Genomic DNA, 57,671 nt, shown 5'->3' with positions numbered 1-57,671 from the left:
CGTCGTCGAGCTGGTCGCACGCCTTTCTGAACGACAAGGATTGGCACCTGCGTCCAGATACCACAGCAGACGAACTTCTTTACGACGCCTTTGTGCGCAGTGACTGGACCTACTGGAACAGCATCTCGAGCAGGAAAGTCGTTGACGCCGGTCAGCATGAGATCCTCAACTGGTTCTGCTTGGCAGGCGCGATGAATGAACTGGGTATGGAACTGAGCTGGTCCACCCTGGCGGTCACGGACATCTTCAATTCCAACAAGTGCTTCGCGATATTCGAGCCGGGGTCGGTTGACATCGGCTAGCATGGGCATCGAGCTGGACCGCCCTGGTCAACGCCAGCCAAGGACGTCGACCAGAGGTACGCTGTGGCTAGCCTTGAAAGAATTCCCCATCGCCCCGCTGTGTACCTGGGGGTGAAAGAGCAACGATGGCAACCACTCACCCGTCGCCGCAGCAGCAGCCCGAACGCTTGGATCACACTGATGACCTGGACCGGGTTCGGGATGCCGTGTCGAATGTGTTGACCACCCATCGGCTCGGCCTGCTCGAGCGGTCGGGCTTGGATGCGAACCTGAGCGCAACCAACGCCGGCAAGATCACGCTGATGAATCTCGGCTACGGCGCTACCGTGCAAATCGACGTAAGCCCTCCTGAACGACCGTTTCACATCGTTCAGATTCCGCTGACCGGCACCGCGGCTATCGCTTCGGGTCGGCACGAGATGGTGTCGATGCCCGGCATCGCCTCGGTCCCGGATCCTCGGGAGATCTGCTCGATGAGGTGGGAGCCCGACTGCACGCAGCTGATCGTCCGGGTGGACGATGAACACCTACAGCGTCAGTTGCAGTCGCTCATCGGACGTCCGGTGGTCGACCCCATCCGATTCGGGCTCGCCATGGACCTGCGGACCGGGCGGGGCAGAAGCTGGCTAGCCTCACTGGACCTGCTGGTCACGGAGGCAAGGCGAGAGACCGGATTGCTGGAGCATCCGCTGTTCGCCTCCCAGGTCGAATCTGTCGTTCTCAGCGGCCTGTTACTCGCGCAGAACCACAGCTACAGCGCGGCGCTGCATGCCGAGCAGAATCCCGCGGCGCCACGCTATGTCAAGGAAGTGCTCGAGCGAATCCAAGCACATCCGGATCTCCCGTTGACGGTCGAGAGGCTGGCGGCCGATTCTGGGGTCAGCGTGCGGGCACTGCAACAAGGCTTTCATAGAATCGTCGGCTGCTCACCCATGGCATATCTGCGTGAAGTACGGCTGAATCGAGCCCGCGAAGCACTCACCGCGGCTGATCCAACCTCCGGGATCAGCGTGACCGATGTCGCGCTGAGCTGGGGTTTCATGCATTTGGGACGCTTCTCGGTGGAGTATCGGCGCCGTTTCGGCGAGTCGCCGTCACAGACATTGCGCCGGTAGCGCACCCTCGCGCTGGGAAGTGCCGAGGTGGCGAGACCTCGCTCCCGCGCGAGGTCTCTATCGTCACCGCATGGCGACCAGGCCGGACAGGTAGCCCTGGGCCAGTTCCGGGTCGGTGAACCAGGTGAAGAGGTCGCGAGCATTGTCAGCGGCGGCGGCGGCGAATCGGTGTCCGATCTCGGGATATGTCTCCGCCGCCTTGAAAAGCTCGAGTACGTGCGGCGGCGGAGGCAGGAGCATAGAGTTGGTGAACGCTGTGACGAATTGCGCGTATTCCCAGAAGCTTTCGAATGTGGACTGCATGAACTCCTGGTCGAACGGGCGGTCACCCTGCTTGACGATACTGTCCAGATATATAGCGGCACACTTGCTCGCGTTGTTCGACCCCTGGCCGGTGAGCGGATCATTGAGAACCACGACGTCGGCCATGCCCAGTACCTTGCGCCCAGAATCGAGTGTGGCGACCGGACGCCGGACGGTGGGCGGAAAACGACCAGCGAGAACGCCGAGTTCATCTGTCAACGAGACGTTTCGGCAACGTTCGGCCTCCCAGGGCAGGAACTCCGAGACGAGACGCCGCGACGTCTCGAAGTGCTGTTCAGGAGTGCGAGCTTCAGCCCAGCAGTCCCAGGGGCCGTTGGGGATACCTTCGAACACCATGATGTCGCAGGGACCGGTGAGCGTGAGCGCAGGGAAAGTGAAATACTCACCGACGCCGGGAATGATGTTGTAGCCGACGGCAGAGTGGTCCGGCCTGGGTGCCATGTCGTTGACGTAGGTCAGAGCGAGCGAGCGCTGGGGGCTGTCGAAGTAGGAGCGCTGGGCGTCACGCGCGAACAGCTTGGCGATGGCGCCCTTGCCCGCGGCGACGATCACCAGATCCGACTGCTGGGTGTAGAGCTCGAGGTCTTCGACCGAGGCTTCGTGGATGACGAGTTCGCCCCCGCGGCGGACGAACTCCGCCATGAATGTCGGCATCTTCACCCGTTGGTCGACCGACTGAGCGGGTGCACCGAGCCGAGCCGCCCACTCGATCGCCTTGGTATTGGCTACGGGCGTGCCATGCGGATTCAGAATTGTCATCGCGATGCCATCGATAGGCGGGACGGCATCGGCCCAGAAGTCGAGACCGAGCGCGCGCTCATGCCCCAATGCCGTGTCGAACATGCACTGGCTGGAGGTCACGCGCCCGGCGGAGATCTCCGCGCCCGTGCGATCGCTGATCAAGCGGACCCGGAAACCGGCCGCGAGCAGGCCGATAGCCAGCTGGAGGCCGGATTGTCCTGCGCCGACTATCGTGATCTCTCTATTCGGGCTCATACCATCTCCGTGTAGTCGTCGGATACCGTCCGTCCGGCGCTCGAGGCGCGCGGTGAACGCCGCTTGCCAGGCATCGTCGATTCCAGCCAGGCAGCGTGTGCCCACAGTAACGACCCATCATTCGCGGAAATATCCAGAGAACGCATCGACTATCCGCATGCCTGCCCACTGGACAGTCCGCGCGTTGACCGGATAGTGCGGCAACTGCACAGCTTGTACGTTGGCGACCAATAGGCGGGAAAGGCCGAAATTCCCGGAATAGATCAGCAGACCGCGACCCCTTTGGCATCGACGAGGCATGGAGCAATCGTGACAGCAAAGAGACTTGCGGCGGCAGACGTCGCCGAATTAGTGTTGCCGGACCGTGTGCACGGGCGCTTGTACACCGACTCGGAGATCTTCGAAGCCGAGATGGAGACGATCTTCGAGCAGGGATGGGTTTTCATCGGGCACGAACGAGAAGTACCGAATCCCGGCGATTTCCGGACGAGCTACATCGGGCGGCAACCGGTGATCATGTCTCGGGATACCGATGACGAAGTCCATGTTGTCATGAACCGATGCACTCACCGCGCCTCTTTGGTGTGCATGGAAGAGTCCGGTAACAGCCGGACGTTCCGTTGCCCCTACCACCAGTGGACGTTCCGGAACTCGGGCAAGCTGGTCGGCGTTCCGTACCCGAACGGCTATGGTCCGGACTTCGACAAATCGGAATTCGATCTGGCACGGCCTCCACGTATCGGTTCCTATCGAGGATTCCTATTCGCCAGTATGGCCCCCGACGGGCCCAGTCTCGATGACCACATCGGACCACTGGTAAAGGAACAGATCGACTTGTTCCTGGATCTGTCACCCCTGGGCGAAATCGAGTGCACCGGAGGCGTCAACCGCTTCTACTACAAGGGAAACTGGAAGTTCCAGCTCGACAACACCGCGGACTTCTACCACGTGAATCTGCTGCACCGCTCCTTGGTGGATGTCCTCGCGGAGCAGCAGGGCATCGACATCAGTCAGGTGAGCAGCGAGAACTCGGAGGCTCTCAACGTCAGTCTCGGCGGCGGCCACACACTGATGGACATTCGTCCGTACAACCGGAAGCACGGAGGCCACGTCCGCGATACGGTGCTTCGCGGCGGTGGACCGCAGGGTGACTACATCAATGCGTTGAAAACAGCGTACGGAGAAGAGCGAACGGAAGAGCTGCTCGTAGCGGGCGGAACCCATATGGCGGTCTGGCCCAACCTCGGCGTGCTGTCGGGAATGATCCGCAGAATCCGCCCCATCAGCGTCGATCTGACCGAGGTCATTCTCACGCCCGCATTGTTGAAGGGCGTGCCGGAACAAGTGAACACCGCCCGGCTCCGAGGGCATGAGAGCTTTTTCCCGCCGGCCGGTATGGGCGGAAGCGACGACCAGGAAGTCTTCGAACGCGTTCAGCTCGGCCTCCAGGCGACGGCGAATCCCTGGATGTACATCGGACGTGGAATGCACCGGGAAACCGTCCACGAGAATGGTTCGATCACTTCCCAGGTGACCGATGAAGCAAATGTCCGGGGAATTTTCCGCCATTGGACCGAAGTGATGACCGACGGAACCGGGGAGTGATACGAGCATGACCACAACACTCGAACAGGTCAGTAGCTTCCTTTTCCGCGAGGCGCGGATACTGGATCAGAGGCGTTACTCCGATTGGCTGGAGCTGTGGGCAGCGGAGGCGGAATACTGGATCCCGATCAACAATGAGAACAGTGATCCGAAAATGCACCTCGCGCTGGCCTACCTCGATCGCAAGGCGCTGGAAGGCCGCGTGATGAGGCTGAACAGCGGACAGGCCCACGCACAGGATCCGGCATCCCAGATGAATCGAATAGTGGGAAATATCGAATTCGAGACCAGGCCGGAGGAAGGTAAAGTGGACGTCTACGCGAACTTCAACCTCACCGAACTCCGCCGGCATGAGCAGCACACATTCGCCGGGCGGTACGAGTACACGATCAGCGTGGAAGGAGCGGACTGGCTCATAGAGCGCAAGAAGGTCACGCTGGTCAACCTCGATGAGCCCATCGCGAACCTGAGTTTCTTCCTTTGACATCTCCAGAACAACGACAGGAAGAGGGATGACCATGGGCGAATATGTTGATATCGCCGATTTTCGTGATGGAACGCTGCGGGGATATATCACCACTCCAGCCAATGGCTCCGGCCCCGGCGTTGTCCTGCTGCACGAAATATTCGGAGTGACGCGATTCATGCGCGAGCAGGCCGATCTTCTGGCCGAAGAAGGCTATGTGGTTGTCGTTCCGGAACTTTTCTGGCGGGTCGAGTCCGGTATCGAACTCGAAGACAGTGAAGACGATCGGCCGCGCGCGTTCGAACTATATCAATCTTTTGACTTCGACCGGTCGGTTGCTGATATAGCGCGAGTTGTCCAATTCATACGATCAAGGCCAGAACACGCCGGAAAAGTGGGTGTGGTCGGGTATTGCATGGGCGGACTTCTTGCGGTGCTGACCGCTGCTCGCACCCGTGTCGACTGCGGTGTCGGTTATTATCCGACGCAGCTGGAAGACCACCTGCCGGAGTTGAAGGGCATCTCGGTGCCGTTTGCACTGCAGGTCGCGGGAGCCGACCAGTACAGCTCGGAGGAGGTGCGGCAGGCGGTCACGACCGCGGTCGCCGGCCATCCCGATGTGACGATCGATGTCTACCCGGGTGCGAGTCATCCCTTCGCCAATCCCTATCGGGAGGGATTCGACCGGGGAGTTTCCGCGCTGGCCTACACCCGCATGATCGAAGTTCTGCGATCCGCAATGGGGCCGCATTATGACCTCAGCGCGCTGTGGGACGAGCATCTCCGGTTGGAGTTCGCCGCCAAGGATGCCGGAGCGACGATGGCCACAATGGTGTCCGAGCCATACGTCAACCATGTTCCCACCCTGACCGGTGGAACCGGATATGATCTGCTGGCCAGGTTCTACGAATATCACTTCATCCACCACAATCCCGAACAGCGGATCATTCCGATTTCGCGGACTATAGGCGTGAATCGAGTCGTCGACGAGTTCGTCGCGTGCCTGACTCACGACCGGGAGATCCCCTGGTTGCTGCCCGGGGTGCAGCCCACCGGTAAGTATGTGGAAATTCCCGTGGTTTCGATCGTCGGATTCCGAGGGGGAAAGCTGCACCATGAGCACATCTACTGGGATCAGGCTTCACTGTTGGTGCAGATCGGACTTCTGGAGCCCGAGGGATTGCCGGTCGCAGGTGTCGAGGTGGCGCGGAAGGCGATTGACGAAACACTGCCGTCCAATGAATTGATGCCGGATTGGCAATCGAGCCAGGGGCTTCCGATCCCTCCGCGCTCGCAGTCATAAGCGCCAGTCGTTTGCCTACCGCGGCCGCTGGCTGACAAAGGATGCCACCCCTGATGGCGCGTTGGTGGCACACGGTCGCCAACGCCACCCGAGCGGTCGGTGACCGCTCCCTTCCTTCGGGAACTTTGACCGAACTCAATACAGGAGCGAATAGTCCAATGAGCCCTGCGGCCCACAGCCCGGCCACCGTGAGTGCCACCGCCAGTCCTTCGACTGAGCCGATCGAGTCGACAATCGAACACGACGGCTACCGAACCTACTACCTGACGTCCGGCTCCGGCCCAGCGATCGTGTTGCTGCACGGTTCCGGGCCAGGTGTCTCTGCCCGCGCCAACTGGCAACTGACCATGAAGTCGGTTCTCGCCCAGCGGTTCACCTTGATCGCACCGGACATCGTCGGCTTCGGCGTGACGGAACAGGAGCCGGAGGTCGTTCTGACCCATGACAATCGGGTGGCACACATTGTCTCCTTCCTCCGTGCACTCGGCCTCGGCCCTGTCGGCTTGGTCGGAAACTCAATGGGCGGCTCTATCGGCCTCGGGGTCGCCGCAAGGTATCCCGAACTCGTCGCGCGAATGGTTCTGATGGGTACGGCGGGTGTTTCGTTCCCGGTCACCCCCCAGGTCGATCAGCTGTACGGTTACACCCCCAGCGAGGAGAACATGCGAGGGATCTTCGAGCTGATGGCCTTCGATAAATCGCGTGTCACGCCGGAGCTGGTGCGATCGCGTTACGAGGCGACAACATCGCCCGAGGTCGCCGAGCGTTGGGCGAAGCTGTTTCCCGCACCGCGGCAGCGACATGTCGATGACGCTGCTCTGCCCTTCGCTACCTTGGCGAACATTTCGACGCCGACGCTGCTCATCCACGGAGTGCAGGACAGAGTCGTTCCGGTGCGAGCCACCTCGCTGAACTTGGTGGAAGTCATGCCGAACGCCGACCTCGTCGTGCTGGGGCGGTGCGGACACTGGGCTCAGGTCGAGCGCTCCGAGAAGTTCGTGAGCGAAGTCGAGCGGTTCTTCTCGCAAGGGGACAGGCCATGATGGACGTAGGTCTCACGCTCGAGCTCTATATCACTCGAGCCGAGCAGATCTTCTCGAATACGGAGATCGTGGAAATCACTCCGACTGGCGGATACGTCACCCGCTTCGGGGAGGTGATCGAACGAGCGCGTCGGCTGGCGGCGGCACTCACCGAACTGGGGGTCGCCCCCGGCAGCCGTGTGGCGAGCCTGTGCTGGAACACGGTCTCTCACCTGGAGTGCTATCTCGGAGTGCCGACCGGCGGCTTCGTGTTGCACACACTGAACTTCCGCCTGCCGGTGGAGGATTTGCGGTACGTCATTGATCACGCCGACGACCACGTGGTGATCGTCGACCCGGATCATCTCCCTTTGCTCGATCAAGCTTTGGCAGGGCTCTCCGGTGTGCGGCACATTGTCATCACCCGTCCGTTCTCCGGCGACCTCGGTGTGAATATCTCGGAGCGAACAATCCACTTCTACAGCGATCTGGTCGCGTCACCTGCCCCCGGCTACCAGTGGCCTGCTCTACCGGAGGACGAGCCGGCCGGGCTGTGCTACACCTCGGCGACGACCGGGCGGCCGAAGGGAGTGCTCTACACTCACCGTTCTCAGGTGTTGCATGCGCTGACGATGTGCACAGCCGATGCGCTGGCAATCTCGGAGCGAGACGTCGTCTTGCCCATGACCCCGTTCTTCCACGCCAATGCTTGGGGATTGCCCTATGCGGCGACCATGGCCGGAGCGACGCTGATTCTTCCGGGAATACGACCGACGCCAGCCGATGTCGCGGACATGATCGCAGCTCACGGAGTAACGGTGGCCGCTGGCGTCCCCACCGTGTGGACCGGTGTCTTGGAAGCGCAGAACGAACGGCAGCGCGACTTCACCGGGTTGAACCGAATCATGAGCGGCGGCTCCGCGGTTCCGAGAGCGCTCTCCGATGAGTTCGAGACCCGTTACGGCACCGTGTTCATCCAGGCGTATGGAATGACCGAGGCGTCGCCGTGCACGCACATCTGTCGACTTCCCCGCTCGATGAGCGACAGTCCGAGGAACGAGCAGATGGCTATTCGGTCGACACAGGGCCGATTGCTGCCCGGCTTGCAGATGCGGCTGGTCGACGAGGTGGGTGAGCCGGTCACACCCGGCACCGGCCCGGGCGAAATCCAGTTGCGTGGTCCGTGGATCGCCGACGAGTACTACCAGGACGAGCGGACACGCACGGCGTTCCGGGACGGCTGGTACACGACCGGCGACCTGGCAACCGTCGACGGCCAAGGGTTCGTCGCGTTGGTCGATCGCAAGAACGACCTGGTCAAGTCCGGTGGAGAATGGATCAGTTCGGTCGATCTGGAGAACGCCCTCATGGGGCACGAAGCTGTGCTCGAGGCAGCGGTCGTCGCTGTTCCCCATGAACGCTGGGTCGAGCGGCCCCTCGCGTTCGTAACGCTGCGCTCCGGTGCGCACGTAAATGATGAGGAACTGCGGAGACATCTGCTGCGGTGGTTTCCCCCATTCTGGGTGCCCGACGAGTTCCGAATCATCGACGAGGTCCCGAAGACCGGTGCCGGGAAGTTCGCCAAGCGCGTACTTCGCGATCGGCTGGCATCCGAGCGAGCGGACGCCCGTTGAGACACGATCAATTCGAGCCACAACAACGGCAGACATTCTCTGGCGCCCGCCTACGGTACCCGCATTGATCGGCGCTTCGCCGAGCGGGGAAATTGCACAGACCAGCGCACATGAATTCATCTCGAGCACTGAGCGGACAAGCTGTTCGCCGCGTGGATAGCGCTCGCTCATAGACCTCGGTAAAATTTCAATTCAGTCTATTTCAATGATTTATACGGAGGAGTCCAGGTGGCGGATCTGAATAATCACACCGTTGTGGTGACCGGGGGCTCCACGCTCATCGGTCACGGCGTCGTCCGTGCGTTGCGCGATTGCGGCGCTTCGGTCGTAATCATGGATATCGACGCCGCCGGGGCGCATCCGCTGGTCGAAGAAATGCCTGGGCGGGTCTCCTTCGAGCAGACCGACGTCACGAGTGACGGACAGATCGCGTCCGCGGTGGTTCGTGTCGTCGAAAAGTTCGGCGGGATAGATGGACTAGTCAACCTCGCCTGTAGCTACGTAGACGACGGCTCCGCGTCGACTCGTGAGCAGTGGCATGCCGCCTTGGATGTGAACCTGATCGGCGCCGCTGTTGTGACGCAACATGTCCGGCCCCATCTGGCCGCCTCTCGCCGCGGCGCTATCGTCAATGTGACTTCCATCTCGTCCAAGGTCGCGCAGACCGGACGCTGGGTATACCCGGCCGGCAAGGCTGCCCTCGTTCAGCTGACACGATCCATGGCGATGGATTTCGCTGACGAGGGAATCCGAGTCAACTCGGTAAGTCCTGGCTGGACCTGGTCGTCGGTCATGGCGCAGGCGACCGGAGGCGACCGCGACAAGGTCGATTCCGTCGCCGCGCCATTCCATTTGACTCGTCGGGCCGGTGATCCCGCAGAAGTCGGCGCAGTGGCCGCTTTCCTCCTCTCTTCGGATGCTTCTGGAGTGACAGGCGCTGACTGGGCTGTCGACGGCGGCTATTCCGCAATGGGCCCAGAGCAGGCTGTGCCCGCGATCGCCGGGCTCGTCGAATAGTTCATTCGCGCGTTCTTCTCACGGAGCAGGACATTGCACCACAACGCCGGGCATAACCTTCGACCATTGGAGCCATCGATGGACCACAATCCCGGCATCTCTTTTGCCGGTACACTGTCCTCCGGCGCAGACGATGCCGAGGTCATCGCAGCGCACAGCGCCGAATGCCATGCGGGCTTCTGATGGTACGGGTCGCAGTCATAGGTGCCGGGCAATCCGGCGGGCAGCTCGCGCTCGGCCTACTCCGGGCCGGGCATCAGGTGACCTTGGTCAGTGACCGATCGCCGGACGATATCCGTTCGGGACCAGTACTTTCAAGCCAATGCATGTTCGATTCCGCACGGGCTACCGAGCGGGAACTGGGGATCGACCATTGGGCCGACGAGTGCCCTGACATCGGGTCGGTCGCCGTCACCTTCGCCGGTGAGCAACGCTACGAGTGGTCTGCGCCTCTCTCGGCGCCCGCGCAAGCAGTCGATCAGCGGTTGAAGTTCGCGCAGTGGGCCCTTCAGGTAGAGGCTGAGGGCGGCACCCTTGTGGTCCATCCCGCCCAGGTCGCGGATCTCGAGGAATACGCCCGCACGCACGACATCGTCGTTGTCGCCACGGGGCGCGGTGATATCGGCCGACTCTTCCCGCCGGACCACGAGCGGTCGTTGTTCGACCGCCCGCAACGAGTACTGGCGCTCACTTATGTCACCGGTATGCGCCCTCGGCAGGACGGTGCCGCACTGAGCTTCACCTTGATTCCCGAGATCGGCGAGTGCCTCACGTTTCCTGCCCTCACCACCAGTGGTCGTTGCGACATTCTCGTCTTCGAGGGAGTTCCCGGCGGGCCGATGGACTGCTGGGATGACATAACGGACCCGGATCAACACCTGGAACGCTCGTTGGAGCTGTTGGAGAAATTCGCCCCGGCGGAGTTCGCTCGATGCGCCGACGTGGCGCTCACGGACCGAGGCGGCGTGCTGCGCGGCAGGTTCACTCCTCGCGTGCGAGTACCGGTGGCGATTCTGCCATCCGGAAAGCCGGTGCTGGGCATAGGGGATGCCGTGGTTCTCAACGACCCGCTCACCGGGCAGGGCGCCAATATGGCCGCGCAGGCAGCCGCATACTACCTCGACAGCATCAATCGCAACGTCGCCGGCAATTTCGATGAAGCCTGGATGCGGGGCACTTTCGAAAAGTTCTGGCGTGGCTGGGCACAGTGGGTAGTACATTGGACCAACTCGATGCTGACCACGCTCAGCACGCACCAGGCCGAGTTGCTCGCCGAGGCGGCAGAGAATTCGGAATTGGCCTCCGCGATAGCCAACGGCTTCGATGATCCACGCCAGTACTTCCAGTGGTGGTTCGATACGGAGGCCGCCACTCGATTTCGCGCCGAGAAACGCCTCGCCAAATCGGGTCGTTTCGATTATCGCGACCTACGGCGGGCCCTCGGCCAGTACGCAACCGGCGTCACCGTGGTAACGGCGCGTGGAGTGGATGGGCGACGGGTGGGTATGACGGCCAATTCGTTCACCTCGGTGTCGATGGATCCGCCATTAGTGCTGTGGTGCCCGAGTAAAAATGCGCCCAGTTACTCAGCCTTTACCGAAGCCACTCATTTCGCCGTGAATATCCTCGGTGCGGGACAGGAGCACATGTGCCGCCAATTCGCGACTCCGACGGCGGACAAGTTCGCCGCGGTCGACCTCGTCGAGGGGGTAGGTGGAACGCCTGTGCTACCCGATGCGATAGCCCGGTTCGAATGCCGGACGGTGCGTTGTGTCGAAGCTGGTGACCACGTTGTCATCATCGGTGAGATCGAAAAATACGAAGCGCCCGGCGGGCAACCCCTTATCTTCCACGACGGAAGCCTTCGCGCCGGCTGACTGGAATCCCGGGCCGATTCGGCGTTATCGAAAGGAAGTGATACCGCCATGAGTACGACGGTAATCGATATGGAGTTGGTGGACGCGGCTGCCGATTGGATCGGTCAAGGCATCGCCGGAAGGCGGACGGTTCCCCCCGTCCGAGAACTGCTCGGCTCCTGCGATGCGCGGATCGCCTATGCCGTACAGAACGAAGTGGCACGACGCCGGGAATGGGGTGGTGGGGTATTCGTCGGCAGGAAGGTCGGCCGCACATCGTCCGGCGGGCAACGCGTCTGGGGCACAGACGATCTCGAATTGGGTACTCTGTTCGCCGACATGGATGTCTCTGGAGCCGCCGAGATATCATCAGGCAGACTGCTTCAACCCCGAGCTGTCGCCGTCGTGGCCTTCATCCTGAAGCGAGACCTGGCCCATGAAGATATCGAAGACCACCGGGTCGCCGAAGCTGTCGATTTCGCGTCGGCAGCACTCGAGATAGCGGACAGTCGCATCGCAGGCTGGGATGTCACGATCATCGACAGCATTGCGGACAATGCCTCCAGTGGTCTGTTCGTCCTCGCCGACAGGCAGCTGAGGCTCGACGAGTTCGTCCCGCGCCATATCGAGATGCACATGTATCGCGACGCCATCAGTGCCGCAGAGGGCGACGGCACGTATGGCCTCGGTGATCCACTCGACGGCTTGGTATGGGCGGCCCGCACCGCCAAGGCGTTAGGAAATCCGCTGCGCGGTGGGGAGATCATCTTTTCGGGTCCGCTGGGCCCCATGGTGGAAACCCCTCCGGGGAGCAGGATTCGCGCCGAGTTCGGTCCTCTAGGATCCATCTCGGTCGCCTTCTCACCTCAGATGTAATCCGCCCCCCGAGGTGGCGGGTTGATCATCGGCCGGTGACCGGTGATGCTGCTGGACGTCCAGGTCGCGGGCCATCATCGACACCTGCGATTTCGACAGGCTGGTAACACCGGGGGACTCGACGAGTTTCTCCGTCCGCCGGGTCGATACGCCGAGCAGGTAGCAGGTCGCACCACGCTGGTGAGGGCTCGTTCGGCGCGTTTGCGGCGTTCGAGCAGCGAGTCCGGAAAGGAGCTGCCCGACTGCAATTTCGGGATGGTGACATCGATCGTGCCGACTCGGGTGTCGAAATCGCGGTGCCGGTATCCGTTACGGGAGTTGACCCGCTGCCGACTGCGTTCACCGTAGTAAGCAGCGCACATCGCGTCTGCTTCGGCGCTCATCAGTGAGTGAACGATCGTCAACAGCATCTCAGATTGACACCTATCCGTGCAGCAGTCCCAAGGTGGCTTCGGCCGCGGCGAGGGCGATCGCCACGTTGTCGAGCGCACGTTCGGTTTGTGCGGTGAGGTCTCCCGGGCCGACAACATTACCGTGGGGGTCGTGGGCCGCCTGTCCGGCTACATGGATGAGTTTGGAACCTGTCGCCACGGAGACGTGGGCATAGCCGTTCGGGGTGAGCAGCCCCGGTGGGTTGATCGTGGTCACTGGCATCGAAGCCTCCCTTGGGTGTCACGCCGCGGTCTGTGGGTCGGAGATCCAGCTGGCTCCGCGGTGGGCGAAGGCGGTGGCCACAGCAGCTACGAGATCTGCGGCGGCGTTCTCCTTGCTGCCAGAGTTGAACGGCGGGTCGGGCGCGTACTCGATGCCGAGTTGTACGGCCTGGGCCATCTGGCTTCCGTTGAGATCGGCGACCACGTGCAGGGCCATGTCGATACCCGCCGATACTCCGCCCGCCGTGATGATCTTTCCGCTCTTCACCACACGTTCTGGGGTGGGGATCGCACCGAATCTCGGAAGCAGATCGCGGGCCGCCCAGTGTGTCGTCGCTGGTCTTCCGTCCAACAACCCGGCGGCGGCGAGCAGCAACGAGCCCGTGCAGACCGAGGTCACGAACCGTGCGTGCGCATGCGTGCTTCGAATCCAGGCCAGGGTCGGTTCGTGCCCGAGCAACGTGTAGAAGGAGGCCAGGCTGCCAGGGACAACCACGATGTCAGGCGAAGCAACCTCCTCCAGCGACCGCTGGGCAACGATCGCACACGGCGCCGAATCGCTGTCCACCGCGCCGGGGCGTTCAGCGACGAAGACCGGCTCGATATCGGGGACCGCTGCGAGTACCTGGAACGGGCCGATCACATCGAGAGGGGTGAAGCCCTCATACAGCAGGAACGCAGCTTGCATCATTACTCCTTCGTGTTTGGGTGCCAGCTCACGCGGTCGCACCGTGCGTTAGACGGAATCTGGCTCGGTAGTCGGCGGGACCGACACCCAGGCGTCGGTGAAAGGCCCTCCGCATCGTCTCGGGCGTTCCGAAGCCACAGCGTGCAGCGACGGCATCAATGGAAGCGTCCGTGTCGAGCAAAGCCTGACGGGCGATCTCGACACGGGCCATCTCGACATAGGCAGCCGGTGTCACACCAACCTCCTGGCGAAAAGCACGCGCGAAGTGCCGGGGACTCATGCAGGCGCGCTCGGCCAGGATCTCGACGCGCAGATCCGCGGCCACGTTGTCCGTGATCCACGCCTGCAGTTCGCGCAGTGGTCTGCGTTCGGCCCGTTGAGCGGCCAGTTGGGCACTGAACTGCGACTGACCACCAGGCCGCTGCACGAACAACACCAACCAGCGGGCGATCTCCAACGCCACCGCACGGCCCAGATCATCCTCGACCAGTGCCAGCGCCAGATCCATCCCGGCCGTCACGCCCGCAGACGTCCACACCCTGCCGTCCCGGACGAAGATCGGATCACCTTCTACTGCGACCTGTGGGTACCGGCAGGCAAGTTCCTCGCACGCCGACCAGTGGGTGGTGGCCCGGCGCCCGTCCAGCACGCCCGCCCGCGCCAACAGCAAGGCACCATTGCAGACCGACCCCACACGACGTGACCGCCGCGCCGCCGATCGCAGCCAGGATATGAGCTCCTCATCGTGCTCTGCCGCTCTCGCACCAGGCAGTCCCCCAGCGACCAGCAACGTGTCGATCGGGCCTCTGCAGTGCGCGAAGTCGACGGTCGGCTGGATCAACAGACCGTTGGACGACGTTACCGGCTGCGCCCCGCCCGCGACGATCTCTACCGCGTAAGCCCCGCCTACCATCTGGCTCGCGCCATGAAAGACCTCCATCGGGCCCACCAGATCAAGCGCCTGTACACCCGGAAAGACCAGGAAGACGACGCGACGACACGTACGCTGCTCGACCATGCGGCTGATTCTTCACCAGGCGTCGTGATGGCAGCAATGACATATACCAGGCGAATCCTGCCATTGCCACACCCGGCCCAGAAAGCCGCGGAGACGTGACTCAGCGACGGCGACCAGCCCCCGTCGTTGGTTCGAAGAATGCGACCTCGATCGACCAGCGGGCGGAATACCGGGCGATGAGTTCGGCTGCCGCAGTGGTGGTGTCGGTGGTCAGTAGCGCCAGTCCGGGGCGGCCGGGGTTCGCGCACAACCAGCACTCAGACGGGCTGGGAGCGGAACGCTCCGTACCACAGGCAGCGGCGTTCGTGCACCGTCACGGTATGCGGTCAGCCTCGTCGTTTTCATTCTGCAGCACCGAAAAGCCACCCGAGCATCGTCATAGCCGCTGTCTGCAGTTCGGTAGGTTGTGACGCTTTCGCCCGAGTCGCCTGTAAGCGTCGTTCGGTCCAGCGGCGTATTTCTCGGGGCGAACCTTTGACTATGGGAAGGGCAACCAGGCCGGCCGCGATTTCCAAACCGAGCTCGGGCTCACGAGCGGTAAGACTTGTCTCGATCGCGGTCACGATGTTGTCCCAGGCGGTCCGGGCCCCCCGGTTCTCTTCACCAGGGCTGAACCATTTGATCTGCGCTTTGACGACTTTGTCTCGATAGTATCGACGGTAGCGGCGTTCGAGCCGTGCCGGCTCGTCCACGTCACTGGTGGAACTTGGGCTTGCCGAGCTTCAGGCGGCTGCCGCCGTCCTTCCACGCCTTGCTGATGCGCACCGCGCCGGTCTCGGGCTCGATATCGCCGACCAGCAGGGCGAAGATCTCGCTCGGCCGGGCCATGGAGACCAGGCCGAACTCCGCAAGCGCGCGCCACCGCTGTCCGAGCAGTTGCTCGAACAGTTCCCACTCGTCGTTGTCGAAGATATCGAGTTCGGGCGCGTCGTGGCGGGGCAGCCGCATGCCCGTGCACGGGTTGTAGGCGGTCAGTGGCTCCGGTCGTTCCAGCGTGGCCGCCCGCAGCCCGCCCGACAGGAAGCCGTGCTTGTTGTGGATGGTCTTCGGCGCGTTGCCCTTGTCCTGTTCCAGGTACACGATCCACGCGGCGTCGAGGTCCTGGGTGACGGCGTCGACGGTGATGTCGCCGAAGAACGGCGCGATGTCGTTGCGGATGTAGGCGTGGTACTTGCGCCGGACAGGCTCCGACACGCCGCGCAGCCGCTCGGTGTAGCGGGTCAGCCAGTCGGTCAGGCGGACGCCGCTGCCATCACGGCGCTGGACTTCCAGCACTTTCAAAGCCTCGTGGACGCCGATGCGATCGACGAGTCCGGCCCAGCGTTCCGCGGGCGCGAAGTCGTCGAAGGTTTCCGAGGAGCGGCGACGAACGCCGTCCTCGTCGTCGTACTCGAACTGGACCTGCCAGGCGATGGAACCGTCGGAGCGGCGCCGGGGGCGTGGGGTGAACATGTGAAGGTGTCTCCTGGGTCGGAAACGCCTCGAGATGCGGGTCAAAGACCTGCTGTGACACCACAGTCACATAACACGGGTGCCTGGAGCGGCAAATGTGGCCCTGACCTGCAGGTTCTTGGGTGGGCCTAGGAGGACTTGAACCTCCGACCTCTTCGTTATCAGCGAAGCGCTCTAACCGCCTGAGCTATAGGCCCGTAGTGGTGCTGTTCGCGTGAACAACAACGTGTAGAGACTACACAACAGTTCTCCGATGAACCAAAACGGCTGGTAGAAGACCTGCGCCAATGAAACGGCCGGCACCCGTCCTATGGTGGCGGGTACCGGCCGTCCGGAACGCTGGCTTGCTAGTCGGGGTCGGCCAGGGTGACCTGGATACCGCCGACGAGATCGCAGCACTGGTTGTAGATGAAGGTACCGACGGTGCCGAGCGCGGTGAACAACACGACGTTGATCAGGCCGATCACGCCCGCGTAACCGAACACGGTGCCCGCGTCGATCAGTCCCACCGAGCCGCTGTCCTGCGACACCATGTCGGTGAAGGTGTTGTTCAGCCGCTCCCACACGCCCATGCCCTCGAGCACGATGTAGAGCAGGCCGACCGCGAGCATCCACACGAAGAACATCGCCACGCTGATGACGAGCGAGATCTTCAGCGTCGACCAGGGATCAATGCGCCGGATCTGCACAGTGGCCCGCAGCGGCTCCCCGGAGGCGACCGCGGCGACCGCGACCGGAACCGCGGGCGAAACCGGCCCGGCCTGCGGAACTCCTGCTTCGTTCGGCGGCAGCGGATGCCGGATCTCGGACAGGTCGGGCATGTCCTTGATCAGTTCCGGGCGCGCGATGCTGCGGGTGGGCCCATCGATGCCGACCGACTTCACCATGGCCGCTTCTTTGCGCGCCGCCTTGGCCGCCAGGTCGGCGGTGGTGCGTGCGTTGGACGTGCCGCCGCCGAGACCCCCACCGCCGGAGTTCGGGCGTCCGGTGACCGGCGCCTGACCGGGACGGTACAGGTTGGACTGCGGCTCCCGCTGCGGCAGCTGCGCCCACCCGTCCTGGTACTGCGACTGTTGTCCGCCGTTGCCTGCGGCGCCGACCGGCTGCTTGTCCTCGCTCTCGGGCGCGGACTGCGGGGCCTGGTTGTTCATCCGCGTCGTCTTCTGGTCGAAACGGTCCTGGCCGTCGCCGCCCGGCGCCTGGTCCGGAGCGCCTTGCTGCGGCGCGAAATCACCCTGCTGGTCGCGGATCTCGCGCGGCTGAGCGTTCGGCTGGTTGCCGCCGGGCTGGTTGCCCGGGTGCCCGCCGGACTGCGGCCCGTTCGGCTGGCCCGGGTGACCACCCGGCTGCGCGCCACCGGGGTGCCCGCCGGCTTGGCCACCACCGGGGTGCCCGCCGGCTTGACCACCACCGGGGTGCCCGCCGGCCTGGCCACCACCGGGGTGACCGACCGGCTGCCCGCCGCTCTGCTGGCCGCCGCCGGGCTGACCGTTCTCGGCCGAGGCGACCGGCCGTGGGATCGGCCGCGGCGGGATCGGTGACGGTGCGATCCGCTCGGTCACACCGTTCGTCTGGTGCCGCTCGTCATTCGGCTGATTCGGAGTGGTCAATGGGAATCCTTGGGTCCGTTCGTTGCCGCCGCTGATGGGTTACTTCTCGGAGGAGTCGGTGTCGCCGCCACCGGAGACCTGATCGGGATCGGGCTCGTCGGCATTGCGCGCGATCGCAAGCAAGGTATCGCCCTCCGCGAGGTTCATCAATCGCACGCCCTTGGTCTGTCGTCCGGCCTTGCGAACCTGCTTCGCCGCCGTCCGGATCACGCCGCCACCGGAGGTGATCGCGTACAACTCATCGTCGTCGTCGACGATGAGCGCCCCGACCAGGGTGCCACGTTTCGCGTCGAACTGGATGGTCAATACGCCTTTACCGCCGCGGCCCTGCGCGGTGTACTCCTCGATCGCGGTCCGCTTGGCGTAGCCGCCGGAGGTGGCGACCAGCAGATATGTGCCGTCCCGAACCACATTGAGCGACAACAGTTCGTCACTCTCGTTGAACCGCATGCCCTGAACACCGGAGGTGGCGCGCCCCATCGGCCGCAGCGCCTCGTCGGTGGCCGAGAAACGGATCGACTGGCCGAGCGCGGATACCAGGAGCAGGTCGTCGTCGGCCGAGCAGAGCACCACGCCGACCAATTCGTCCTCGTCGCGCAGGTTCACCGCGACGATGCCGCCGCTGCGGTTGGAGTCGAAGTCGGTCAGCTTCGACTTCTTCACCAGGCCGTTCCTCGTCGCGAGCACCAGGTATGGGGCGTCGTCGTAGGACTTGATCTGGATGATCTGAGCGATCTTCTCGTCCGGCTGGAAGGCCAGCAGGTTCGCCACGTGCTGGCCGCGCGCGGTGCGGTTGGCCTCGGGGAGTTCGTAGGCCTTGGCCCGGTACACCCGGCCCTTGTTCGTGAAGAACAGCAGCCAGTCGTGCGTCGAGGTGACGAAGAAGTGCTTGACGATGTCGTCCTGCTTGAGCCCTGCGCCCTGCACGCCCTTACCGCCGCGCTTCTGGCTGCGGTAGAGGTCGGTCTTGGTGCGCTTGGCGTAGCCGGTCTCGGTGATCGTGACGACCACGTCCTCGCGAGCGATCAGGTCCTCGTCGGCCACGTCTCCGTCGGCGGCGATGATCCTGGTGCGCCGATCGTCGCCGTACTTGTCGACGATCTCGGCCAGTTCGTCGCGGACGATCGCGCGCTGGCGCTCCGGCTTGTCCAGGATGTCCTTGAGGTCGGCGATCTCGGCCTCGATCTTGGCCAGCTCGTCGATGATCTTCTGCCGTTCCAAGGCAGAGAGGCGACGCAGCTGCATGTCGAGAATCGCCGTCGCCTGGATCTCATCGATCTGCAGCAGCTCCATCAAGCCGAGCCGGGCGGTATCGGTGTTGGCCGAACGACGGATCAGGGCGATGACCTCGTCCAGCGCGTCGAGCGCCTTGACCAGGCCGCGCAGGATATGGGCCCGTTCCTCCGCCTTGCGCAGCAAGTAGCGGGTTCGCCGGACGATCACGTTCAACTGATGCTCGACGTAGAGCCGGATCATCTGGTCGAGCCGCAGCGTCCGCGGCACGCCGTCGACGATCGAGAGCATGTTCGCGCCGAAGCTCGTCTGCAGCTGGGTGTGCTTGTAGAGATTGTTCAGCACCACCTTGGCGACGGCATCGCGCTTCACCGTCACCACGATCCGCATGCCCACACGGTCGGAGGACTCGTCGTGGATATCGGAGATGCCCGCGATCTTGCCGTCCTTCACCTGCTCGGCGATCGAGTTGATGAAGTTATCGGTGTTGACCTGGTACGGGAGCTCGGTGATGACGATCGTCGTCCGGCCCCGGTTGTCCTCTTCGATCTCGACGACGCCGCGCATCCGGATGGAGCCGCGGCCGGTCGTGTAGGCGTCGTGGATGCCCTGGCTGCCGACGATCAGCCCATGGGTGGGGAAGTCCGGACCCTTGACGCGCTCCATGCACGCCGCCAGCGTGGCTTCCTCGTCCGCGTCGTAATTGTCCAGCGCCCAGTAGATCGCCTCGGCAAGCTCGTTGAGGTTGTGCGGCGGGATGTTGGTCGCCATGCCGACCGCGATGCCGTTGCTGCCGTTCATCAGCAGGTTCGGCACCCGGCTCGGGAGCACCACGGGTTCCTGGGAACGGCCGTCGTAGTTGGGCGTGAAATCGACCGTCTCATGGTCGATCTCACGCAGCAGTTCCATCGCGAGCGGGGTCAGCCTGCACTCGGTGTACCGCATCGCGGCGGCGCCGTCGTTACCGCGGGAACCGAAGTTGCCCTGACCGTCGACGAGCGGGTACCGCAGCGACCACGGCTGGGCCATACGGACCAGGGTGTCGTAGATCGACGCGTCACCGTGCGGGTGATAGTTACCCATGGTCTCGGCGACCGGACGGGCGGACTTCACGTAACCGCGGTCCGGGCGGTAGCCGTTGTCGTACATCGCGTAGAGCACGCGCCGATGCACCGGCTTGAGGCCGTCGCGCACATCGGGCAGCGCACGGCCGACGATCACGCTCATCGCGTAATCGATATAGCTGCTCTGCATCTCGTTCTGAATATCGACCGGTTCGATACGGTCGCCCGCACCGCCATTCGGGGGCAGCGTGGTCTCGGTCATGCGGTCTCCTTACCGGGCCTGGCGTGAACAGGGCTGTGTGAACTCACGCCGGCTATACGTCGAGGAAGCGAACGTCTTTGGCATTGCGGGTGATGAAGCTGCGACGCGCCTCGACGTCCTCCCCCATCAGGACCGAGAACAGTTCGTCGGCAGCAGCCGCGTCGTCGAGCGTCACTTGACGAAGCACCCGCACCGCGGGATCCATGGTGGTCTCCCACAACTCCTTGGCGTTCATCTCACCGAGGCCCTTGTAGCGCTGCACGCCGTCGTCTTTGTTGATCTTCTTTCCCGCGGCGAGCCCCGCTTCGAGCAGACCGTCACGCTCGCGATCGGAGTAGGCGAACTCCGGATCGCTGCGCTGCCACTTGAGCTTGTAGAGCGGCGGCTGCGCGAGATACACGTGCCCGTGCTCCACCAGCGGGCGCATGAAACGGAACAGCAGCGTGAGCAGCAAGGTGGAGATGTGCTGGCCGTCCACATCGGCGTCGGCCATCAGCACGATCTTGTGGTAACGCAGCTTGCCGATGTCGAATTCGTCGTGGATCCCCGTGCCGAAGGCGGTGATGATCGACTGGACCTCGTTGTTCTTGAGAACCTTGTCGATACGCGCCTTCTCGACGTTGATGATCTTGCCGCGCAGCGGCAGGATCGCCTGGTACATCGAGTCGCGGCCGGACTTCGCCGAGCCGCCGGCGGAGTCACCCTCGACGATGTAGATCTCGGACTTGCTCGGATCCTTGGACCGGCAGTCGGCCAGCTTGCCGGGCAGGCCACCCAGGTCGGTGGCGGACTTGCGCCGCACCAGTTCGCGCGCCTTGCGCGCGGCGACGCGGGCCTGCGCCGAGGAGACCGCCTTGTTGACGATGGTCTTCGCGTCGGCCGGGTTGGCCTCGAACCAGTGTGTGAGGTGCTCGTTGCAGGTGCGCTGCACGAACGACTTCACCTCGGTGTTGCCGAGCTTGGTCTTGGTCTGGCCCTCGAACTGCGGCTCGCCGACCTTGACACTCACGATGGCGGCCAGGCCCTCCCGGATGTCGTCACCGGTGAGGTTGCCGTCCTTCTCCTTGATGAGCCTCTTGTCCTTGGCGTACTTGTTGACCACTGTGGTCAACGCCGCGCGGAAGCCCTCTTCGTGCGTGCCGCCCTCGTGCGTGTTGATGGTGTTCGCGAAGGTGTGTACCGACTCCGAGTAGCCCGAGTTCCACTGCATCGCGACCTCGAGCTCGTGGCCGGTGCCCTTGCCGGTGAACCCGACGACCGAGTTGTGGATCGGCTGCTTGGTCCGGTTGATGTGGCGGACGAAGTCCTCCAGACCGCCCGGGTAGTGATAGGTGCGGGTCTTCACCTTGTGCTCGGCGGGCGCTGTGCCCTCCTCGGCGTGCTTGGGCGCCTCGGCGGTTTCGCTGACGACCTCGTCGGTCACGTCGGAGTCGCTGACACGCTCGTCGGTGAGCTTGATGGTCAGTCCCTTGTTCAGGAACGCCATCTCCTGCAGCCTGCGGGCCACCGTCTCGAAGTTGTAGGTGGTGGTCTCGAAGATCTCCGGATCCGCCCAGAAGCGGATGGTGGTGCCGGTCTTCTTGGTCGGCTCACCCTGGATCAGCTTGCCGGGGATGGCGTCCTTGTAGGTCTGGCTCCAGTGGTAGCCGTCGTGGTCGATCTCCGCTTCCAAGCGGCTCGACAGCGCGTTGACCACGGAGATACCGACGCCGTGCAGACCACCGGACACCGCGTAGGAATCCGAGTCGAACTTGCCGCCCGCGTGCAGCTGGGTCATGACGACCTCGATGGTGGGTATGCCTTGGGCGTGCATCGCCACAGGAATGCCGCGGCCGTCGTCGACCACTTCGACGCCGCCGTCGGCCAGCAGCGTGACCTCGACCTTCGTCGCGTAGCCGGCCATCGCCTCGTCGACGGAGTTGTCGACGACCTCCCAGATCAGGTGGTGCAGACCACGCTCACCGGTGGAGCCGATGTACATGCCCGGACGCTTGCGAACCGCCTCGAGCCCCTCGAGAACCTTGATGGAGGAGGCACCGTAGTCCTGCTTCCCGGTCGTTCTGGTCGAACCCGATGCGGTGGAGTCTTTGGCAGCCACTGGTCGGTAGCTCTCCTTACTTGCTGATCCCGGCATAGAGCGATCGGACAGCACGCGTCTACCCTGGTCATTCTCTCGAGAATCAGGGTCCACGCGCGGACTGTGCGGAACGCGCCGAAGGTATCGCCGCTAGTTACGTCACCATCCTACTGGTACACCCAACTTACAACCCACTTCCGACACCCCTCACAGCGCCGTGGATGCGAGAAATTGGAATTCGGCGACTCGGTTCCGCCTCCCGGCGGTTTTGATCCATCAGAAGTGGGCTGAGAGATGCGTTGGCGGGTCACCGCCCCGGATCAGCGCGGGAGGTCGACCCGGGCGATGAACGCGGCGGTGTGGCGCGCCAGTTCCGCGGGGTGGGAGATCGGCGACCAGTGCCGCGCCGGGATCTCGACCCGGGTCAAACGCGGCACCCACCGGTCGGCCTCGGCGTTCGCCACGGGCCGCACGGCGCGGTCGCCAGTGGCGACGATCAGCTGGACGGGTACCTCGATAGGACGAGGCCGCGGATGACGCAGGTGGGTCCGGATGTTCGCACGGTAGAGCTTCAGACTGTTGAGCATATCGGTGCGCAGCGTAGGCGCCGTTTCCACCAGTGCGGGGTCCAGGCCGTCGAAGAACGCGAGGAAACGCGGCCAGCGGCCGGCGAGCACCCGCAGCACCGGATCCGGCAACTTGGGGATCTGGAAGGCGACGGTATAGGCGGAGGCCACGGCTTGGACCAGGGCGCCGCGCAGCCGCGCCGGGGTGAGCGGACCACGCAGATAGGCGCCGAGGAAATCCAGATTGGGGCCGGACACCGAGGTGAAGGACGCGATCACCGATGCGGCGTCCGCGGCGGCGGCCGCTTCCCACCCGATCACCGAACCCCAGTCGTGCCCGAGAACATGCACCCGTTCGCCGGGCACGACCACGTCGATGACCGCGCGGACATCGGCCGCGAGTTCTTCGATCCGATAGTCCTCGACCGCTCTCGGAGCCGAGCTGCTGCCCACACCCCGGTTGTCGAAGGCGATCACGCGATGGCGGCCGCCGAGCCGGGCCGCAACCCGGCTCCACAGCAGATGAGTATCAGGCCAGCCATGGATCAGCAGAACCGGTACACCGTCGGGGTTGCCGCATTCATAGACCGCGAGTTCGACATCGCCCCGGCGAACCATCCGGGTCGCGCTCGCCGGAAATGGACCGACCGCCGTGGTGATCGTCATCGAAATTCTTTCTGCCCGGACGATTTCGCTCCGGCGTCGCGAGCTTCTCGGCGCGACGTCGAACCGGGGCGTTCCACGTGAAACGCCGCTTTACGGATAAACGTAACACCAAGTATCAGATACTGCCCGCGGTGGTCATCCGTAAGTGTCGCGCGGTCCGCGACCTCTGATATGGCGTTCACCCTTGCGCCAGCTCGGCGCGGCAGGCCCCGAGATCTTCAGCGAGGTCACCACGCCCTGGCCGACCGCGGCATTGATCTTCGCCAGGATCTGGCTCTGCAGCATCCGCAGCTGCGTCGCCCACGCGGTCGACTCGGCGGAAATGCTCAGTACGCCGTCCTTCAGAGTGATCGGTGTGGCGTGCGCCGCGATGTCCTCGCCCACCACTCCCGCCCAGCGGCCGAAGACCATGCCCTCGGCCACCTTGTTCGACCAACCGCGATTCTTGGCGATCGAGCCGGTCAGCCTGGACAGCGGCTGTGGATCGCGCTCGTCGGGACCGGCGCCGGACCATCCGGTGCGCCTGCGGGCGCCGGGCCGCAGCCTGCGCTGAGGCGAGGAACGACCCTGACCGACAGCCTTGCCGCTCGCCCGAGCCGCGGCGCGCGCTTCCTCGAGGGCGCGCCGGGCCAGGTCGATGCCGCGCAATTCGGGCTGCGCTCCTGCGGATTCAGCGGGTCCGGGCTCCGCGGGCTGATCGTTCATCGCCCCGCTCCCTCCGCAGTCGGTAGTTTGTCCCCAGTTTCGATCAAGTTGTCCCCAGCCTTTGCCCGAGGTTGCCGGTACCGGTAATCGTGCGCTCCGCCAGCCCGGGCAGCCGGGGGACCGATATGTTCCCCGCCCATATCGCCGGATATCCGGATCATCCCGGTAGCTTGCTCAGCTGTTGCTGAAGCAAGTCCCGCAGGAGTGTTCACCCTTGACCCGGCGAGTTTTCCACAGGTGTTGGGGAATCGGTCTCAACTGGGGAGAACTCGATCGGCAGCACCGACGACTCGTCACTGTAGTGGACCGGAGCGACGGATGTGGATGCTGGGATCACCTGTCCACTCCCCCTGTGGATGATTACGGCGCCCGCGACTCCGTCGGACCGGTGACCGGAGCACGTTCGCTCTCGATCGTCGGACGCGTGGCCTCGTCGTTCTCCCGTTCGCCGCCGAGATCCTCGCTCCCCAACGGGTGCTCCGCGACGATCCGGGAGACGCGGCCGTCGGGACCGCCTGCGGTTTCCACCCGCAGCGGCACGGCGGCGAGTTCGGCGGGCACGTCCTCCGGCACGGCCGCCGTGATCAGCACTTGCTCCGCGCCGGCCGCGACGGCCGCCAGCGCGGCGCGGCGCCGTCGGTCGAGTTCGGCGAACACGTCATCGAGCAGCAGCACCGGTTCGGCACCGGTGGCGCGCAGCAGTTCGAACGCGCCCAACCGCAAAGCCAAGGCGAACGACCAGGACTCGCCGTGACTGGCGAACCCCTTGGCGGGAGAATTCCCCAGCGTCAGGTCCAGTTCGTCGCGATGCGGACCGACCAGGCACACCCCGCGCTCGAGTTCCTTCGGCCGCGCGGCGGCGAGCTCACGCAGCAAGATTCCCTCCAGCTCCTCCGGATCCTCCGGACGCGGCACCCTGGCCGGGTCCAGGAACTCCGGGGGCAGTGCGGCGCTGCGATATGCGATCGCAGCGGGGCGCGACTCCGGGGCGATCGAAGCATAGGACCGAGCCAGGTACGGCGCGAGTTCGTGCACCAACCGCAGCCGCTGGGCGAGCAGGATGGACGCATGTGCGGCGAGGTGCCCGTCCCATACGTCGAGGGTGCTCAGATCGGCCTTGGACCGAGATTGCCGCCCCGCCGTTTTCAGCAGTGCCGAGCGCTGGCGCAGAACCCGGTCGTAGTCGCCGCGGACCGCGGCCAATCTGGGGAGGCGAGTTGTGCACAACTCGTCCATGAATCGACGGCGCTCGCCCGGGTCGCCGCGTACCAGCGCGAGATCCTCCGGCGCGAACAACACCGTTTGCAGAATCCCCAGGATCTCCCGCGTCCGGCGGACCGGTGAGCGGTTGATCTGCGCGCGATTGGCGCTGCCCTGGTTCAGCTCCACATCGATGCGGAGTTCGCGGCCGGTGTTGACCACCGTTGCGCCGACGCGGGCCCGCTCGGCCCCGGTGCGGATCAACGGAGCCTCCGAGGCGACACGATGCGACCCGAGCGTGGCAAGGTAGCCGATCGCTTCCAACAGGTTTGTCTTGCCGTTGCCGTTCGATCCCAAGAAAACGGTTCGACCTGGGGATAATTCGAGCTCCGCATACTCCCACGAGCGGAAGTCACGCAGCGAAAGAGTTCGGACGAACATCCGCTTATCGCGCCCCTGCCTGGGACGAAGCGGACATTTCCGCCGGTCGGTACATCGTCGCCGCATGAGACGGGTTTCCTACGCTGCGCGGCAGCCCTGTGGAACACCTGTGGATAAAGTGCGGCCCGAACTGCGCGTAAACCGATTTCTCCGACGTCGCTGGGGAGTTTCCAGCGGCATCACCGTTCATCCGCGCTGGACCACGCGGCGCGGAGCCATACGGAACCAGGTCATGCACAGGCGATCAGCCCGGCAGCCGGACCGGCATCAGCAGATAGATGTACGGGCTCGACAACGCCGCGAACGTTCCGGAGTCGAGCACCTCGGGTTCTTCGTCGGAGGCGGGCAGCAGCACCGCAGGCCTGCTCGGGGTGGTGAAGCCGAAGGTGACCCGGTCGGCGTGCAGGGCGGAGAGGCCGTCGATGAGGTAGCCGGGGTTGAACGCGATGGTCAGCGATTCACCGCGGAAATCGGCCTCCAGCCACTCCTCGGCCCGGCCCGCGTCGTCACCGCCCGCGGACAGCAGCAGGCCGTCGGCGGAGAACTCCAGCCGCACCTGCGCGCCGCGTTCGGCGACCAGCGCGACGCGCTTGATCGCTTCGGTCAGCGCCGCGACGGCAAGGGTGGCGATGGAGGTGTGCTCCTTGGGGAGCAACTGGCGGAACTTGGGGAATTCCGCGTCGAGCAGGCGGGTGGTGGTCCGGCGGCCCGCGTTCACGATGCCGAGCAGGCCGTCCGACCCCGCACCGGTGCCCAGGGACAGCTGAACGGGCGCGTCGGATGGCCCGAGCGTCTTGGCGGCCTCCGACAGCGTCCTGGCCGGGATGAGCACCGAAGTCTCGATGTCGGCGCGCGCGGGCTGCCATTCGATGTGCCGGACGGCCAAGCGGAATCGGTCGGTCGCCGCGAGAACGACCTTGGATCCCTCGATCTCCACGCGGATACCGGTCAACATCGGCAGAGTGTCGTCGCGGCCGGCGGCGACGGCGACTTGCCCGACGGCCTCGGCGAAGACATCCACACTCAATTCACCGGTCTGCTGGGGCACCTCGGGCAGTTGGGGATAGTCCTCGACGGGCATGGTCGGCAGCGAGAACTTCGCGCTGCCACAGGTGATCAGCACGCGGGTGCCGTCCACGGAGACGTCGACGGGCTTGTTGGACAGCGCCTTGGTGATGTCGGCCAGCAGACGACCGGAGACGAGTACCTGGCCAGGGCCTGCGACCTCGGCCGCGACCCGCACCTGCGCGGAGACCTCGTAGTCGAAGCCGGAGACGGTCAGACCGTCCTCGTCTGCGACCAGCAGCACACCGCCGAGCACCGGAACCGGGGGCCGGGACGGAAGGCTGCGCGCCACCCAGGCGACGGACTCGGCGAAATCCTCGCGGGCGACCCGAAACTTCATGCTTGCAAGCTCCATCGCCCGATCTGTCCTCTCCCGGTTCCGTGATCTGTTGTCGGCTCGTCAGTGTCGGTGCTCGAAAGGGTCCTGCCGAATCGGCCGCCTTCGCAGTCTGGCACAGGCGACAGACATCAAACCGTACCCGCGCGAGGGACGTGCACCTAGCCCGACCCTCCGGCGCCACGAATAGGCGAGTCCTGAGCGCGGACGGGCAGGCGGGGTACCGGGACCGAGTCGGGGCATACCGCGGGCACGGACGCCGGATGCCGATCCGGCTTCGGCACCGATGGATCGAGCTCTCCTCCGTCCCGTCGTCCTTGCCGGAGACCGGGACCGGCCGGCGAAGGTGCGGCGTCCGACCGACTTTCCACACAGCCTGTTTTGAAGAGAGATCTCTAATGAGAAGAACTGAAGTAGTAGTAGGCACTGTGGATTCTGTGGACTGCGCCCGAATCCGCTGCTCAGGGGGCGTGGCGCTGTGGGGATGGCCTCGGAGTGTCTCGAGGATGAACACGAGGGGTCTGTGGAGGTTCCGCAGTTGTCCCAGATTCATCCTCGAGTGGTCCTCGAGTTGTTCCACCGGATTCACCCGGTTGTTCACACATGTGCACGAAATCGTGGACAGCTCGAGGAATCCTCGAGGACTCCACACGGACTCCTCGAGGATTCCACAAGGTCCGATCCGGACAGGTCCGAGGTCAGGCCCTGTGTGCAAGCACGCCTGGGGAAACTGTGGAATTCGCCCTGTGAGGGGACTCGAGGAGGCGATCACCGCGCCCTGTTAGCGGATCGGTGGACAAACCAGGGGATTCCTCGAGGACTCCACAAGAATTCCTCGAGGAATCCACAACCTACAAAAAAGCACCGCCCCAGGTCAGGGGCGGTGCTTGGGTGTGGATGCCGCTCAGCGAGAGCGCTGCTTGATCCGGGCTGTGAGTTCCTGCACCTGGTCGTAGACGCGGCGCCGCTCGGTCATCTCCTTGCGTACCTTTTTCTCCGCGTACATCACCGTGGTGTGGTCGCGGCCGAACGCCTGACCGATCTTCGGCAAAGACAGGTCGGTCAGCTCTCGGCACAGATACATGGCGATCTGCCTGGCCTGGGCCAGCGGGCGAGCCTTGCCGGGACCGGTGAGCTCTTCCAACGTGGTGTTGAAGTACTCCGCCGTGACGGCCATGATCGTGGCCGCGTTGATCTCCAGCGCGGCGGTGTCCGGCATCAGGTCGCGCAGCACCACCTCGGCCAGCGGAAGATCCAGCGGCTGGCCGTTCAACGAGGCGAACGCGGTCACCCGGATCAGCGCGCCCTCCAGCTCGCGAATGTTGCGCTCCACCCGGCTGGCGATCAACTCCAGCACGTCGTGCGGCACATCGAGCCGGTCCATGCGCGCCTTCTTGCGCAGGATGGCGATGCGCGTCTCCAGCTCCGGCGGCTGCACATCGGTGATCAGTCCCCATTCGAACCGCGTCCGCAGCCGCTCCTCCAGCGTGGCCAGCTGCTTGGGGGGACGATCCGAGGAGACCACGATCTGTTTGTTCGCGTTGTGCAGCGTGTTGAAGGTGTGGAAGAACTCCTCTTGGATGCCTTCCTTGCCCTCGATGAACTGGATGTCGTCGACCAGCAGGATGTCGGTCTCGCGGTAACGGCGCTTGAACGCGACCTTGCGGTCGTCGCGCAGGCTGTTGATGAAGTCGTTGGTGAACTCTTCGGTCGACACGTACTTGACCCGCATGCCCGGGAAGAGACGCTGCGCGTAATGGCCCGCCGCGTGCAGCAGGTGTGTCTTGCCCAATCCCGAGGCGCCCCAGACGAACAACGGGTTGTAGGCGCGGGCGGGAGCTTCGGCGATGGCGACGGCCGCCGCATGCGCGAAGCGGTTGGACGCGCCGATGACGAAGGTTTCGAAGGTGTACTTCGCGTTCAGGCTGGCCGAGGACGTCGACGGAGCGGGCGATTCCTGTGACTTGGCGAAGTAGGTCGGCCACGAGTTGCGGACGTTCACCACGGGCTCGTCGTCGTGATCGCCGCGCGGGCGTTCGGTGACCGGCTCACGTACCGGATCGTGCGCCAATCCCGTGTCGTCGTCGGTGGTCTCGCGCAGCGGTGCACGGAGCGGGCCGCGCGCGCTGCCCGGCGACGGTTCGGGGTTGAACAGCGACTCCTGCCCCGGCGGGATCGAAGGCTCCCGGCGCGGTGGAAGTCCGGGTTCGCGGCGCGGTGCGACCTCCGGCCCGGACATCATCGGCAGCTCGGCCGTCGTGGAGTACTCACCGTGCTGTGGATAGTCGGTGTGGGCGTACTCCGGCTGGCGGTACTCCTCCGGCGGAGCGAAGTCCTGACCGTAGTCGGCGCCCGGGTAGTCGGAGCCGTCGTTGTACGAAGACGCCGCGGGGAAGTCGGCGGCGGGTTGTGCATAACGCGGCCCCGGGTATGCGTCGCGGCCGGGGAATTCCGAACCCGGGTAGGCGGCGGGAGCCCGGCCTTCTCGTGGGCGCTCGGGCCTGCTCGTCATCCGCGCGTGCCGTGGGGTGTTGCTCTGGCGGTCGACGGTCGGGGTGGTCGGGGCGGCGATGCGGACGCCGAGTCCTTCCACCTGGGGGCCGAGCCTGCGGCCGAGGGAACGGAGGATGGGCTCGCGCAGATCGCGCTCGATGGCCTCCTGGGCCAGCGACGAGGGCACGGAGAGCAGGGCGAACCCCTGTGCGACCGTCAACGGCTTGACCAGTTTCAGCCAGGCCTGCTGTGCCCGGGTGACCGGAGGGATGGCGCCGTCCGGCGATCCGGTGGTCAGCTCGCTGACCACCTCGGGCCATACGGTGGCCAGCACGTTCTGCTCGTCGTCCATGCAGTTTCCTCCCCGGAGTAGGTCGATAGGAGCAGACGGCCGGTGCACGCGCGGAGTGTGATGCTCGGGGGTGGCCCCGTGATCCTGCGTACGTCCGTAACCGGTTCGGACGCTGTCCGGGTCCCCCATCAGGACAGCGGCTTGGGCACCGTCGGCCCTACGAATATGCCACTCCAGGGGTCTTTCCACACAATTATCCACAGATGTGGAGAACCCTGGAGAGCTGTGAATCGCGCGCATGCGCGGAAAAGGCAACGCTGCGACCTGCGGTTCTGCAGCAATCGTCTGGCTACGTACCTTAGTGGCCAGAGCTACGCGATGGCTAGGGGTGTGGACGAACTCACGGAATGGCCGGAACGTCTGACTCCAGACGACTGATTACCCCTGGTCGCCGGGGCCGGGGAAAGAGGGGGGCGAGTTTGACCCGTCCCGGACCGGTCAGTACCCTCGTACAGTCACCCCTTGGTGCGGTGGCGGTCTTGTGCTGACCGCGTTTAGGTCGTGGATCGACCGACTGTGCGCCAGGACCGACGCGCGCCGATGATGACCAGACCTGCGATTCATTCGCGCAATACACGTATCACCGACAAGCTTCGGGCACCACCTGGTGCCCGCCTACTCGAGGAGTGTTGACCGTGGCCAAGGGCAAGCGGACGTTCCAGCCGAACAACCGTCGTCGGGCGCGGGTTCACGGCTTCCGCCTCCGGATGCGCACCCGTGCGGGTCGCGCCATCGTCTCGGCGCGTCGCCGTAAGGGCCGCGCCTCCCTCACTGCCTGATCCTCGCTCTCGGACGCTCGGGTGTTGCCTGAGCCGTATCGGTTGCATCATCGTGCCGACTTCTCCCGGACGGTGCGCCGCGGCCAGCGAATCGGGAGGCGTGATCTGGTCGTGCATGCGCTCGCACACGGGTATGACGGAGTTGTGGGCGCGAATGGACGACATGATCAGGTCCCGGACGACCTGCTGGTCCGCGTAGGCGGGCCGCGCTTCGGGTTGATCGTCAGCAAGGCGGTGGGCAACGCGGTGATTCGACATCGCGTTGCCCGCCGCCTGCGTCATATGTGCGCCCAGGTGGTCGACGAACTGCCGCCAGGGACCGATGTCGTGATCCGTGCGCTTCCGGGCGCCGCGACGGCTTCGTCGGAGGACCTGCTGCGCCAGGTGCGCACCGCACTGCGCAAGCTCGGCTTCGGTGCCGAGACGGGCGTGTCGACGGGCGGCCAGGCATGAGCCTTTGGGCGAAGATCGCCAGACTGCCCGTGAACGTGCTGATCTTTTCGATCGAGCTGTATCGGACCTACGTCTCCCCCACCCGCATGCCGGTGTGCCGTTTCACCCCGACCTGTAGTGAGTACGCGGTTACCGCACTGCGCACTCGGGGCCTGTTCATCGGGCTCGGACTGACGGTCGTGCGCTTGGCCAAATGTGCGCCCTGGCACCCTGGTGGGTGGGACCCCGTCCCGGAGCGGAAGCGGAGCACATCCCGCGCCGAGCCGGCGGACGGGGCAGCGACCGACGCGGCGACGCAGGAACCGAGCCTGCCCGCCGAACCGCGGTCGGAGCCGAACGCTTGTAAAGGATCGCCGCACGCGGTGATCGGCGACACGAACGACGGGAGTGCATAGAGCCGTGCTCGACTTCATTTATTACCCGGTGTCCTGGATCCTCTGGTTCTGGCATCGAGTCTTCGGGTTCGCGTTCGGCGCGGACAACGGTCTCACCTGGGCGCTGGCCGTGGTGTTCCTGGTGTTCACCTTGCGCCTTGTGCTCTACAAGCCGTTCGTCAAGCAGGTGCGCACCACCAAGCAGATGCAGGAACTGCAGCCGCAGATCAAAGAGTTGCAGAAGAAGTACAAGAACGACCGCCAGAAGATGGCGGTCGAGATGCAGAAGCTGCAGAAGGACAACGGCTTCAACCCGCTGATGGGTTGCCTGCCGATCCTCGCTCAGGTCCCGGTGTTCCTCGGACTCTTCCATGTGCTTCGCTCGTTCAACCGGACCGGCCACGGCCTCGGTCAGCTCGGGATGACACCGGAGCAGAACGCGAACACTGCGAACTACGTCTTCAGCGCGGCCGATGTCCAGTCCTTCCTGAGCGCCCGCATCTTCGGTGCGCCGATCTCGGCGTTCATCACCACACCCGTCAACGAACTGCAGGCATTCGCCAGCTACGGCGGCGTACCGAGCAAGCTGAGCATCGCGCTCGTCGCAATTCCCCTGATGGTCATCGCCGGTCTGGCGACCCACTTCAACGCCCGCGCGTCGGTGGCGCGGCAGACGCCGGAAGCCGCGGCCAATCCGCAGGCCGCAATGATGAACAAGCTCGCGCTGTGGGTGTTCCCCCTCGGCGTGCTCGTCGGTGGCCCGTTCCTGCCCATCGCCATCCTGCTGTACTGGGTCTCCAACAACATCTGGACCTATGGGCAGCAGCACCTCGTGTTCGGTCGCATGGCGAAAGAAGAAGAAGCCAAGAAGCAGGCGAAGCTGGAGCAGCGCGCGCAGAACGCGCCGAAGCCCGGCGCCAAACCGGTCAACGTGAAGAAGAAGCCGGCATCCGCCGCCGCGGCTGACGCCGGGTCGGACGAGGACACTGCTGTCGCATCGACGAATGGCACCGCGAAGCCGTCGAAGCAGGCCGCGGGCCAACGCCGACCGGCCGGCCAGAAACGGCCGGGCAACCGGGGTAGGGCGAATCAGAAGCGCAAGCGCTGACGACCGATCGGTGGGCTGATCCGCCCACCTCGACCGCTGAGCAACCTTGATCGCGAATACCGCCCGGCGGCGAGTGCCCGGCGCGCGCGATGAGCAGATGAAGGAAATCAAATGACTGTTGAGACCGACGGAGGGGATGCCACCGTGGCGACGACGATGGCGAACGCCGAGGCGGACACCGGCGATGTCGTGACCGATGCCGAGGAAGCACTCATCGAGGAAGGCGAGATCGCCGGCGACTACCTCGAGCAGTTGCTCGACGTACTGGACTTCGACGGCGACATCGATCTCGACGTCGAAGGCGACCGGGCCGTAGTGAGCATCGACGGCGGACGTGATCTGACGAAGCTCGTCGGACGCAACGGCGAGGTGCTCGACGCGTTGCAGGAGCTGACTCGTCTCGCCGTCCAGCAGGCGACCGGAGTGCGCAGCCGGCTGATGCTGGATGTGGCAGGCTGGCGGGCCAAGCGGCGGTCCGAACTGAGCGAGCTCGGTGCGGCCGCAGCGCAGCGAGTGCTGGACTCCGGCGAGCCGGAGTCGCTGGCGCCCATGACGCCGTTCGAGCGCAAGATCGTGCACGACGCGGTGGCCGCGGTGGAGGGCGTCAGCAGCGAGAGCGAAGGCGTGGAACCGAACCGGCACGTGGTGGTCGTTCCAGGCTGACTCGCGGCATCCCCAAGGGGGCGGCATGTTTCGCGGCCCGGACGGGTAGTGGTTGGATAGGGCCTCTGGTCTTCGGATCGGGGGCCTTGTTCGTGTCCGGAGCCCGATTGCTCGCTCGTAGATCGACCCGAGTTCGGAAGGATGTTTCACGTGGAACGAGATCTCGGTGGAGCCGCCGCGGTACCCGCGGAGCTGGAGCCACCCGCGTCGGCGGCCACCGTCTTCGGCGACCGACTCGATCTCGCGCGTCGATATTGCACAGCGCTCGCGACCGCGGGCGTGGAGCGCGGCCTGATCGGCCCACGCGAAGTACCCCGCCTCTGGGATCGCCACATCCTCAACTGTGCAGTCCTCGGAGAGTTGATCGCCGAGGGAGCCTCCGTGGTCGACATCGGCAGTGGTGCCGGCCTGCCCGGTATCCCGCTTGCGATCGCGCGGCCGGACCTGCGGATCACCCTGGTCGAACCACTGCTGCGTCGAACCGTCTTTCTGAGCGAGTTCATCGAATCGGTGGACTTGGATGTAACCGTGGTGCGAGGCCGGGCCGAACAGTCCGGCGTGATGAAAGAAGCCGGCGGCGCGGACGTTGTCACGTCTCGCGCGGTAGCCCCGCTCGGCAAACTCGCTCAGTGGTCACTCCCCCTCCTGCGCGACCACGGGCACATGCTCGCACTCAAGGGCTCCAGCGCAGCAGAAGAACTGGAACGCGATGGCGCCGCGATGGCGAAAGCCGGAGCCGGCAATGCGGTCGTGCTGCAATGCGGTGTCGGCCTCGTGGCCACACCCACCATGGTGATCAGCGCCGAGCGGCTCCCTCGCGCCGAGCGCAGTTCCCTGCGGCGGGCAGAACGAGCGGTCGAGCGTGGAGCTAAGGCAGGGCGGACGGCGACGACGGAGCGCAGACGCAAGCGTGCGGCGCGCAAGGCCAAGTAGAAGCTTCGATGCCGAAGCTTCCTAGCTGGACCTAGGGCCTGGGTGCATTTCGTCACCTTGACGAAATGGTGGAGTAGAGCGCGGCGAAGCGGAGTTGTTTCGTCCCGGCGACCACGGTCACCCTCGGCCGCGGAAACATCACCCAGAGCGTGCCAAGCTGTCCGGCTGCAGATCCGTGCGAGCCCAGCATTCGCGCGTTGTCCGGGTCGAGTTCGACGCGGTGGATTACCTGCGGGCTCGAACAGCCAGTGCTGCGCGCCGTCGGAACGCTGCCGCGGCCACACGGAGGACACCAGCCCGGTCACTGGAGCGAAGACGGCAGCAGGACCGCGTCCGGCGGCGCGCCGATCAAGCGGAACTATCCGAGGCAGTAGCGAGGTCTCCTCGCAGACTGGGCGACGTCGAGTCGAAGCGCCACTACCTCCGAATGTTTCACGTGAATCGGAGCCGCGACACCGTGATGCACGGCCAGCGCGCTCGACCATCCCAATGTTTCACGTGAATCGCAGTCGATTCCTTGCCTGGACATGAAGTGTGAACTTTGCAGCCGCTCCAGTCGGGTGAGGCCGGAAGGATCGTCTTCGGCGGGCGGTTCGGGCGCTGATAGCGGCCGATGCGATCAATTCCACCGCGCGACGGTTAAGGGAGTCCTCTGCGCCGCTTGAACTCGCGGTGCGACGAGAGGCCCTGCTTCCAGGAGCGCTGTGCGAACCAATCTTTTGGCACTCACTTGCAGACAGGGTTAGCCGGGCGTGACCGCGTGTGCCTTGTGGTCCGGAAGGCCAAGCCAGTCCGTTGAGTATCTGGACAGCACACTCGTGTCATGCCGGGCTGCTGAGCAGAAACGATCGAGTATTGAGTTACGCCTCGAGCCGTCCCTATTGCGCCCCGGTCTTGGTTCGCGCCAACGACAGACATGCTGCGCGGCGGGGGTGCAAGCGTACAGACGAGGCGAGTACACGCGGAGGGGGTCAGCACGCGCCGCGGAGGTGGGTGCGCGCAGGCGAAAGTGAGCGCGCGGCGGAGCGGATGTGTGCAGCGGCGCCAATGAGCGGAACGCGCGAATAGCGACAGCCGGGTGGATTGTCGAGGGAGTTCGGGGCGAGCAGGAGAGCGAAGCGCGCAAAGGTACGGGCGCACCGAAACAGAAGGGGCGGGGTGCGCCACGCAGAAGATGTGTACGGACGGGCGGAATGCAGGCGTGAAGGCAGAGGGCGCACACGAAGGTGGAGGGCGCACACGAAGGTGGAGGGCACGAAGGCGAGGGTGCGCGCAAGAACTGAGCGTGCGGAAGGGGGGGGAGGGCGGGGAGAGCCAAGGAACTGAGCGCACGGAAGGGCGGTGGGCGCGAATGGGCGGGAGGGCGCGAGAACCGCGGGGCGCGGACGAGCGGTGGGCGCGGACGAGCGGTGGGCACCGGAAGAGCCGAGGAACGCGCAAGACTGAGCGCGCGGAGGGGTGAAGGGCGCGGAAGGGTGGGAGAGCGCGACAACCGAGAGTGCGTGCGAACAGAGATCACAGAAGGCGAAGAGCGCGCACACGTGAAGGGCACACATCACGAACAAGGTGCGAAAGGGCGGAGCGCGTAGGCCGAAGGGCAGTGAGTTTGGAGGGTCACCGATTGACGGATCGTGGTAATACGGCACGGAGCATGATGCGGCTGCGACACCGAATAGCAAGTGCCCGAAGCGGGCAGGCTGTTGGGCCCGAGGAGGTTTCCCTTCAATGGGCGAAACGCTCACGCGCTGGAGAAGTGGTTGTATGCAGGGGGTGCGACCAGTTCATCGAGTGGCGGGGGTTGTGGGCCGTCTTGCGTGGAGGTTGCGGCACAGGATGATTCACGTGAAACATCGGCTGCGGTGCTGAACAGACCGAGGCGTCAACTGGCTGGTACTCCCTTCAACCGGGTCGTCAGCCGCTCTTTCCATCGGAGCTGCCGCTTCCTGTGCTCCAGCCTTCCGGCGGCGCGCTTGTCCGCCTCTGCCCCACGCTCGATCGCTGCCGCATCCCAAAGCGGAACACCGGTGGCCTACTGCGGTGCGCACTGAAACGCTCGACCGCTTTCGCTCACCAGCCGCGGCATGACGCGCCCGCTATTCATGTACCCCATGCCGATGCGCTCCCCAGGATCTGGCGGGATCGCCTGTCCGTGATCGCATTCGGCCGACTGCAATCCCTCACCTCGTCGGACCTCGCCGCATTCGTGACCAGGCAAGGCCATCGAAGGAACGAAGAAACATCCGCTGGACGGACAATGCTGGGGTGAGACGACCGGAAGCGGGCCGGCCAAACCGACGCTGCGACCCAGCTGTCCGGTCCTCTGGATCCGTCCTCCGTCCTCAGTCCGCCACGTCCGGTCGAACCGACCCGCCCACTGGTTCGCGGCCAATGTTTCATGTGAAACAGCGGGCGTGGCGGAGTGATTTCGTGCGGATTTGCGTGTCGCTCTGCGCCTCGCCGCGATTCAGCTTTCTTAAACCGCTCAGTGCTGGCAAGCTAGTGTCCGTCGGGCGTGAGCGTAGGTGCCACGGAGGGATCTGATTGTCACAGCGGCGAGGAGCTCCGCTCGGTCGATCGGGCGCTGCGGACCCGGTTGTGCATCGTGTTCGATCCGACAAAGGCTGTTGCTGGCACGGCGCCGATCCGTCCAATCGCGCGTACGTGTTCTGAAGTTTCTCGGGTTAGGAGCTGTCTATGTCGAGCGGTCCGGCGAATGTTTCACGGGAAACAACGTCGCGCGTGCCGGGGATGCTGGACTCCAGCAATTTCGACGCGGAGGCATTCGGAAATACGCCGTTCGGGCACATCTCCCCCAGTGAGACCCCGATAGCTGCCGAAGCGCAACGTGCAAGTCAGGTCCTCCATCCAGGAAAGGTGACTGTGCCGAAACCGCACGAGCAACGCATCATCACGATCGCCAATCAGAAGGGCGGGGTCGGGAAGACGACCACCACCGTGAATCTGGCGGCTGCCCTGGCGCATCAGGGGATGACGGTTCTCGTGATCGATCTCGACCCACAGGGCAACGCCAGCACGGCCCTGGGTATTGAGCACCATTCGGGCGTCCCCTCCAGCTACGAGTTGCTCATCGGCGAGGTCTCGGTGAGGGATGCAATCCAGACGAGTCCGCACAGTGAGCGTCTCCTGTGCATCCCCGCGACCATCGATCTGGCGGGCGCCGAGATCGAACTCGTGTCGATGGTGGCTAGGGAGGGTCGGCTGAAAGCCGCAATCCAAGAGGCGAATATCGCCGGTTACGACATCGACTACGTGATGATCGACTGCCCGCCTTCCTTGGGTCTGTTGACGGTGAACGCTCTCGTCGCGGCGAAGGAGGTGCTGATCCCGATCCAGTGCGAGTACTACGCCCTGGAGGGCGTCGGTCAATTGCTCCGCAATATCGGACTGGTGCAGGCGCACCTGAATCCGGAACTCCACGTCTCGACGGTGATCCTCACGATGTACGACGGTCGGACCAAGTTGGCGGACCAGGTCGCCGAGGAGGTCCGCGGGCACTTCGGCGATGTCGTGCTGCGGTCGGTGATCCCGCGCAGTGTGAAGGTGTCCGAGGCGCCGGGTTACGGCATGACGGTGCTCGATTATGATCCAGGCTCCCGGGGCGCGATGAGCTACCTGGATGCCGGACGCGAGATGGCGGCCCGCGCGGTGCCGCGCGTCGCCGCGACGAAGTCGGCGGAGTGACTCGGCGGGCCGGGTCGACACTCGGCACAGTTCGGTTTGGTGGCGGAATGAGGAAGGGGTCGGTAGACCGATGAGTCAGGCGAAGAAGGGTGGGCTCGGGCGCGGTCTCGCCGCGCTGATTCCGACGACACCGACGGCCTCTCCGGGCCTCAGCAGCGCCGCTGCGAGTGTCATCGGTCTGGATCCGGTCGGGCCGCAGCCCCCCTCCACCTATCTGCATCGGGTACCGGATCCTGACGACAACGCCGAACTCGAGGCAGGCGGAGCCGTCTACCGGGAGATCCCGCCGGACCAGATCGAGCCGAATCCGAAGCAGCCGCGCACGGTTTTCGAAGAAGACGCCCTGGCCGAGCTGGTGCATTCGATCCGCGAATTCGGTCTGATGCAGCCGATCGTGGTGCGCCGGACGGAGCCGGGCGTGGACCGCTATCAGCTGGTCATGGGCGAGCGGCGCTGGCGAGCGTGCCAGGAAGCGGGTCTGGCCGCCATTCCCGCGATCGTCCGGGAGACCGCGGACGAGTCGATGCTGCGCGACGCCCTGCTGGAGAACATCCACCGAGTGCAGCTGAACCCACTCGAAGAGGCGGCGGCCTACCAGCAGCTGTTGGAGGAATTCGACGTCACCCACGAGGAATTGGCCACGCGAATCGGCCGCTCTCGACCGGTTGTGACGAATATGATCCGTCTACTGAAGTTGCCGATCCCGGTGCAGCGCCGGGTCGCGGCGGGCGTACTGTCCGCCGGGCACGCGCGAGCACTGCTCGGTCTCGAAGCGGGTGCGGACGCTCAAGAGGTGCTCGCCGCCCGAATCGTCGCCGAGGGACTCTCGGTCCGGGCCACCGAGGAAGCTGTCATGCTGGCGAACCGAGAGCAGGACGCGGCCGCGCCCTCTCCCGTCGTCCGTCGCAAGCCAATCGAGATGCCAGGCCTACAGGCCGTGGCCGATCGGCTGTCCGGCTCCTTCGACACCCGGGTCCTCGTGAGTATGGGCAAGCGCAAAGGCAAGATCGTCGTCGAATTCGGGTCGGTCGAAGACCTCGAAAGGATCGTCGCCCTGATGGAGCAGAGCGCGCCCCAGGTGTGACAGAAGTGACGAAATTAAACTTGTGGTTTCGACAGGTGCGAGTCCCCGACTGAAACGTCACTGTGACGGCGGGGTTTCGCGCGGTCGTGGAGCGCGCGTCGCTCCCGGCGAAGCAACACAAGTTCTATTGACCAACAGCACAGCGACATGGAATGAGGCGGGTTCCCTTTGATCGCTTATTCTTGCTGGCGAGCAAACTTTGATGCGACGTGAGCGTGGATGAATCGGACAGCTGGAGGCTGAGCAGAGCAGTGTCGACCAGCGTCACAGCACTAACCCTCGGCGGACTGGAAAAGCTTCCCGCGCATGCGCGGCGCTGTGTCTTCTGGGAAATGGACCCCGCGGTGGCGGAGGACTCACGCAATTTCAGCGATCCGGTGTTCGAGAAGGAAGCTTGGCTGTCCACAGTCATGCTGGAGTGGGGTTCGTGCGGACAGGTGGCGAACGTCGACGGCAGCGTCGCCGGCTGTGCCTTCTACGCACCGCCGAGGGTGGTACCACGGGCCGCGCTCTTCCCCACCTCCCCCGTGAGCCCGGACGCGGTCCTGCTGACCACGCTGCGGGCTGAATTCCCGTATCAGGGTGCCGATGTAGCCCATCGCCTGGTCCAGGCTGTGGTAGCCGATCTGGTGCGTCGTGGCGTGCGCGCTCTGGAAGCGTTCGGCATCCGTACCGACCCGGCGACGCAGGCGCTCGCGGAGCGATCCGGCTCGATGACATTGCTCGAGCGGATCGTCGCACCGATCAAGGGGGCGGGTGCGGCGGGGGCGACGACCGAGTGCTCGCCCGAGAGCTGCATGATCGACGCCGACTTCCTGGAGGATGTCGGCTTCGAGGTCGTGGCCCAGCATCACCGATTCCCCCGCTTGCGGTTGGAACTCGACTCGGACCACGGCTGGAAGGAAGACGTCGAACGGGCGCTGGATCAGCTGCTCGCGGCGGCATCGATGACCGCGCCGACCCGTATCGGGGCGCGCTGACGCAGACGCCGAAACGCCCCCTGCCGAGTCAGAAGGCAGGGGGCGTTTCGTTGCGAGGAAGCCGAGACTACATACGGTCCGCGGCGGCCAATTCTTCGGCCAGCAGCTCCGCGAACGTGTAGGTACCGGTCGGCTGGTCGTCCTGCCCGAGCAGGTACAGCCGCTTCACCGAGATCAAGATGGCTTCGGCGATCACGTCGCGCATGCGCGGGTTGGTGAGCACCGAGGCATCGTATTCGTTGGTCAGATAACCGATATCGACCTGCACGGTGGGCATCTTGGTGAGACGCAACAGATCCCAGGTTCGCGCATGGGTTCGACAGTCCTGCAAGGAGGTTCGGGCGACGACCTCCCGCTGGATGAAGCCGGCCAGCACCTGCCCGATCATGGACACCGAGCCGTGCGAGTTGCCGAAGTAGAATCCGGCCACACCGTTGGCCAGCGGGCTCGGGTTGGTGGCGCAGCGCAGCGAGATCATCAGGTCGGCGTCGAAGGCGTTGGACGTGTCCGCGCGTTCGACGTCGGTGGGGTTGGCGCCCCACGGACGCGACAGGAAGGTCTCCATGCCCGTGGCCGCCATCCGCCCTTCCAGACGGCTGGCCAGGTCCCACAGGATTTCCGACTCGTAGACCTCGCCATACTCGGAGGGCACGGCGCAACCCTTGTCCGGACCGCCGAGACCCGGATCGATGACGATCCGCTTGCCGGTCAGCTGAGGCCCCGCCCGGTGCACGACCTCTTCCTCGGCGATCCGGTGCGGATTGCCTCCGGTCACCCTGGCGCCGAGCAGATCCAGCGAGCGCAGGGTGTCGGGACCGCAGATGCCATCCGCGGACAGCCCGATCTCCCGCTGGAAGGCGGTCAGCGCGTCATGGGTGTGCGGACCGAAGTAGCCGTCGACGCGGTGCACATAGAACCCGAGGTCCTGCAGCCTGCGCTGAAGCGTGGCCACGTCGTCGCCGTACAGCGGCGCGGACAACTGGTAGATCAGCGTGCGCGCACCGAGCCGGTAGGACGCTTCCTTCAGTGCCCGGTAGGTGGCCGGGCCGACCACGCCATCGACGAGCAAGCCGCGATGCTGCTGGAATGCGCGAACCGCGGAGTCGAGGTGGTGGTCGAAGGAGACTTCGGTGTCCTTCCAATACTCGCGTGTGTCCGCGCGATCGGTAGCGACATGCGCGTGTAGGAACCCGAGGCTTGCCAGGGTGCTCCGAACCTCTGCTACGGCTGGACCGGAATCGCCGTGACGAAGTCGGTGCATGCGTGAGAGCCCTTTCCTTCCGTCAAACCCGCGGGTACCCACTCATGCGATGGGATACACCTTCGCACGACCGGAACGTCGGTCGATTGTCTCAGACCCGGACCGGGTTTCGACAATCCCCGGGTCCAGGCATCGTACGGCGCGTCGTCGGATCGCGCCGTCAGATGACGTCTTCGAGTTCGCGCAGAAGAGCCGCTTTGCCCTTCGCCCCGACGATCTGCTTGACCGGCTTACCGCCGCGGAACAGCATCATAGTGGGCAGCGAGAGGATCTGATAATCGCGGGCAGTGCTCGGGTTGGCGTCCACGTCCACCTTCGCGACGGTCAGCTTGTCCGCGTACGCGGCCGCGATCTCCTCCAGGACGGGCGCGACCATTTTGCACGGTCCGCACCAGTCCGCCCAGAAATCGACGAGGACGGGCTTCTCACTCAGCAGCACCTCGTCGGCGAAGGACGCGTCGGTGACGGTGACCGTGTTGGCGGACTTGGACATGAGTGTTCTCCTTGCGATACAGCGAGATGAAAGGTGTTGCTCGTTCGCGCGAGTTCAGTTGGCGGGGACGGTTACCGACTCACCCGCGTGGGCGAGGGTGTTCGAGGTGATGTCGCCCTGGTCGGCCAACCAGCGCTCGGCGTCGATGGCCGCTCGGCAGCCCGTGCCCGCGGCGGTGATCGCCTGGCGGTAGGTGTGGTCGACGAGATCGCCCGCGGCGAAGACGCCGGGAATCTCGGTGGCGGTGGTCGGGTGCTGCACCAGTACATATCCCTCGTTGTCCAAGGCGACCTGGCCCTTGACGAGTTCGCTGCGCGGGTCGTGACCGATCGCGACGAACAGGCCGGTGGCGGCCAGTTCGGAGGTCTCGCCGGTCCGGGTGTCACGCAGAGTCAGATGGGTGACACTGGTCTCACCGTGCACCTCGACCACTTCGGCGTTGAGCGCGAACTTGATCTTCTCGTTCGCCTTCGCCCGCTCCAGCATGATGCGGGAGGCGCGGAACTCCTCGCGGCGGTGCACGATGGTGACGCTGGCGGCGAACTTGGTCAGGAACGTCGCCTCTTCCATCGCGGAGTCGCCGCCGCCGACCACCACGATGTCCTGGCCCTTGAAGAAGAAACCGTCGCAGGTGGCGCAGGCGCTGACACCGCGGCCGAGCAAACGCTGCTCCCCCGGAACGTTCAGGTAGCGTGCGGCCGAGCCCATGGCGAGGATGACGGCGTAGGCCTCGAAGGTCTCCCCGCCGACGACGACCTTCTTGATCGGGCGGGTCAAGTCGACGGCATCCACGTCCTCGGTGCGGATCTCCGCGCCGAACCGTTTGGCCTGCTCGCGCATCTCCTCCATGAGATCAGGGCCCATGATGCCGCCGCGGAAGCCGGGGAAGTTCTCGACTTCGGTGGTGGTCATCAGCGCACCGCCGAACTGGGTCCCCTCGAACTGCAGCGGCTGGAGCTCGGCACGGCCCGCGTAGACGGCAGCCGTGTAACCGGCGGGTCCGGAGCCGATGATGATCAGGTCGCGAACTGGCGTGCCGGTGTCGTTTCTTTGCTCGCTACGCTCGCTCATGGGGCCCTTCCGGGAAGATTCGATCGGACGTGTCGGTCAACAACAGGGTAATGGCTGTTGTTCCCGGCTTGTCCGGGTCACACCCGTGTGCGTGGCGCAGATCGCAAGGTCAGCCGATGTCCTGCAGTGCCTTGCGCTGCGGATCGCCGGTACCGCAGCCGGTCCCGACTACCAGCGCGGTGATCTTGGGCGGTTGCGGGCCGTTGAGCAGGATCAGCACCGCGTTGCCGCCCTGGAATCTGATGTCGGTCGACCCGAGCACCGTGCGGTCGAGACCGTTGGCCCGGACGCAACGTTCGAGCGCCTCCGGGCCGGCCAGCGATCCGGTGACGCTGTGCTTGCCGAGCGCGCTGAGGGCCACGGTGGCGGTGAGATCGTGACCCCAGTCGTCGTTGCCGGGGGTCGGTTGCGCCGTGGGCGCGGGGTCATCGCCGTCGAAGGACGTCGAGAACCAGGCACCGGCGCCCGCCACCGTGACGATCGCCGCGGCCGCGGCCGCGAGCCAGCGCGATCTGCCGCGCCGACGCTCATCGAGACCCACCGGCGCCGATCCGGAAACCTCCGCTCCCGCAGCGGATTCGCGCGCCCGCGCGGGGGGAAGCTGGTAGACCGTGGCGTTCTCTGCCTGAGCATCCTCGGGTGGTTCCAGTTCGTCGACGAACAGAGCGAGCCGTGCTGCCACGTCCTCCGGCATCGAATGGATGATGTGCTCATCCCGGCCGAGAGCACGCAACTCGGTGGTGACCTCATCCAACGCGTCCAGGTACCGCACTGCCTCCGGGTCGCGCGAGACCCCCGGCCACAGCTGCTCGCGCTGCGCCGATGTCACATTGTCGGCATGCAGGTCGGCCAGCAATTCGGGCGTGAACGGGGGCTGCGGCACGGACCGGGTAGCCATCGCACCTCCGTTGTTCGCATCTGACATCGCGGGGATCCCCTCGCCGACGGGACCTGCCTCTGAATCGTTCAGTGGTTCGTCACTATTAATGACGCATCCCAACTACCTCCGGTTCCCCGGATCACGCAGATAATCCAATCGCTCTTTCAACCGCTGCCGCCCGCGGGCGCACCTGCTTTTGATCGTCCCCTCCGGCACACCCAGCAACGCGGCCGCCTCGGCCACGCTATACCCCTCCACATCCACCGCGACCAACGCCGTCCGCTGTTCCGGCGGCAACGAGAACAACGCGCGATCGACGACCATCGACATCTCCACCGCCGCCATCTCGTCGCGCTCATCCCTCGGCTCGGGCATCGACTCCGGCGACAACGACACCGCGCCCCTGGTCTTGTTACGACGAATCCGATCCAGGCACGCGTTCACCACGATCGCGTGCAACCAACTACGCACCTGGGCCTCCGCACGAAACGCCCCCGCCGTGCGATGCGCCGACAACAACGCATCCTGCAACGAATCAGCAGCATCCTCCCGCGTATACGACGTACGCAACGCCGTCTGCCACAGATGATCGTTATGCCTGCGCAGCAACTCGGCGAACGCATACCGCTGACCACTCACATGCGCCCGCAACAACTCCACATCGGTGCACTCACCGAGCACGAGGGAACGCTCGTGACACATCACCGGCCGCGACGCCCCCCTGCCCAGCTCCTCGTTCACTTCGGACGACAATGCCAACCCCTTGGACGGCCCTGACGGCCCTGACGGCCCTCACGGCGGCAACGGGCATAGTTTGACCATCACCGAGATCTCGCAGCATCCAGGACCGAAACGCCAGTACCCGGGAACTCCCCTGCCGAGAGCGCTCCAAGATCATATCGTCCGTAACGTTTTGGCAGCAACCGAATGAGCGGCCGGAGTACGGCGGAATACGCGACGATCGACATCGCGCCACGAGTGGCCCGCACGAAGGAATGTGCGGCGGAAGCGGAGCCGAGTTACGACGCGGCGTCGAAACGGATGTCGGCGATAGCCGTCTGGAACTGTCCTCCGGAATTCCCCAGTCCGGTGATCCAGACGAGAACGTAGCGGGCGGCCTGGTCGGCGCGCACCGGGATGTCGGTGACCCCGTTGTCCAAGCGGGCGGAACCGATCAGCTGAGTCTGATCCAACGTCGGCGAGCCGGTGGGCGAGGTGCGGATCTCCACCGACGTGCCCGCGCTGGGCGAGTTGATCGAGACATTCGTGAGCTTGGCGGGGGCGGGCAGCGTGGCCAGCAGCCCGACCCCCTTCTTGAGCGCCGGGAACTGCTGGAAGTACTGATCGGTGCGCCACTGCGTGCCCGGATCGTTGTCCAGCACCGCCTGGACGTTGGCCACGCCGTCGGCGGTGCCCTCCGGCGAGAACACCGACACCCCGGTCACCGGAACCGGCACACCGGTCGACGTGAGATTCGGGCCCGCGGCAGCCGGCGTCGGAACGGGCTGGTTGTTCGTGGTGAGGCCGATATTGCGCTGTTCGTTCAGCGGCGCGTCCGAAGCGCTCGGCGCGAAGAAGCTGACCATCCACCAGATGACGACGCCGACCACCAGCGCGGCGAGAATGCCGAGGCCGACCATGATCCACATCATCCGCTGCGAGCGCTCGCGTTCGGCCGCGAGCAGCTCCGGATCGGCGAGCGAGTCGTCCATGTTCGCGGGCGCGCGCTGGCCGAGCCGCAGCACCGGAATGAAATCGGTCTTCTGATCGACCACCGACGCCTGTTCCAGCACATGCTGGACCGTCGCCGCTGTCCGCACGCCCTTGTTCGACTCCAGCGAGCGCACGGCGACCGCGGAGATCTCGAACGGCACCTCGGGGCGGATCTGGCGCGGCTCCACCGGAGTGCCGTCCGGGCCGAAGTCGGCGAAACGGAGCCCGCCGACGGTCGCCGCGGATCCGCTGACACCACCCGAGCGGATCGGCCAGCGGGCGGTGATCAGCGCGTACAGCATCGCGCCGAGACCGCGTACGTCGGACTGGGCGTCGGAGTCGGAGAGGGTGCCGGGGAAGGCGAGCACCGCATCACCCGAGGCGCTGATGCGCACCCGGTCGGGATGATCGATGGACAGCGAGCCACCGCCGCGGTGAGCCAACTCGGCCGCCGAGGCGAGGGCGCGGATGGCCCGCGCCGCGCCGATCGGCGACGGCACCGTCTCGGCCATCTCGCGCAGCGAGCGACCCGGCGTCCACTCCGCCACCACGATGCCGCCGGAGCTGCCGCGCACGACGTCCAGAACGCGGGCGAGGCCCGGCGAGTTGATCCGGCCGAGGCGCAGCGTCCGGGACAGGATCGCTTGGGGGCCGTCCTGCCCGGAGTTCTCCGTGGCCTTCTGGTCGGCGTCGACGAAGGTCAGCGCGACCTCGCGATCGAGCTTGATATCCAGCGCCTGCCAGAACTTCAGTCCGCGGGCGCCGCCATGGCCCGCCAGCAGACGGTAACGCCCGCCGGCCACCGACGCGCCCGGAATGAGCTTGGGGCCGCGCGGAATCCGCCGTGCACCCAAGTTCTCGCCGCCCATCGGCGGCATCTCCGGCGAGCCGACCGGGATCATCCCGGTGTCGTACATCGGATCCCTTGGCGGCAGCTGATTCTCCTGCGGTCTCGCCGCGTCCTGCTCCGGCGGAGCCGTGCCCGGCTCCTTGTTCGCGTACGCGGGATCCAACGGCTCCCCCGCGGTCGGCGGTACATCGGTGGACAGTCCGCCGGGCGTGGTCGCAGAAGAATCGGCGGCCGGGACGCCGCCCACCGCGTCGTCGCTCACCCTCGGTCCTCCTTCGCCCTGATATGTCGAGGTTCCGGCGAATTCGCCACTTGTGCTTCTCTGCCGAACAGGGTACGGGAACTCCCCCATGCCGGTGCGGTCAACGGCATCGGGTCTGATTACCGGCAGCACCATGGTCTGGGCGTCCATGTACGGATCGAACCGCGGGTACGCCAAGTAGGGATCGGGCCTGCGGAGCACCTGCGTGACATAAGGATCTTCGACCGGGCTCTCCAGGTCGAGATCCGGTGCGGGCGGGGTCCAGCCGAGCCGCCGGGAGATGGCCACGGTGATGGCCACGATCTCCGGGATTCCGGCGAGTCGCATCAGACCGAAGGCCACCGCGAACATGACGACCGCCGTGATCGCCACCCGGATCAGCGAACCCGGGCCGTGGAAGGACGCGGTCAGTCGATCCAGGCCGAGTACCCGATCCACGATCCACATCACCGCGCCACCCGCGAGTGACGCAAGCACGACACGGGTCACTGTGCGGCCGACATTGGCCATCCGGAGATCACCGAGGCTACGGTGCAGCAGCCAACCACCCACCACGGCGCCGACCGTGAACCCGAGGCCGTTCGCGACGCCGAGCGCGATCACCACGTGCTCGGCGTCGGTGATCACCGGCGCCAGCGCGGAGAAGACGATCTTGGCGGCGGTGATGCCGAGGATGATCCAGGTCGGAATCCACGCCTGCTCCCTGGCGTAGAACACTCGCAAGTGGATCAGCACCAGCGAGTACGGGATCAGCGCGAACGCCGACCAGCTGACCGCGAGGCCGAGACGTTCGGCGTCGGATCCGAAGTTGCCGTACCCGTAGAGCGCTTGCCCGACCTGGGGACCGGCCAGCGTGAGGAAGGTGACCACGGGCACCAGCGCGATCATGGTCAACCGGGTGGCGGCGGAGAGATCGTCGACCACCGCGGGCGTGTCGTCGGCGGCGGCGTTGCGGCTCAGCCGCGGCATGATCGCGGTGAGCACCGTGACACCGAGGACGCCGTACGGCAATTGCAGCAGCAGCCACGCGTTGTTGTAGATGGCCGGGCCCGCCGCGTCGGCATGCGACGAGATCCGCGTGGCGAAGACGAAGCCCGCCTGGCTGATCAGCACGTACAGGATGATCGCCGCGCCCATGCCGCCGAACTGCTTGAGGCGAGCGTCGACCCCCCACAGCGGTCGCAGGTCGATGCCCGCCCTGCGGATGGCCGGAAGGAGGCTGACCGCCTGCACCACCACGCCGACCGTGACGCCGACGCCGAGCACCAGCAGCTTCGGGTCGCTCATCCGGACCGGATCCAGCGTGATCTCGCCGGGCATCAGGACGTACAAGCCGAGCACCGTGAGCACGACCACGTTGTTCAGCACCGGCGCCCATGCGCCGGGCTTGAACATCTGCCGGGTGTTCAGGATCGCCGTGAGCAGCGCCGACATGCCGTAGAACAGGATCGCGGGCAACAGCAGGAACGCCAGCGCGGTGGTGAGCGCGGTGTTGACCTTGCCGTCGTCGGACAGGAAGACATGGGTGGTCAGCACCGGCGCCGCAGCCGTCGCCAACAGCGCGGCGGTGGCCAGGACCACGAAAGCCGCGGTAACCAGGCGCCGGACGAACGCGGCACCGCGATCCGGATCCTCCTGCTCCGCGCGCACCAGGGTGGGCACCACGATCGCGGTGAGCACCGCGCCGAGCACCAGTTCCGCGATCATGTTCGGAATCTGGCTGGCGACGGTGAACGCGCTGGCGATCGCCGGGCCGAGCACCGTCAGCAGCAGCAGTTGCTTGCCGAAGCCGGTGATCCTGCTGATCAGCGTCGCGAACGCGATCGATCCCGAGTCGCTGAGCAGCCGGGAGTTCGCACTCTGCTTCGAATCGTCCGCCTTCGGCGGCTCCGCGGTGTCGGTGGCCGCCGGCCACTCCCTGGTCCGCGGGCGATCCGGTTCGGCGGGCTCGTGCCGAACCGGGGCGGCCGGCCGTTGCCGCGGCGGTGGCGGGAACTGCTGCGGCGGCGGGGGGGCGTAGCGCGGCGGCGGCACGCGATCGGACTCCGGCGTGGCGACCGGGATCGGCCCGGAGCGGGGCGGACGCGGTGCGGCGGGGATCGGACCCGACTGAGGAGGTCTGGGCACCGCCGGGATGGCGCCGGACCGAGGCGGACGCGGCGCGGCCGGAATCGCGCCGGACTGCGGCGCGCGTGGCGTGGCGGGGGGCGCCTGCCGAGGAGCGCCGCCGGAAGGCACAGGTCCCGGGCGAGCCGGACCGGGCGGAACCGGTCGCGGTTGACCGGGACCCGCCGGTGGCGGTGGAGCGGGATACTGCCGTGGGTTCGGATCGGGCGCGGGGCCAGGGCGCGGCGGTGGCGGCACGGGCGGTCGCGGCTGCGCGCCGGGCGGTGGCGGAGGAGGCATGCGCTGACCCGGCCGCGGGTGCGGTGCGGCCGGAGGGCGACTGATTCGCGGCACCAGCGGCGCCTGCTCGTCGTTGTACGGGCCGCCGTTCACGTCCGGACGGTCGGCTTCGGCCGGAGCCGGGCCGCGTTCCCACGGCGCGACCGGCGCTCGGCGTACCGGCGGCCCGTCGAACCGGTCGCTTGGTCGAGGGCGATGAGCCGATATGTCATCGTCGCTCATCATGCCTCCTGTACCAGCCGGGATATCCGCACCCCCATCGGTGCGGTGAGCCGCGGCTCGCCGCAAAGGTTCGCCGTGGTCGGCGAACATTCTGTCAGTGGCCCCCGTCCGGACCGGACCGGCTCGGGAACACCGTGATTGTCCTCCACCGTGCCACACGACACCGCACTGCACCACATCAATGCAGGTAGCAGTGGTTTTCGTGACCCGATCGAAGCGGGATCCCTCACCGCGTCTCCTGCAGCTGCTCCTGCTCCTGCTCTTGTTCCTGCGCCCGCAGCACGCGCAGGCGCGCCCGCCGATAGCGGTTGACCCGACGCCTGGTGCCCGGATCGAAACCCTCGTCGGCCGGATCCGGCTGCCCGCGGAACCGGCGCCACAAACGGCGACCGGCCAGCAGGAGTAGCAGGAGTGCGGCGCATCCGGTGATTATCGCCAAAGCCTTGCCGTAGGCATTCGAACGCACCGAGACCTGGGTGGGATTGCCGAGCGCGACGCCCTCCGGCGTGGTGAGCGAGATCGGAATGACCAGGTTGCGGCTGTCGCTCACCTCGGTCGGGACCTGGAAGGAGCGTGACCCGTTCGCCGGGAGTTGCTGTTCGCCGGGATCGGTGATCTTCGTCTCGGCCGGCGCCTCGATCCGGAATCTCACCCGGATTGCCACCGGCAGGTCGTTGCGCGCGACCAGCAGCAGCGGGCTCTGCTCCGACGCGAGGGTGTACACCCCGCCCGGCGGAAGTACGGTGACCGATCGATAGAGCTTGTCCATCGTCCGCGTGTTCTGGTCCAGCCGCCGCTGGGCGAACGTGTCCGGCGGCGCGGCATCACCGGCGCGCCGATCGGAGAGGCTGAGCACCCGCAGCAGATCGTCGCGCAGCGGCGTCAGGAAGTCGTGCGGCGTGGGCTCGGCCTCCGGCACGTCCACCAGCGCGCGCATCATCTCGGTGATTCGACGGCTCTGCTCGCGCGCGGGCGGCAGGAACCGGTCCGGCACCGAGTCCTGCGCGGCCTGCGACAGATAGTCCAGCGCGTAGGGCTGCGGGTCCGGCGGCAACGCCACCAGATCGTGGAACGGACGCGCGGTGGCGAGATTGCCGCGCAGCAGCTGGTCGAACTGACGCAGCAGCGCGGTCGCCTCGTCCCGGTTCGCACCCCACTGTTGTGGCGGGACGAGCAACAGCGAACGCGATCGGTTCGCCTCCGGGTGCAGCGCGCTCCACGAGATTGCCCCGAGAGCGTCCTGCAAGCGGGCCGCGCGCGAGTCGTTGGTGACGTCGTAGCGGACCCGGGACGGAGTGAAGGGCGGGGTGGGCGGATTGGAGCCCACCGCGGCCAGCGCCGTCGCGGACCAGATGTCGAAAGTCACCGCGTGCAGTGCCGGGTCGGCGGCGGGAGCGGGTGAACCCGCTGCGGGCGGCGTCGGGGCGCCCGTGGCCTGCGGTGCTGGTACCGGTGCGGTGGGCTGGATCGCGGTGATCTCCGGCAGCCGCACCACTTCGGGGCTGACCGGGTCCGCGGTGGCTCCGGCTTCGCTCGCACCGGCCGTGGTCTGGTGGCTTTCACTGCTCGACTGGGCCCAGTCCACGCTGTCCTGCGGAACCGCTGCCGTCGAGGCGAGCACTGCGGTGCTGAACCCGTGGCTGCGCAACAGCCTGCCCGCGCCTTCGTCGATGCTCCCGGAATCAGGCAGGCTGACTCCGCGCACCGACTGGGTGGAAAGGATCGAGTCGACGATCTCGGCCGGTTCGCTGATCGCGCGCGCGGACAGCGCCGGATCGTTGACCGCGGCCAGCGCGGTGAGATCGACCTGCGCGAACGGCAGCGCCACGGTGCACATCGAGCCGGCCAGCGCGCGCAGCCGGTCCAGCCAAGTCTGGGCCTGTTCAGCGCCCGCGCCCGCCCTGGTCGCGCCGTCGGGATCGGACGGGCTGGCCAGCACGCGATAACCCCTGGTCATCGCGCGCACCGTGAGCAGCAGGTCGGGGTCGACGGCAAGGCATACGGCCGAAGCCAGATCGGCGTTGCGGCTCGCGCCCGGGCTCAACGTCCCCTCCAGCGCGGCCAGCAGTTGATCGAGGCGCCCGCCCTTGCCGAGCGAAGCGGCCAATTCGTCGTCGGTCAGCTCCACCTTGCCGTCCACGCTGCCCGGATGGCCTCCGACCTGCCTGGGCCGGTCGGCCAGCGGCCACAGCAGCGTCGTCGCCACCGGAGCGGCGGTGGACGCGGTCACCGACGGGGCCTGTTCACCCGCGACGGGCGGCACGCCGAGCACCGGGAGCAGGAATCTGGCGTCGTCGAGCCTGGCCTGCGTGCCGTAGGCGGGTTCGCCGTTCACGTTCAACAACAGCGGGTAGACGCCCGGTTCCGTGATGCCCAGCGACGTGGCGCCGCTCTCGGAGCGCAACGGGATGCTCAGCGTGAACTGTTTGCGCTGCCCCGGATTCAACCGCTGCGCGACATCCTCGAAGTCGCCGTTCACATCGTAGTTGACCTCGTCGAGGCGCAGCGTGGCGCGCAACTCGGCAGGCGCGGTGATCGCCGCCGCCCGCTGGACGCGGATGCTGACGTCGTCCACCACACGATCGCCGATATTCGTGACCGTGCCCGATACAGTCAGCACCGAGTCGCTGCCGGTGGTCACTGTGGTCGGCGTCACCGAGTCGAGAGACAGCTTCAGGAATTTGGGATTCGTCGAGGTGCCGGACCCGGTAGGTTGCGCTGCGGCCGAGGCGGAATCGAGCAGTGGCAGCGTCGTCACCGGGCCGATGATGGTCAGGACCGCCACGAAGATCCGGAACAGTCCACGCCTCATCGCTTGCCGGTCTCCATCCGGTCGATCAGCTTGTTCGCCATCTCCGCCAGCCGCCGCTCGTCGGCGTAGGCCAGCCGAGAATCCAATTCGCTCAACGGGACCCAGGCGACCTGGGTCACTTCCACGTCGGCGTCGGACAGTTCACCACCGACCGAACGCAGCAGATAATGATGCACCGTTTTGTGTACCCGCCGACCATCGGTCACGAACCAGTAATCGATGCTGCCGAGTTCGGCGACCACGACACCGTTGATGCCTGTCTCCTCGGCGACCTCGCGGATCGCGGTCTGCTCGGCGGTCTCACCTTCTTCGATATGTCCCTTCGGCAGCGACCACAATAACCGCCCGCGGCGATCGGTGCGTCCGATGAGGGCCGCGCTGCGCGACTCCCGAGGACCATCCAAGCCGTCGACGACGAGTCCGCCCGCCGAGGTCTCCCGCACCGTACGCATCCGCGGCTTGGCGGCATTGGCGGCATTGGCGGCCGAACCGCGGCGCCGAGGCCGGCGGCGTCGACTGTTCGCACGATCGGCCGAAGACACCTGGCAATCCTACTGTGTTCGATTGCCGCGACTTCGTCGCGGCGTGTTCGCGGCCCTCTTGTGGCTGTACTGGTTTTTCCAGCGACTGCGGCGCGGGGTGTTCGCGGCCCCTTTGTGGCTCGCGAACGGGCGCATGCTCGGTCTCGCTTCGCTCGAGAGTCGAGGTGTGCTGGGCGCGTCGGTATCGGCGTTCGGGACACGGGGGCACCTCCGCTCGGAGCGGATTGTCGAGGTCGGCCGGTACTTGTGGTGCCTGGGGAAGCGGGGGGCCGCTGCTCACAGCGCTGTTCTTCAGGGGGTGAATCGTGGGCGTAGTCGGTGGGGTGCTCGCGCGGTGTTCGGACGCCGCTGGCTGGGTTGATGTCGGTGTCCTTATATATCTGGGCTGCTGCGTGGGCCTGCGGCGCGATAACCGTTGTCGTGGCTCGGTAAGCTGCTGCTTCGTGGTTTCGCCGAAGTCGCAGGACGCTGCGCTGGATAGACGTACCCGATTGCTGGCCGCCGCGGCGGTGACCCTCGGGGGGCTGGCAGATGTGCTGACGCCGCTGGGTGAGATGTTCGCGGCACGGGGGCACGAGCTGTACCTGGTCGGCGGGAGCGTGCGGGACGCGGTGCTCGGCCGGTTGGGGACCGATCTGGATTTCACCACCGACGCGCGGCCGGAGGTGGTGCAGGAGATCTTGCGCGGGTGGGCCGACCATCTGTGGGACACCGGCGGCCTGGCATTCGGCACGGTCAGCGCGTCGAAGGCCGGGCAGCAGCTGGAGATCACCACCTTCCGCGCCGACAACTACGACCGGGTGTCGCGCAACCCCCAGGTGACCTTCGGCGACTCGCTCGCCGAAGACCTGGTGCGCCGGGACTTCACGGTGAACGCGATGGCCGTGAAGATCGGAGCGGGCGGCGCGCTGGAGTTCGTCGATCCGCTCGACGGCATGACAGCACTGCTCGACGGAGTGCTGGATACGCCTGCCGCGCCCGAGGATTCGTTCCACGACGATCCGTTGCGGATGCTGCGCGCCGCGCGGTTCGTCTCCCAGCTGGGGTTCGAACTGCATCCCCGGGTGCGGACGGCGATCACCGCGATGGCCGACCAGATCGACCGCATCACCGCTGAGCGGGTACGGGTGGAGCTGGACAAGCTGATCGCGGGCGCGCATCCGATCGACGGCATCAACATCATGTGCGAGACCGGGCTGGCCCAGCGGGTGCTTCCCGAGGTGCCCGCGATGAAGCTGGAGATCGACGAGCACCACCAGCACAAGGACGTCTACTGGCATTCGCTCACCGTGCTGGAGCAGGCGATCGATCAGGAGGAGGGCGACCCCGACCTGGTGCTGCGCTGGGCCGCGCTGCTGCACGACATCGGCAAGCCCGACACCAAGCGCAACGAGCCGGGCGGCGGCGTCAGCTTCCACCACCACGAGGTGGTCGGCGCGAAGATGGTGCGCAAACGGATGCGGGCGCTGAAGTACCCGAAGCAGTTCACCGAGGACGTCGCCCGGCTGGTGTTCCTGCACCTGCGCTTCCACGGTTACGGCAAAGGGCAGTGGACCGACTCCGCCGTCCGCCGCTACGTCACCGACGCCGCCGAGCTACTCCCCCGCCTGCACAAACTCGTCCGCGCCGACTGCACCACCCGAAACAAGCGCAGGGCCGCCGCGCTGCGCGCCACCTACGACGAGCTCGAGGTGCGGATCGAGCGGTTGCGAGAGCAGGAGGATCTGGCCAAGGTCCGTCCGGATCTGGACGGCAACGCGATCATGGAACTGCTCGGCTTGCCCCCGGGGCCCGAGGTGGGCCGGGCCTGGCGCCATCTGAAGGAACTGCGGCTCGACCGTGGCCCGCTCGACCGGGACGAAGCCGAGGCGGCGCTGCTCGAGTGGTGGAAGACGCAGAGCTGAACAGGTCAGAAGACGATCAGGGTGGTGCCTGCCAGGATCGCGGAGCGCATCTGGGCGAGATCGAACGACCCGGAGATCTCCGGCAGTTCGACGCGGAATCGGATCAGGTCGTCCTCGCGCTCGGCGCGCACGATCCGCGCGTCCTTGGGCAGGTGCTCGAGCGGTAGGACGGGAACGTCGATCATGCGTCGCGGAATGCGCACGCCGAACCAGGTGGCCCGGCGTATCTCGATGCGCAGGCGGTTGTCCGTGACCGACGCGTCCACCAGAGCGGTGACCAGCCGTCGGCGATGCCTGGCTCGGATCAGCCCGCTGCGGTGCACGTCGAGGTCCCAGTCCAGCGGCTGGGTGTTGAGCCACCCGACCAGCGCCGCCGTGGTGACGGTGCCGACGAGGTCGAGCCGGGCGGTGCGCACCTTGGTCGGCACGCCCGGAATCAGGCGGACGCCGTGGGCGATCACCGTCACGGACTCGATCGGATGATCGTCCCAGCTCAGCCGCGACAGCACCGTCTTGGTCTGGAAATGCGCGCCGCGGCGGCGCACCTTCAGCACTTGCAGGGTGGCATGCAGGTCGTGACCCAGCAGTGTCGCGCTGACCTCCTGCCCGCCGAACCGGCTCAGGATGCCCTCGCTGAGCATGGTCATCAGCACGTCGGGGAGCAGCGCCGTGACGGTGCCCGCGCCGAGGTCGGCGACCGGATCCATCCAGGCCGTGCTGAGCGCGACCCACTGCTCCAGCCAGGATTGATCGAACAGGCGCTTTCCGAGATCGACGGCCCGCAGCGGCGACCAGGACTTCGGATCGAAATACGTGGCCATGATTGGATTGAGCGTACTTGGCGCCGCGGCCCGAACCGGCGCGCTGTGACCCAGGTCGCGCCGACCGGGTGTCCTTGCCCGCGGAAGGTTCCAGCACGAGAATCGAAGGGCGTGCTGCACGCACTGCTGGGAGGACGTACATGACGCTGGATCTGAACAGTGATCTCGGCGAAGGCTTCGGGCCTTGGACGATGGGCGACGACGCCGCCATGCTCGACATCGTCACCAGTGCGAACATCGCCTGCGGATTCCACGCGGGTGACCCTGCGATCATGCGCAGGACCTGCGCGCTCGCGGTGGAGAAGGGAGTGCGTATAGGCGCCCACGTCGGTCATCGCGACCTGGCCGGTTTCGGTCGGCGAGAGATCGCCGTCGCACCCCGCGAGTTGCGCGACGAGGTGCTCTATCAGATCGGTGGCCTCGACGCTTTCGCCAGAGCCGCCGGGGATCGGGTGCGTTACGTGAAACCGCACGGAGCGCTCTATCACTCGACCGCGCGCAATCGGCTGCTGGCCGACGCGGTGCTGTCCGCGATTACGGAGTACGACCCGCAGTTGGCCCTGCTCGGTCCGGCCGGCACCGAGTTGGAGTCGGCGGCGGAGGCCGCCGGAGTGCGCTTCGTCGGGGAAGGTTTCGCCGACCGTGCGTACACGCCCGACGGTTCGCTGGCCGCGCGCGATACGCCAGGGGCGGTGCTGGGGCCGCGGGAAGCGGTTGCCCAAGCGATTTCGATCGCCAAGTCGGGAGCCACGCGGACGGCCGACGGCTACGGCGAGGTCTCGGTGCGTGCCGCGAGCATCTGTGTGCACGGTGACTCGCCCGCCGCGGTGCAGATGGCCCGGTACATCCGCGCCGCACTGGATGAGGTCGGTGTGCTGGTGGAGCCGTTCGGCTGAGGTCGGGACATGAGGACGAAGGGCGCGGTGACGCACGCGCAACGGCAGGCGGCCGAGCAGGCGATTCGCGCGGCGGGCGATCGGGCGCTGTTGATCACTCCCCAGCGGCGTGAGGTGGTCGCGGAACTCGTCACGGCACTGCGGGATCGCCCGGTACCCGGCGTGCAGGACCTGCTTCCTGCCGCGGAAACCATCCTGCTGACGCTCGATTCACCGCGTGCAGCGGAAGCGGTCCGCCGGGCGCTGACGTCGCTGCTGATCGCACTGCACGCCGAGCGGCCCGCCGCTGTTTCCCGTGGAACATTGCCGGACAGCCCTTCCCACGCCGAACCGGTATCGATCCCGGTGCGCTACGACGGCGCCGACCTCGACGAAGTCGCCCGGACGCTGGAAGTCACGACCCGGGAAGTGATCGCCGCGCACACCGGCACGGTGTGGCGGTGTTCGTTCGTCGGATTCGCCCCGGGCTTCGGCTACTTGGAATCGCCCGACGGCCGCTTGGCCGTTCCGCGCAAAGCGCAGGCGCGCACGTCGATTCCGGTTGGCGCGGTGGGACTCGCCGGTGGATACAGCGCCGTGTACCCGCGGAGCACACCCGGTGGGTGGCAGCTGATCGGCACCACCGACCTCAGGATGTGGGATGTCGAGCGCGACCCGCCCGCGCTGATCCGTGGGGGCGCCACGGTGCGTTTCATCGATGCGAGGGACCGCTGATGATCGTCGTCGAGAAGGTCGGTCCGCTTGCCACTATCCAGGATCTCGGACGAACGGGCTGGTTCGATTCGGGTGTCGGTCCCGCGGGCGCGGCGGACCGCGGTTCGCTGCGGCTGGCCAATCGGCTGGTCGGCAACCCGGAGGGACACGCGGCCGTCGAAGTGCTGCTCGGTGGTCTGGCGCTGCACGTGGAAGAGCACGTCATGCTGGCGGTCACGGGAGCCCGGGCGTCGGCTGCCGTCGACGGCAGGCCCGTGGGGCACGCGAGCGTGCTGGAACTCGAACCGGGACAGACTCTTCGGCTGGGTTACGCATCCGTCGGGCTGCGCAGCTACGTCGCGGTACGGGGC

Annotated in this window: 48 protein-coding genes, 1 tRNA gene and 1 pseudogene (2 of these 50 only partly in view); 25 read left to right on the top strand and 25 right to left on the bottom strand. The window is 65.8% G+C overall.

Annotation, left to right across the window (positions count from 1 at the left end; all coding sequences use genetic code 11):
* Both NA8_RS11610 and NA8_RS11605 read left to right on the top strand, forming a co-directional pair.
* Positions 1 to 302, top strand: the final stretch of a protein-coding gene (locus NA8_RS11610) for a DODA-type extradiol aromatic ring-opening family dioxygenase (RefSeq protein ID WP_063050371.1). Its footprint begins 781 nt before the window's first position; 302 of the gene's 1,083 nt are visible here — the last part of the coding sequence; its start codon lies off the left edge, out of view; its stop codon occupies positions 300 to 302.
* A 125-nt stretch (positions 303 to 427) separates the two neighbouring features.
* The gene (locus tag NA8_RS11605) at positions 428 to 1,417 is read left to right on the top strand and encodes an AraC family transcriptional regulator (RefSeq protein ID WP_063050370.1); all 990 of its coding nucleotides are present in this window, start codon (positions 428 to 430) and stop codon (positions 1,415 to 1,417) included.
* 63 nt (positions 1,418 to 1,480) lie between these two features.
* Here the strand turns inward: NA8_RS11605 and NA8_RS11600 are convergent, their stop codons facing one another.
* A complete protein-coding gene (locus tag NA8_RS11600; protein WP_063050369.1) occupies positions 1,481 to 2,737 on the bottom strand; it encodes a styrene monooxygenase/indole monooxygenase family protein in 1,257 nt (418 codons plus the stop codon).
* 309 nt (positions 2,738 to 3,046) lie between these two features.
* Here NA8_RS11600 and NA8_RS11595 point away from each other — a divergent pair, with 309 nt between their 5' ends.
* The 8 genes from NA8_RS11595 to NA8_RS11560 all read left to right on the top strand — a co-directional run bounded on the left by NA8_RS11595 (position 3,047) and on the right by NA8_RS11560 (position 12,516).
* Positions 3,047 to 4,342 (top strand): aromatic ring-hydroxylating oxygenase subunit alpha, encoded by a 1,296-nt coding sequence (locus tag NA8_RS11595; protein ID WP_157106647.1) that lies wholly within the window; start codon positions 3,047 to 3,049, stop codon positions 4,340 to 4,342.
* 7 nt (positions 4,343 to 4,349) lie between these two features.
* Complete coding sequence (locus NA8_RS11590) at positions 4,350 to 4,826, top strand: aromatic-ring-hydroxylating dioxygenase subunit beta (protein ID WP_063050367.1); 477 nt, start codon at positions 4,350 to 4,352, stop codon at positions 4,824 to 4,826.
* 28 nt (positions 4,827 to 4,854) lie between these two features.
* Positions 4,855 to 6,111 carry a dienelactone hydrolase family protein gene (locus tag NA8_RS11585; RefSeq protein WP_245663783.1) on the top strand — a complete coding sequence of 419 codons (1,257 nt, stop codon included), beginning with the start codon at positions 4,855 to 4,857 and terminating at the stop codon, positions 6,109 to 6,111.
* A gap of 188 nt (positions 6,112 to 6,299) precedes the next feature.
* Positions 6,300 to 7,154: an alpha/beta fold hydrolase gene (locus NA8_RS11580; protein ID WP_169810490.1), complete on the top strand. Its 855-nt coding sequence runs from the start codon at positions 6,300 to 6,302 to the stop codon at positions 7,152 to 7,154.
* The gene (locus NA8_RS11575) at positions 7,151 to 8,767 is read left to right on the top strand and encodes a long-chain-fatty-acid--CoA ligase (protein ID WP_063050365.1); all 1,617 of its coding nucleotides are present in this window, start codon (positions 7,151 to 7,153) and stop codon (positions 8,765 to 8,767) included. Before NA8_RS11580 ends, NA8_RS11575 begins: the two co-directional genes overlap by 4 nt.
* A 228-nt stretch (positions 8,768 to 8,995) precedes the next feature.
* Positions 8,996 to 9,784: an SDR family oxidoreductase gene (locus tag NA8_RS11570; RefSeq protein ID WP_063050364.1), complete on the top strand. Its 789-nt coding sequence runs from the start codon at positions 8,996 to 8,998 to the stop codon at positions 9,782 to 9,784.
* 164 nt (positions 9,785 to 9,948) lie between these two features.
* Positions 9,949 to 11,661: a flavin reductase gene (locus NA8_RS11565; RefSeq protein WP_369690250.1), complete on the top strand. Its 1,713-nt coding sequence runs from the start codon at positions 9,949 to 9,951 to the stop codon at positions 11,659 to 11,661.
* Between the two features lie 48 nt (positions 11,662 to 11,709).
* On the top strand, positions 11,710 to 12,516 hold the full coding sequence (locus tag NA8_RS11560; RefSeq protein ID WP_063050362.1) for a 2-keto-4-pentenoate hydratase: 807 nt from the start codon (positions 11,710 to 11,712) through the stop codon (positions 12,514 to 12,516).
* 12 nt (positions 12,517 to 12,528) lie between these two features.
* Here NA8_RS11560 and NA8_RS32625 read toward each other — a convergent pair.
* The 8 genes and pseudogenes from NA8_RS32625 to NA8_RS35905 all read right to left on the bottom strand — a co-directional run.
* Positions 12,529 to 12,926, bottom strand: a pseudogene (locus tag NA8_RS32625) (transposase); the annotation flags it as partial.
* Positions 12,927 to 12,939: 13 nt separating this feature from the next.
* Positions 12,940 to 13,170 carry a RidA family protein gene (locus tag NA8_RS11555; protein ID WP_084466701.1) on the bottom strand — a complete coding sequence of 77 codons (231 nt, stop codon included), beginning with the start codon at positions 13,168 to 13,170 and terminating at the stop codon, positions 12,940 to 12,942.
* An 18-nt stretch (positions 13,171 to 13,188) separates the two neighbouring features.
* Positions 13,189 to 13,860: a DJ-1/PfpI family protein gene (locus tag NA8_RS11550; protein WP_245663782.1), complete on the bottom strand. Its 672-nt coding sequence runs from the start codon at positions 13,858 to 13,860 to the stop codon at positions 13,189 to 13,191.
* Positions 13,861 to 13,885: 25 nt separating this feature from the next.
* Positions 13,886 to 14,875 carry a GlxA family transcriptional regulator gene (locus tag NA8_RS11545; protein WP_063050360.1) on the bottom strand — a complete coding sequence of 330 codons (990 nt, stop codon included), beginning with the start codon at positions 14,873 to 14,875 and terminating at the stop codon, positions 13,886 to 13,888.
* Positions 14,876 to 15,216: 341 nt separating this feature from the next.
* Positions 15,217 to 15,567 (bottom strand): hypothetical protein, encoded by a 351-nt coding sequence (locus tag NA8_RS33705; protein WP_157106646.1) that lies wholly within the window; start codon positions 15,565 to 15,567, stop codon positions 15,217 to 15,219.
* A 1-nt stretch (position 15,568) separates the two neighbouring features.
* Complete coding sequence (locus NA8_RS11540; RefSeq protein WP_063050359.1) at positions 15,569 to 16,327, bottom strand: site-specific integrase; 759 nt, start codon at positions 16,325 to 16,327, stop codon at positions 15,569 to 15,571.
* A 123-nt stretch (positions 16,328 to 16,450) separates the two neighbouring features.
* Positions 16,451 to 16,524, bottom strand: a tRNA-Ile gene (locus NA8_RS11535).
* 150 nt (positions 16,525 to 16,674) lie between these two features.
* Positions 16,675 to 17,478 carry a DUF3566 domain-containing protein gene (locus tag NA8_RS35905; protein WP_439957377.1) on the bottom strand — a complete coding sequence of 268 codons (804 nt, stop codon included), beginning with the start codon at positions 17,476 to 17,478 and terminating at the stop codon, positions 16,675 to 16,677.
* Positions 17,479 to 17,541: 63 nt separating this feature from the next.
* Here NA8_RS35905 and NA8_RS35900 point away from each other — a divergent pair, with 63 nt between their 5' ends.
* The gene (locus NA8_RS35900) at positions 17,542 to 17,868 is read left to right on the top strand and encodes a hypothetical protein (protein ID WP_169810488.1); all 327 of its coding nucleotides are present in this window, start codon (positions 17,542 to 17,544) and stop codon (positions 17,866 to 17,868) included.
* A 108-nt stretch (positions 17,869 to 17,976) separates the two neighbouring features.
* Here NA8_RS35900 and gyrA read toward each other — a convergent pair whose 3' ends face one another.
* From gyrA to dnaA, 7 genes are all read right to left on the bottom strand, one after another.
* The gene (gyrA, locus tag NA8_RS11525) at positions 17,977 to 20,496 is read right to left on the bottom strand and encodes a DNA gyrase subunit A (RefSeq protein WP_063050358.1); all 2,520 of its coding nucleotides are present in this window, start codon (positions 20,494 to 20,496) and stop codon (positions 17,977 to 17,979) included.
* A 52-nt stretch (positions 20,497 to 20,548) separates the two neighbouring features.
* Positions 20,549 to 22,594 carry a DNA topoisomerase (ATP-hydrolyzing) subunit B gene (gyrB, locus tag NA8_RS11520; protein WP_063050357.1) on the bottom strand — a complete coding sequence of 682 codons (2,046 nt, stop codon included), beginning with the start codon at positions 22,592 to 22,594 and terminating at the stop codon, positions 20,549 to 20,551.
* Positions 22,595 to 22,893: 299 nt separating this feature from the next.
* Positions 22,894 to 23,805 carry an alpha/beta fold hydrolase gene (locus NA8_RS11515; protein WP_063050356.1) on the bottom strand — a complete coding sequence of 304 codons (912 nt, stop codon included), beginning with the start codon at positions 23,803 to 23,805 and terminating at the stop codon, positions 22,894 to 22,896.
* Positions 23,806 to 23,940: 135 nt separating this feature from the next.
* The gene (locus NA8_RS11510; protein WP_063050355.1) at positions 23,941 to 24,510 is read right to left on the bottom strand and encodes a DUF721 family protein; all 570 of its coding nucleotides are present in this window, start codon (positions 24,508 to 24,510) and stop codon (positions 23,941 to 23,943) included.
* A 360-nt stretch (positions 24,511 to 24,870) separates the two neighbouring features.
* Positions 24,871 to 26,151 carry a DNA replication/repair protein RecF gene (recF, locus tag NA8_RS11505; protein ID WP_084466700.1) on the bottom strand — a complete coding sequence of 427 codons (1,281 nt, stop codon included), beginning with the start codon at positions 26,149 to 26,151 and terminating at the stop codon, positions 24,871 to 24,873.
* A gap of 244 nt (positions 26,152 to 26,395) precedes the next feature.
* A complete protein-coding gene (gene dnaN, locus NA8_RS11500; RefSeq protein WP_063050354.1) occupies positions 26,396 to 27,571 on the bottom strand; it encodes a DNA polymerase III subunit beta in 1,176 nt (391 codons plus the stop codon).
* Positions 27,572 to 28,457: 886 nt separating this feature from the next.
* Positions 28,458 to 30,398 (bottom strand): chromosomal replication initiator protein DnaA, encoded by a 1,941-nt coding sequence (gene dnaA, locus NA8_RS11495; RefSeq protein ID WP_063050353.1) that lies wholly within the window; start codon positions 30,396 to 30,398, stop codon positions 28,458 to 28,460.
* A gap of 635 nt (positions 30,399 to 31,033) precedes the next feature.
* Here dnaA and rpmH point away from each other — a divergent pair.
* The 9 genes from rpmH to NA8_RS11455 all read left to right on the top strand — a co-directional run bounded on the left by rpmH (position 31,034) and on the right by NA8_RS11455 (position 40,474).
* Complete coding sequence (gene rpmH, locus NA8_RS32620) at positions 31,034 to 31,177, top strand: 50S ribosomal protein L34 (RefSeq protein WP_006550910.1); 144 nt, start codon at positions 31,034 to 31,036, stop codon at positions 31,175 to 31,177.
* A gap of 21 nt (positions 31,178 to 31,198) precedes the next feature.
* Positions 31,199 to 31,630: a ribonuclease P protein component gene (gene rnpA / locus NA8_RS11490; protein ID WP_063050352.1), complete on the top strand. Its 432-nt coding sequence runs from the start codon at positions 31,199 to 31,201 to the stop codon at positions 31,628 to 31,630.
* Entirely contained in the window at positions 31,627 to 32,025 is a 399-nt protein-coding gene (yidD, locus tag NA8_RS11485; protein WP_063050351.1) for a membrane protein insertion efficiency factor YidD, read from the top strand. The genes rnpA and yidD overlap by 4 nt, the downstream gene beginning before the upstream one ends.
* Positions 32,026 to 32,029: 4 nt before the next feature.
* A complete protein-coding gene (gene yidC / locus NA8_RS11480) occupies positions 32,030 to 33,112 on the top strand; it encodes a membrane protein insertase YidC (RefSeq protein WP_063050350.1) in 1,083 nt (360 codons plus the stop codon).
* Positions 33,113 to 33,268: 156 nt separating this feature from the next.
* The gene (locus NA8_RS11475) at positions 33,269 to 33,775 is read left to right on the top strand and encodes a Jag family protein (protein WP_051175727.1); all 507 of its coding nucleotides are present in this window, start codon (positions 33,269 to 33,271) and stop codon (positions 33,773 to 33,775) included.
* Between the two features lie 141 nt (positions 33,776 to 33,916).
* Positions 33,917 to 34,708, top strand: coding sequence for a 16S rRNA (guanine(527)-N(7))-methyltransferase RsmG (rsmG, locus tag NA8_RS11470; protein WP_084466699.1), 792 nt, complete (start codon positions 33,917 to 33,919; stop codon positions 34,706 to 34,708).
* Between the two features lie 2,748 nt (positions 34,709 to 37,456).
* Positions 37,457 to 38,410 (top strand): ParA family protein, encoded by a 954-nt coding sequence (locus NA8_RS11465; RefSeq protein WP_040871376.1) that lies wholly within the window; start codon positions 37,457 to 37,459, stop codon positions 38,408 to 38,410.
* A gap of 70 nt (positions 38,411 to 38,480) precedes the next feature.
* On the top strand, positions 38,481 to 39,494 hold the full coding sequence (locus NA8_RS11460; RefSeq protein ID WP_063050349.1) for a ParB/RepB/Spo0J family partition protein: 1,014 nt from the start codon (positions 38,481 to 38,483) through the stop codon (positions 39,492 to 39,494).
* Positions 39,495 to 39,745: 251 nt separating this feature from the next.
* Positions 39,746 to 40,474 carry a hypothetical protein gene (locus NA8_RS11455; protein WP_063050348.1) on the top strand — a complete coding sequence of 243 codons (729 nt, stop codon included), beginning with the start codon at positions 39,746 to 39,748 and terminating at the stop codon, positions 40,472 to 40,474.
* Positions 40,475 to 40,541: 67 nt separating this feature from the next.
* Here the strand turns inward: NA8_RS11455 and NA8_RS11450 are convergent, their stop codons facing one another.
* From NA8_RS11450 to NA8_RS11425, 6 genes are all read right to left on the bottom strand, one after another.
* The gene (locus NA8_RS11450; protein WP_063050347.1) at positions 40,542 to 41,735 is read right to left on the bottom strand and encodes an N-acetylmuramoyl-L-alanine amidase; all 1,194 of its coding nucleotides are present in this window, start codon (positions 41,733 to 41,735) and stop codon (positions 40,542 to 40,544) included.
* Positions 41,736 to 41,895: 160 nt separating this feature from the next.
* Positions 41,896 to 42,228, bottom strand: a complete 333-nt coding sequence (gene trxA, locus NA8_RS11445) for a thioredoxin (RefSeq protein WP_063050346.1) — start codon at positions 42,226 to 42,228, stop codon at positions 41,896 to 41,898.
* 54 nt (positions 42,229 to 42,282) lie between these two features.
* Positions 42,283 to 43,299: a thioredoxin-disulfide reductase gene (gene trxB, locus NA8_RS11440; RefSeq protein WP_063050345.1), complete on the bottom strand. Its 1,017-nt coding sequence runs from the start codon at positions 43,297 to 43,299 to the stop codon at positions 42,283 to 42,285.
* Positions 43,300 to 43,408: 109 nt separating this feature from the next.
* Positions 43,409 to 44,197 carry an RsmA family anti-sigma factor gene (locus NA8_RS11435; RefSeq protein WP_063050344.1) on the bottom strand — a complete coding sequence of 263 codons (789 nt, stop codon included), beginning with the start codon at positions 44,195 to 44,197 and terminating at the stop codon, positions 43,409 to 43,411.
* Between the two features lie 102 nt (positions 44,198 to 44,299).
* The gene (gene sigM / locus NA8_RS11430) at positions 44,300 to 44,881 is read right to left on the bottom strand and encodes an RNA polymerase sigma factor SigM (protein ID WP_063050423.1); all 582 of its coding nucleotides are present in this window, start codon (positions 44,879 to 44,881) and stop codon (positions 44,300 to 44,302) included.
* Positions 44,882 to 45,198: 317 nt separating this feature from the next.
* Complete coding sequence (locus tag NA8_RS11425) at positions 45,199 to 49,131, bottom strand: murein biosynthesis integral membrane protein MurJ (protein WP_245663780.1); 3,933 nt, start codon at positions 49,129 to 49,131, stop codon at positions 45,199 to 45,201.
* Positions 49,132 to 49,322: 191 nt separating this feature from the next.
* Here NA8_RS11425 and NA8_RS35515 point away from each other — a divergent pair, with 191 nt between their 5' ends.
* On the top strand, positions 49,323 to 49,454 hold the full coding sequence (locus tag NA8_RS35515) for a hypothetical protein (RefSeq protein WP_281199010.1): 132 nt from the start codon (positions 49,323 to 49,325) through the stop codon (positions 49,452 to 49,454).
* 404 nt (positions 49,455 to 49,858) lie between these two features.
* On the opposite strand, the gene NA8_RS11420 is transcribed toward NA8_RS35515, so the two are convergent.
* Together NA8_RS11420 and NA8_RS11415 are read right to left on the bottom strand one after the other, a co-directional pair.
* Positions 49,859 to 52,444: a DUF6049 family protein gene (locus NA8_RS11420; protein WP_063050342.1), complete on the bottom strand. Its 2,586-nt coding sequence runs from the start codon at positions 52,442 to 52,444 to the stop codon at positions 49,859 to 49,861.
* Positions 52,441 to 52,986 carry an NUDIX hydrolase gene (locus tag NA8_RS11415; RefSeq protein WP_063050341.1) on the bottom strand — a complete coding sequence of 182 codons (546 nt, stop codon included), beginning with the start codon at positions 52,984 to 52,986 and terminating at the stop codon, positions 52,441 to 52,443. The genes NA8_RS11420 and NA8_RS11415 overlap by 4 nt, the downstream gene beginning before the upstream one ends.
* Positions 52,987 to 53,429: 443 nt before the next feature.
* Here NA8_RS11415 and NA8_RS11405 point away from each other — a divergent pair, with 443 nt between their 5' ends.
* On the top strand, positions 53,430 to 54,890 hold the full coding sequence (locus NA8_RS11405; RefSeq protein ID WP_245663779.1) for a CCA tRNA nucleotidyltransferase: 1,461 nt from the start codon (positions 53,430 to 53,432) through the stop codon (positions 54,888 to 54,890).
* A gap of 5 nt (positions 54,891 to 54,895) precedes the next feature.
* Here NA8_RS11405 and NA8_RS11400 read toward each other — a convergent pair whose 3' ends face one another.
* Positions 54,896 to 55,711, bottom strand: a complete 816-nt coding sequence (locus NA8_RS11400) for a hypothetical protein (RefSeq protein WP_063050339.1) — start codon at positions 55,709 to 55,711, stop codon at positions 54,896 to 54,898.
* A 140-nt stretch (positions 55,712 to 55,851) separates the two neighbouring features.
* Between NA8_RS11400 and NA8_RS11395 the strand changes: the two genes are divergently transcribed.
* The 3 genes in view from NA8_RS11395 to NA8_RS11385 are tightly spaced (at most 9 nt apart) and all read left to right on the top strand, a layout consistent with a single transcriptional unit that may run on beyond the window.
* Positions 55,852 to 56,607, top strand: a complete 756-nt coding sequence (locus tag NA8_RS11395) for a LamB/YcsF family protein (protein ID WP_157106645.1) — start codon at positions 55,852 to 55,854, stop codon at positions 56,605 to 56,607.
* Positions 56,608 to 56,616: 9 nt separating this feature from the next.
* Complete coding sequence (locus NA8_RS11390) at positions 56,617 to 57,321, top strand: 5-oxoprolinase subunit B family protein (protein WP_084466697.1); 705 nt, start codon at positions 56,617 to 56,619, stop codon at positions 57,319 to 57,321.
* A protein-coding gene (locus tag NA8_RS11385) for a 5-oxoprolinase subunit C family protein (RefSeq protein ID WP_063050338.1) crosses the window boundary here: on the top strand, positions 57,321 to 57,671 show its 5' end (the start). Its footprint extends 507 nt past the window's final position; 351 of the gene's 858 nt are visible here — the first part of the coding sequence; its start codon is at positions 57,321 to 57,323; its stop codon lies off the right edge, out of view. The genes NA8_RS11390 and NA8_RS11385 overlap by 1 nt, the downstream gene beginning before the upstream one ends.

This window comes from Nocardia arthritidis NBRC 100137, assembly GCF_001612765.1.
Lineage (GTDB): Bacteria > Actinomycetota > Actinomycetes > Mycobacteriales > Mycobacteriaceae > Nocardia > Nocardia arthritidis.
Note: the sequence above shows the minus strand (reverse complement) of the source record. Positions and strands in the feature narration are given on the sequence as shown.

Excerpts from the sequence above, each read along its gene's own strand:
- NA8_RS11605 (WP_063050370.1), top strand. The coding sequence starts at position 428 with ATGGCAACCACTCACCCGTCGCCGCAGCAGCAGCCCGAACGCTTGGAT.
- NA8_RS11600 (WP_063050369.1), bottom strand. The coding sequence starts at position 2,737 with ATGAGCCCGAATAGAGAGATCACGATAGTCGGCGCAGGACAATCCGGC.
- NA8_RS11590 (WP_063050367.1), top strand. The coding sequence starts at position 4,350 with ATGACCACAACACTCGAACAGGTCAGTAGCTTCCTTTTCCGCGAGGCG.
- NA8_RS11585 (WP_245663783.1), top strand. The coding sequence starts at position 4,855 with ATGACCATGGGCGAATATGTTGATATCGCCGATTTTCGTGATGGAACG.
- NA8_RS11575 (WP_063050365.1), top strand. The coding sequence starts at position 7,151 with ATGATGGACGTAGGTCTCACGCTCGAGCTCTATATCACTCGAGCCGAG.
- NA8_RS11565 (WP_369690250.1), top strand. The coding sequence starts at position 9,949 with ATGCCATGCGGGCTTCTGATGGTACGGGTCGCAGTCATAGGTGCCGGG.
- NA8_RS11560 (WP_063050362.1), top strand. The coding sequence starts at position 11,710 with ATGAGTACGACGGTAATCGATATGGAGTTGGTGGACGCGGCTGCCGAT.
- NA8_RS11555 (WP_084466701.1), bottom strand. The coding sequence starts at position 13,170 with ATGCCAGTGACCACGATCAACCCACCGGGGCTGCTCACCCCGAACGGC.
- NA8_RS11550 (WP_245663782.1), bottom strand. The coding sequence starts at position 13,860 with ATGATGCAAGCTGCGTTCCTGCTGTATGAGGGCTTCACCCCTCTCGAT.
- NA8_RS11545 (WP_063050360.1), bottom strand. The coding sequence starts at position 14,875 with ATGGTCGAGCAGCGTACGTGTCGTCGCGTCGTCTTCCTGGTCTTTCCG.
- NA8_RS11540 (WP_063050359.1), bottom strand. The coding sequence starts at position 16,327 with ATGTTCACCCCACGCCCCCGGCGCCGCTCCGACGGTTCCATCGCCTGG.
- NA8_RS35905 (WP_439957377.1), bottom strand. The coding sequence starts at position 17,478 with ATGAACAACCAGGCCCCGCAGTCCGCGCCCGAGAGCGAGGACAAGCAG.
- gyrA (WP_063050358.1), bottom strand. The coding sequence starts at position 20,496 with ATGACCGAGACCACGCTGCCCCCGAATGGCGGTGCGGGCGACCGTATC.
- NA8_RS11515 (WP_063050356.1), bottom strand. The coding sequence starts at position 23,805 with ATGACGATCACCACGGCGGTCGGTCCATTTCCGGCGAGCGCGACCCGG.
- NA8_RS11510 (WP_063050355.1), bottom strand. The coding sequence starts at position 24,510 with ATGAACGATCAGCCCGCGGAGCCCGGACCCGCTGAATCCGCAGGAGCG.
- recF (WP_084466700.1), bottom strand. The coding sequence starts at position 26,151 with ATGTTCGTCCGAACTCTTTCGCTGCGTGACTTCCGCTCGTGGGAGTAT.
- dnaN (WP_063050354.1), bottom strand. The coding sequence starts at position 27,571 with ATGGAGCTTGCAAGCATGAAGTTTCGGGTCGCCCGCGAGGATTTCGCC.
- dnaA (WP_063050353.1), bottom strand. The coding sequence starts at position 30,398 with ATGGACGACGAGCAGAACGTGCTGGCCACCGTATGGCCCGAGGTGGTC.
- yidD (WP_063050351.1), top strand. The coding sequence starts at position 31,627 with ATGAGCCTTTGGGCGAAGATCGCCAGACTGCCCGTGAACGTGCTGATC.
- NA8_RS11475 (WP_051175727.1), top strand. The coding sequence starts at position 33,269 with ATGGCGAACGCCGAGGCGGACACCGGCGATGTCGTGACCGATGCCGAG.
- rsmG (WP_084466699.1), top strand. The coding sequence starts at position 33,917 with ATGTTTCACGTGGAACGAGATCTCGGTGGAGCCGCCGCGGTACCCGCG.
- NA8_RS11465 (WP_040871376.1), top strand. The coding sequence starts at position 37,457 with ATGCTGGACTCCAGCAATTTCGACGCGGAGGCATTCGGAAATACGCCG.
- NA8_RS11460 (WP_063050349.1), top strand. The coding sequence starts at position 38,481 with ATGAGTCAGGCGAAGAAGGGTGGGCTCGGGCGCGGTCTCGCCGCGCTG.
- NA8_RS11450 (WP_063050347.1), bottom strand. The coding sequence starts at position 41,735 with ATGCACCGACTTCGTCACGGCGATTCCGGTCCAGCCGTAGCAGAGGTT.
- trxA (WP_063050346.1), bottom strand. The coding sequence starts at position 42,228 with ATGTCCAAGTCCGCCAACACGGTCACCGTCACCGACGCGTCCTTCGCC.
- trxB (WP_063050345.1), bottom strand. The coding sequence starts at position 43,299 with ATGAGCGAGCGTAGCGAGCAAAGAAACGACACCGGCACGCCAGTTCGC.
- NA8_RS11435 (WP_063050344.1), bottom strand. The coding sequence starts at position 44,197 with ATGGCTACCCGGTCCGTGCCGCAGCCCCCGTTCACGCCCGAATTGCTG.
- sigM (WP_063050423.1), bottom strand. The coding sequence starts at position 44,881 with ATGTGTCACGAGCGTTCCCTCGTGCTCGGTGAGTGCACCGATGTGGAG.
- NA8_RS11420 (WP_063050342.1), bottom strand. The coding sequence starts at position 52,444 with ATGAGGCGTGGACTGTTCCGGATCTTCGTGGCGGTCCTGACCATCATC.
- NA8_RS11400 (WP_063050339.1), bottom strand. The coding sequence starts at position 55,711 with ATGGCCACGTATTTCGATCCGAAGTCCTGGTCGCCGCTGCGGGCCGTC.
- NA8_RS11395 (WP_157106645.1), top strand. The coding sequence starts at position 55,852 with ATGACGCTGGATCTGAACAGTGATCTCGGCGAAGGCTTCGGGCCTTGG.
- NA8_RS11390 (WP_084466697.1), top strand. The coding sequence starts at position 56,617 with ATGAGGACGAAGGGCGCGGTGACGCACGCGCAACGGCAGGCGGCCGAG.